Here is a 44614-nt window from a genome sequence, read left to right as displayed (position 1 = left end):
CCATCCGCAGCGCGCGGGGTGTGTCGATCGCGGCCAGCCGACCGTGGTGGATGAACGCGACCCGGTCACACAGCTCGTCGGCGGTGGCCATGTCGTGCGTGGTGAGGAATACCGTGCGGCCGGCGGCAGCCTGGGCGGAGATGATCGACCGGACTCCGGCGGCGTGAATGGGGTCGAGCCCGGAAGTCGGCTCGTCGAGGAAGAGCAGGTCCGGTCGGTGCAGAATCGCCCGGGCCAGGTTGAGCCGCATCTGCATGCCCTTGGACAGCTCACTCGCACGCCGGCCGGCCACCTCGATGAGCCCGACCGCCGTGAGAGCTCCGTCAACCGCTGCGACGGGCAGCCGATGCAGGCCGGCGAACGCGGCGAGGTTCTCCCGAGCAGTGAGCCTCGGATAGTGGGCCGGCAGCTCGAACCCGACCCCGATCCGCTGGTACAGGTCGGTGCGCCAGTCACGGACCGGCCGGCCCAGAACCACCGCCCGGCCGTGGTAGGCCGCCAGCTGGCCGGTCAGCACCCGTTGGGTGGAGGACTTCCCGGCGCCGTTGGGGCCGAGGAAACCGAACACCTCGCCGGTGCGGACCGTGAAGTCGATACCGACGACGGCATCCGTGGCCGCGCCCGGGTAGCGGACCCGCAACCCGGCGACCTCGATGGCAGTTTCCCGCATGCGATGAGTATCTGCATGTCATGCAATCTTTCGTCAAGTGTAAGATTTGAGCGTGGCCGATGGTTTGCGAGAGCGCAAGAAGCGCCGCACCCGCCGGGCGCTGGCGGACGCGGCGTTGCGCCTGTTCGCCGAGCGCGGGTACGAGCAGACGACGGTGGCGGACATCGCCGCTGCCGCGGAGGTTTCCACCCGCACGTTCTTCGCCTACTTCCCGACCCGCGAGGACGTGGTCTTCGCCGACACCGACGAACGGATCGCGGTCATGCGGGAGACCCTCACCGCCCTGCCCGGCGGCACCCCGCCAGTACGTGCCGTGCACCGGATGGTGGAGCAGGTGTTCGCCACCGACGGCGGCATGTTCGGCCCGGCCCGGGCCACCCGCACCGCGCTGGTGCTAACCCGCCCCGAACTGCGCGCCAAGGCCCTGGAACGACTGTTGACAGCCCAACAGATCTTCACCGACTGGCTGCGCACCGCGTACCCAAAGCTCGACGCCGTGGCGGCGGCGACCGTCAGCGGCGCGCTGATGGGCGGCCTGGTCGGCGCCGCCCTGGCCAGCCTGGACCGCGGCGACCCACCGGAACGCATCCGCGCCGAACTGGAACACGCCGTCACACTGATCGCCCGAGGATTGATCGCCATCGACGAGTGACCGCAAGTTCGAGTGCACTCCCCGGCCCGGTAGGTTGTTCCCCTGGGTGTGCCGGGAAGTCTGGTCGGCGTCAGGATGCCCATGCCGATCGACGGGAAGCTCGATGTACCTGTTGCTGATCTTCGCGGTGGTGCTGCTGCTGGCGGTGCTGCTGTCCGCGCTCGCCCACCGTACGGTGCTGTCCACGGCGGTGCTGTTCCTGGTCGCGGGTTTCCTCGTCGGTGACGGCGTGTTCGGCCTCGTCCATGTCACCGCGCAGTCGCCGGTAGTGGCGTCCCTGGCTGAACTGGCCCTGTTCGCGGTGCTGTTCACCGACGGCATGCGGGTCGGCTGGACCGACCTGCGCGCGGCGTGGCGGCTCCCCGGCCGCGCGCTCGGCTGGGGCCTGCCACTCACCCTGCTGGTCACCGCTCTACTCGCGCACTACATCGCCGGCCTGGGCTGGCCCGAATCGCTACTGGTCGGCGCGATCCTCGCGCCGACCGATCCGGTCTTCGCCGCCGCGCTGGTTGGCAACGAGCGGGTGCCCGGGCGGTTGCGACACCTGCTCAACGTCGAATCCGGCGTCAACGACGGGCTCGCGCTGCCGTTTGTGGTGGTCCTGCTCGCCATCGCCGCGAACGAGGACGACCTGCATCTGACGACGCTCGGCACCGAACTGCTGCTGGGCATCGCCATCGGCATCGCGGTGCCGTGGATCGCGATCCGACTGGAACGCACCCGCTGGCTCGCCGTCTCCCCGCAGTACCTGCCCCTGAACGCCGTCGCCATCGGCCTGCTCGTCCTCGCCCTGGGCCAGGCCACCCACGCCAACCTCTTCCTGGCCGCGTTCGCCGCCGGCATCACCGTGGCCACGATCGGCCACCAACAGCGAGAGGCGTTCGAACACTTCGGCGAGTTGGTGGCCGAAATCCTCAAGCTCGCCGCGCTGCTGGTGTTCGGCGCGCTGCTGTCCCCAGCGTTCTTCGCGGACATCGCCGGGACCGGCTGGCTGTTCGCGATCCTGGCCCTGGTCGCGGCCCGCCCGGTCGCGCTGTGGATATCGTTCCTCGGCGCGAAACTCGACCTCCGCGAGCAACTGGCCGCCATGTGGTTCGGCCCGAAGGGCTTCGCCTCGGTCGTCTACGGCCTACTCCTGTTAGCCTCCGGGATCACCGTGGCTGAGGAGGCGTTCGGGCTGGTCGCCCTCACCATCGTGCTGAGCATCCTCCTGCACTCCTCCACCGACGTCATCGTCGCCCGCGGCTTCGGCCCGGATCTGCTGCCGGCCTGGCAGCAACGCCTGGAAACGCATGGCCGCCGGCTACTCAACCGCCGTCGGCCCCAACCGCCCGAACCTGAGCCGGATCCGCCTGCCGGCCGGTCCGGCAACGGAACCGCATGAAGTTCCTGACCATTGGTCCCCTGCTCCGTGCACACCAACCCGCCAACCCCGGCCAGTTCGAACACGACCGAACTGGCCGACCTGCTCGCACCAGCCGGCCGAGAGCCCTCATCAGACCACGCTGTCTCCGTTGCTATCTCGCCCCACCACCGGCAAACACGGTGAACACGACGCCCGCGTCAGCCCCCACGAGGTGGCCAGCCGCAGCCGGTGTACCAGGTGAACATAGCCAGCCGACAACCTGAAGGCCGCCCGATCGAGTTGGTGCCGCCAATTCCGCTGAAGCGCTGACCGTAGCTGACCATGGGTCAAGCCGATGGGTACGGCAGCGGACGGATACGTCTGGCTTGCGGACTCGGTGATGCCGAGGGCCCCGGCTGCGCAGTGACCTGTCTCACGCCTGTCACAACGGTCGCTTGGGCGGTGTCTTGTGGCGGAACCCTCTCGGGATGAAGGAGGCACCAAATGACTGGGAAGACCGGTGTGGTGGTGGTCGGTGGCGGGTACGCGGGCGTGATGGCGGCCAATCGCCTGACGCAGCGTGACGACGTGACTGTGACGCTGATCAATCCGCGTCCGCGTTTCGTCGCGCGGCTTCGCCTGCACCAACTGGTGGGCGGGTCCCACGACGCGGTCGTCGAGTACCGGGAAATCCTGGCCGAGCGGGTCCGGTTGGTGGTCGACACCGTGGCCAGGATCGACGCGGCCGGGCGCAACGTGACGCTGGTGAAGGGCGGCACGGTGGGTTACGACTATCTGATCTATGCGGTGGGCAGCGAAAGCACTGATTGGCGTACGCCGGGAGCAGCCGAGTTCGCCTACCCGATCGCCACCTTGGAAGCGGCGCAGCGGTTGCGGTCCGTCCTCGCCGCCGCGCCCGCAACGGCCGAGGTGACGGTGGTCGGCGCCGGTCCGACCGGCATCGAGACCGCCGCCGAGTTGGCGGAGCAGGGTCGTCGAGTCGCCCTGGTCTGCGGCGGAGTACTCGGTCCGTATCTGCACCCGCAGGCCCGACGCACGGCTTCCAAGCGGATGGCCAAGCTCGGGGTGACCGTGCTCGACGGCCCTGACACCAAGGTCACAGCGGTGACGCCCGACGCCGTACACCTCAGCGGCGGTCGCAGGCTGCCGAGCGAGGTGACCATCTGGACCGCCGGGTTCGGCGTGCCGGACCTGGCGGCCCGCAGCGGGCTGAGCACCGACGCCGTAGGGCGGCTACTCACCGACGAGACGTTGACCAGCGTCGATGATAAGCACGTCGTCGCGGCCGGGGATTCGGCGGCACCGTCGAACCTGCCGTTCCGGATGAGCGCCTATGCCGCGGGGTGTCTGGGCGCGCACGCCGCCGACACGGTACTCCACCGGATCACGGGCGAGCGACCCGCACCGGTGAGTGTGCTCGCCACCGCCATGTGCGTCAGTCTGGGGCGTCGTGTCGGCATCTACCAGCTGGCCAACAAGGACGACATCGCGATCAGGGTCTACCTCGGCGGCCGCCCGGGCGCGAAGCTCAAGGAGTACTCCTGCGAGGCCAGCGTCAAGCATCTGGCGGTCGAGGCACGCAAGCCTGGTTCACACAGCTGGCTCAAGAACAACAAGCGGCAGCAGATGCTGGACGCCAACCGTGGCCAGGCGCGGACCACTACGGAACGGACAGCGTAGCCATACATGAGCAGTTCGGTCGATCGTCAATGAACCTGGGATAGCTCGTCGTGCAGCGGCCTGATCGCGGCGCCGCTGCACGCGTGCGCCCCGCAGCGGCTCCGAAAGCGATGGATCGCCGGCAGCTCGGCGTTGTCACGGCCGTACGCCGACCGGTGTCCCACGGTCCATCACACCAATGCAGGGTCGGTCGGTTCGAACGACTACCACCGCAAGAGGACCGTGCTGGATCCGCCCCTCACAGGACATCCGGCAACGGGCCAGCCGGGAAGGGAGAGAGCCGAGACATGGGCGCCCACGCCATCGACCCGGCGACCGAGACGTTCGTCGCCCATCGCAACCTACTGTTCACCGTCGCCTACGAGATGCTCGGATCGGCGGCCGACGCCGAAGACGTCCTCCAGGAAACCTGGCTGCGCTGGGTCAAGGTCGACCTGGGACCAGTACGGGACCAGCGCGCCTACCTGGTCCGCATCACGACCCGGCAAGCGCTCAACCGGCTACGCACGATGAAGCGCCGCAAAGAAGCCTACGTCGGTCCCTGGCTGCCTGAACCACTGCTCACCGCGCCGGACATCGCCGAGGACGCCGAACTCGCCGAGAGCATGTCGATGGCACTCATGCTCGTCCTGGAGACGCTGTCACCGACCGAGCGCGCCGTCTTCGTGCTACGCGAAGCGTTCGATATCAGCTACAACGAAATCGCCGCCGCCGTCGGCAAGAGCCCCGCCGCCGTCCGCCAGATCGCCCACCGCGCCCGCCAGCACGTTGACGCCCGCCGCCCCCGCCAGGTGGTCTCCCCGAACGAAACCCGAACGGCTCTGGAATCGCTGCAACGCGCGCTCGAAACCGGGGACCCACAGGTCCTCCTTGACGTGCTCGCACCCGACGTGGTCCTGGTCGCCGACGGCGGCGGCATCAAACACGCCGCGCTGCGGCCAGTCACCGGCGCCGAGAAGATAACTCGCTTCTTCGTCAGCGGCCTCGGCAAGCTCGAAGCCACCCTCACCAGCAACCCCACCCTGGTCAACGGCAACCCCGCACTCGTCCTCCGCCTCGACGGCGAAATCGACGCTATCCTAGCGGTCCGCGTCGAAAACGCCCGGGTCACCGGCCTCTACTACGTCCGCAACCCGGCAAAACTGACCCGAGTCACATCCGAAATCCCGCTCACCCTGCGATGAACACCAGACGCGAAAGCAGCGGTGGAGCTCGGTCGTCCGCACCGACTGGGTCGGACGCTCGATGCCCCGGGCCCGCGCTCCATCGCCGACTACGACGAGTTGTTCGAACCATCCGCGACGCCCGCCGCAACAACAGCGGCCGGCAACTCGGCGACCCCCCGCACGGCGGCCGCCGTCCTGTACATCCTCGACGTGCCGCAGCCGCAGTCGCCGCGCCACCTCGTCCTCGGCTCCGCTGCCCTGCGGGTGGTCCGGGTGGGCCGCGACGCCGTCGACCACGACCTCGCCACCTGGGGGAAGCTCCCCCCTCGCCACCGACTTCCCGCATACGCTCGTCAACCGGTGGCAGCCCTCGCACCGGTCGACTGCATCGGCGCCCGGCGCCCCGGGCGCCGATGCAGCGAGCACTACTACTGCTCGACGTCCGAGAACAGGCCCTTGAACGTCACCTGCGTGCCCTGGAGGCCGCCGAAGACAGCGCCGGCTGCGGGGGTGGCGACCGCCGCGGAGGCGTCCTCGTAGCTGTCGAAGTAAAGGTCGAGGGTCCGGTACGCGGGCGTGGGCGTGCCGTCCTCCTTCGGCCACACCTTGGCCGACTCCACCCGCTGAAGCTTCGGGAACGTCATCGCGGCCGCCAGCACCTCGGCGTAGGCCTTCTCGAACTCGTCCGGGTTCGCGGGGTTGTCGACGATCAACGTGATCTTGGTAGGCATGATGGTCTCCTTGCCGGACGTTGCGTAACGAACGTTCTTTCTTATTCGACGCCAGACAGCGGCGATTCCCAGCCTCAAGACCGAACATTCCAACTCTCACTTGAATACGTGGCACTCGGTCCTTACGGGCACCTGAGGTGGGCAAACGGCGAGCCGCCGGAGGCTGACGATGGTCGACGACAGGATCGCCACGAAGATGCCGATGGACAGGCCGGACATCGCCCGGCGGATCTGGGCCGACGTCATCGGCGCGGCCACCGCGCCGGTGCGGTCCTCAACTTCGGCGGTCATGTGTTACCCCATTCGACGGGGTAGCGGCGGTCCACCCGCAGTGGGCGAGCGGACCGCCGCTCCCCCACTGCACAGAACGTGCGGTTCCGGACACGTCCTGAGCGTGAGAGGTCACCGCGCGGCTTGCATGATGATCTTCGTGACGGGTCGTCTACCCGCACCGAGCCTGGCACCGGAAGAGGTACGTGAAGCTGACCGGCCACCGGGATCACTCCTCGTCCCGGCCGTGAACAGCGACGGGACGAGGAGGCCACAGCTCACGTCAGCGACCGTACGCTTCGAGCAGGCGGAGCCAGACTTCGCTGACGGTGGGGTAGGCGGGTACCGCGTGCCAGAGCCGGTCGAGGGGGACTTCGCCGACGACGGCGATGGTGGCGGCGTGCAGCAGTTCGGCGACGTCGGGGCCGGCGAGGGTGAACCCGACGATCACTTTGCGGTCTTCGTCGACGACCATCCGGGCGTGGCCCTGGTAGCCCTCGGCGTGCAACGCCGAGCCGGCCACCGCGGCCAGGTCGTAGTCCAGGACCCGGATCCGCAGTCCGGCGGCCTCGGCAGTGGCCGCGGTCAGCCCGACCGAGGCGATCTCCGGCTCGGTGAACACCACCTGCGGTACCGCCCGCTCATCAGCCGTGGCGGCGTGCCGCCCCCACCGGTCGTCCTCGACGGTCTCACCCTTGGCCCGGGCCACGATGACATCACCGACCGCGCGGGCCTGGTATTTGCCCTGGTGAGTGAGCAGCACCCGCCGGTTCACATCACCCGCGGCATACAGCCAGCCCCCACCGACCAGCGCCCCGCCTTCGTCAACGACCCGCAACGTGTCATCGACCGGCAACCAGCCGCCGGGCTTGAAACCGATCCGGTCCAGGCCGATGTCCTGGGTGTTCGGGGTACGACCGGTCGCCACCAACAGCTCATCGGCCTCCACCTGCCCACCATCAGCCAGGGTCAGGTGCACGGTGCCGTCGCTGTCGCGGCTCACCGCCACCGCCTCAGCACCCACCCGCACCGATACCCCCGCCTCCTGCAGCGACTCGGTGACGAGTTCACCGGCGAACGGCTCAGCCAGCGGCAGCACTCCGTCCCGGGCCAGCACCGTCACCACCGAACCGAGGCTCGCGTACGCGGTGGCCATCTCGGTGGCCACCACGCCCCCACCGATCACCGCAAGCCGACCCGGCACCTCGGTCGCCGCGGCCGCCTCCCGGCTCGTCCAGGGCTTCGCTTCAGGCAGGCCGGTGATGTCCGGGAGCAGCGCACCACTGCCGGTCGCGACGACCACCGCGTGCCGGGCCGTCAGCGTGACGATGGCACCGTCAGCACCGGCCACCTCGACGACTCGTTCCGAGCTGATCCGGCCCTGACCACGGAACAAGGCGATCCCGGCCGAGTCCAGCCAGGACACCTGGCCGTCGTCCTTCCAGTTCGAGGCGAACGCGTCGCGGCGGCGCAGCACCGCTGCCGCATCCAGCTCACCGGTCACGGCCTCACGGGCGCCAGGCAGCCGGCGCGCTGCCCGCAACGCCGATGCACTGCGCAGCAACGCCTTGGTCGGCATGCACGCCCAGTACGAGCACTCTCCACCGACGAGCTCGCGTTCCACGATGGCGGCGGTCAGACCGCCCTGCACCACCCGATCGGCGACGTTCTCCCCCACCGGCCCCGCGCCGAGCACGATCACGTCAAACGTCGTGGCACTCATGTCAGTTTTCCTTCGCCGCGCGGCCCAGCCGCACAGCCGAGACGAGGAAGAAGATCGCACCCGGAATCGCGTAACCGACCGCGTTGGTCAACGCCGGGTCCGCCGTCGAGGCGGCCGCGAAGAACGAGCCACCGGCCAGCACAGACAGGCCACCGCTGAAGATCATCGGCCACTGGCCGCCCATCCTGCGGCGCCGGACCGCCACGATCAGCTGGATCAGACCGGCGACCACCGCCCACGCGCCCCACACCCGCAGCACGGCCGGGATGCCGGAGGCGGCGGCGACGGCCAGACCGATGGCAGCGAGCGAGCTGACCGCGATGTTGAGGTAGAGCAGGGCCGGCGATCCCGTGCTGCGCGACGCCCGGGCATCGACCACAGCAGCCGCCACGTCGAACAGCGGGTACAACACGAACAAGGTGCCCACCACCGGGTTGAGCTCATCCGTGATCGCGAACATCACCCCAGCCCAGACGATCGCGAACACGAAACGCACGAAATACAGCCGCCGCAGAGCAGCCGCCGTCGACGAGATACCGGGCGCGGCAACGGTGATCATGATCATCCCTTCGTCGGTTCCTGAGGCCACCGCAACCAGCGTCAGCCACGGCCGGAACACCACTCCTGAAGAACGAACGTTCTGTCGGCTCCCAACGATGACACCCGCGATCCGCTCTGTCAAGACGGAACGTTCTATCCGCTACGATCGGCGTATAGATCGCAGCGAGACGGAAGAGTGGCCGTCCGAAGCGAAGTTCCGGCTGCCCAAAACACGGAAATGAGGGCCTTTGGCGGCCTCTTGGTCGGAGGGGACCACTTGGTCGGCACCGACCAGATCGTTCCGGAGGCACACGATCGGCTCGAGACCCGCCAGCGGAGGGCGACCTCCCCGTGACCCTAAATACATTAGGTTTCTAGCTTCATGGCGTAGGATGCGGGCATGGGACGAGCGAACTTGACCCCGGCGGTCGTCATCGCTGCGGCGGCAGAGCTGGCGGACCGGGAGGGGTTCGACACGATCACCCTGTCGGCGCTGGCCCGCCGGTTCGGGGTGCAGACCGCAAGCCTCTACTCCCATGTCCGCGACCGGTCCGCCCTGCTCGACGGCGTGCACGAGCTGGCACTCGGCGAGCTCGCCGGCCAGATAGCGATGGCCATCAGCGGCCGCTCGGGACGAGACGCCCTGATCGCTCTCGCCGACGCGCACCGCGACTATGCCCGCCGGTTCCCCGGCCGCTGGACCGCTCTGCAACGCCCGGCGGCGGCATCGACCGTCGACTCCGGCGCGGCCGGCCACCTTGTCCGGCTCACCCTGGCGATGCTCCGGGGCTACCAGCTGCCGGAGACCGAGCTCGTGCATGCCACCCGGCTGCTCGGCGCGACCATCAACGGCTTCCTGGCGATCGAGGCGAACGGCGGCTTCGGGCACCGCGAGCCCCCGCCCGAGGTCTCCTGGCGGCGGGCTCTGGATGCGCTCGACACCGTCTTCCGCGACTGGTCGACCGAAGGGAATTCCTGATGCACGTCCTCGCCAAACTTCTTCGCGGCGTCGCCGAGGTCGAGGTCACCCCGCGCGGCCTCCGGCCGCACCGGCTGCCCGCCTGGGTGCGGGAGCAGTTCCCGGACGGGCAGCTTCTCTCGATGGAGAGCCAGCCGTCCGGCGTACGCATCGTGTTCCGAACGGCGGCGAGCTCGGTCACCCTGGTGACCCACCCCACCTGGATCGCGTACGGGGGCGCCGAGCGGCCACGGGGGCGCATCGACGTCTACGCCGACGGTGAGCTCGCCGTCCGGGACACGCTCGACGGCGGCGACCGGATCGAGGTCGACCTCACCAGTGGCCGGAGCGTCTTGCACCTCGGGGAGGCGCACACGACCGCGGTTTCCGGTCTGCCCGACGGCCGTCACCGGATCGAGGTCTGGCTGCCGCACAACGAGAGCATCGAACTGATCAACCTGTGGGCCGACGCCCCGATCGAGCCGGACGACGCCGGCCTGCCGCTGTGGGTGCATCACGGCAGCTCGATCAGCCACGGCTCGAACGCAGTCGCGCCCAGCGAAATCTGGCCGGCTGTCGCCGCCCGCCGCGCCGGTGTCGAGCTACGCAATCTCGGCTTGGGCGGCAGCGCGCTGGTCGATCCGTTCCTGGCCCGCGTAATCCGCGACGCCCCGGCCGACTACATCAGCATCAAGCTCGGCATCAACGTCGTGAACCTCGACGCGATGCGGCTACGGGCCTTCGTCCCCGCCGTCCACGGCTTCCTCGACACGATCCGCGACGGCCACCCCGACGTACCGCTGCTGCTGATCTCGCCGCTGTTCTGCGGGATCCACGAGCACAGTCCAGGCCCGGGCGCGATCGACCCGGCCTCGATCGGCAGCGACCAGGTGCGTTTCATCGCGACCGGAACACCCGAGGACGTCACGCTGGGGCGCCTGACGCTCCAGGTGATCCGGCGCGAGCTCCGCTCACTGGCCGACCGTCGCACGGCCGACAAGAACCTGCACTACCTGGACGGCACTTCCCTGTACGGCTCAAACGACGCCGCGGAGCTCCCGTTATCCGACGGCTTGCACCCGAGCCCCGCGGCCCACCAGCGGATCGGCGCGCGGTTCGCCGAGTACGCCTTCACCGGCGCCGGCCCGTTCCGCCCGATGAACGAACCCGCGCCGGAACCAACCCGTCCGCAGGGGCAAGGCCATCGCGTCAACGGAAAGGGATCGATGTGACTCTTCCCGCAAGTCCATCGGCATTACCCTCTGTTACGAGACGTCCGGCACCGGCTCAACCACGGCGGCGCCCGGCAAGCCAACGCCGTCCTCTACCGCGTGGTGCTCTGCCGCCTGCGCTGGCACTCCCACACCGCGACCTTGTCGGGGGCGGTCAGGCAGTGTCGCGCGGGGTGTAGAGCATGACCCAGTGGTCTCGTTCGTGGTCGTGCAGGACTTCGGTGTCGAAGGTCAGCCATCCGCGGCTCGGGTGGCGCAGGCGCTTGACGGCCGACCGCCACGCACCGACGGCGCCCTGCTCCCAAAGATCGCGAAAGGCGGCGTTCTCCTCCCAGAGCTCGGCCCGCAGCGACTGAAGGTACTCGTCATCGTGGCCGGCTGAGCGCCGACCGCAACTCCGCGGTCGACACCCGCGCCAGTTCCTCAACACCGTCCTCGCCGAGCACCTCCGTGACCGCCACAGCGGTGAAGCACTGATAGACGATGTTGCGCCGGAACCGCCCGGTGGCCGATAGCTGCCCGAAAAGCTCGGCCGCGGCGGCGTTGTAGGCCACCATGTCGAGACGTCCGTCGTGGATGCTGACCGGCATGGTGTCGTCGAGGGTGCGGAGCAGACGGAGGAAACCCGGCCGGATCTCGGCACCCGGCGACTCCGGCTCGGGAGGCAACTCGCCGGCCAGCCGGAACAAGTGATCTCGCTCAGCGGCGGCGAACTCGAACGCCCGCCAGCGCCGTGAGGACCTCACGTGACGGACGCTGGGCGCGGCCCTGTTCCGGCGACCGTCGCGGGCGTGGCCCTCCTGGTACCAGGCGTGACGTGGTCTCCCCCGATCGGCGGTGGACCGCATGCACTCGATCAGGCGCAAAACAGGACGGTACGAGCAGAGCGGAACATTTCCGCACCACCAGGGAACGGCAATGCCTGAATGAAGCAGACGCCCGAAGCTGGATCCGCACTGCGGATCGCCCAGCATTTCATCACCGCCGTCGAGGCGAAGGACCTGGACGCCGTCGCGGAAGCCTTGGCGCCCGACGCCCAGCAGCTCTTCATGCACACCAAGAGGACCAGGTACGGCGATGGCGCCGCCACCATCGTCACCGGCGAGAACCGGAGAGCGGTCTGCGTCGCCCATCTCAAGGGCCGGCACGAGGTCCTCGCGTACACCGAAGGTTTGATGGGCAAATTCAACCCGCTGCGCTGGAGCGACACCGAATGGTCGGCGTCCCCGGACGGATCTCAGGTGTTCTTTCGCGGAAAGGGGAACATGGTCGTCGCTCGCACCGGCAAGCCGTACCGCAACCATTACGTCACCATCTTCGACATCAACGACGGCAGGATCGTGCGGATGGCCGAATACGCGGACGCGTTCGCGTACGCCGGACTCCGGATTCGACCGAACGACGCGGAGCTCCGGTCGTTCCTCCGCGCCGCCGGCCGTCTCCTTTCGTTCACCCGACCGCCTCGACCGAGGGTCAGGCCGCGATGATGTCTGCGGGCACGTCGCCGACTGCGGCGCGCTCGGCGACGGTCAGCCGTACCAGTGAACCTTTCTCAACCTCCCCTTGCGGTCCGTCGGAGCGCGAGTTCGGACCCGGTGTGTGAGCGCCGCGCGGTTCAGGTTGAAAAGGGTTCAGTCATCGGGCCGACCTGAAGCGCAGCGTCACGATCTGGAACGGCCGCAGCTCGAGTTCGACGTTCTCCGGGGACTGCCACGCGCGCTGGTCGAGATCACGTTCGGGCAGGTCCGTCGTCCAGGCGACGGTGACGTCGAAGTCTCGGCCGGACGGTCGACCGGGTACCCGTGTCTGCCGCTTCTACAGGCGGACGACGAGGGCGCCCGAGCGGCCCTCGGCGAGTTTGACCGCTGCCACGAGCACGGACTGGTAGACCGAACGTTCTATTCGCTAAAGTAGTCGCATGACGCGCACCGAAACCGGACCCCGGCCCTCCGAGGCGCGGCTCCGGCTACTCAACACCGCAATCCGGATCTTCTACGCGGAGGGCATCCACGCGGTCGGTGTCGACCGGATCATCGCCGAGGCGAAGGTCACCCGGGCCACCTTCTACCGGCACTTCCCGGGCAAGGAGGACCTTGTGCTCACCTACCTGCGCGAGGTCCACCAGATGGACCGCAGCGCGGTCGACGCGGTGATCGCCGCCAACCCGTCGCCGGTCGACGCCCTCGTGGCCGTGGCGAACTCCATCGCTCAAAGCATCCAGTCTCCCGGATTCCGCGGATGCGCCTTCCTGAACGCCGCCGCGGAGTACCCGGACTCCGGTCATCCGGTGCACCAGCAGATCATCGCCCACCGGCAATGGTTCCTGGACCGACTCACGATGTTGATGGCGCAGGTCGCGGAGGACTCGTCGGATGCCGCCGCGCGCCACTTCGTCATGCTGCGCGACGGCGCCATGGCAGCCGGTTGCCTGTTCGACCCGGCACTGGTGTCCGAGACCTTCCTCCGCGGAATCGAAGGACTGGTCCGGATCCACGGCCAGCGCCAGCCGACCGATTCCGCGGGCCAGTTGCGATGCGCACCCGAACTCAACACACGAGCCTGACCTCGACAACTCACTGGCTGGCGCGGCAAGGGCCGCCGACCGCCCAGATCGTGCAGGCTGCCCTCGTCCTTCACACCGCCGAAGACGCCCGCCACCCACGATGAAGATGGCTCGGTAGTGGCGCTGTTGGACCGCCGGTGGGGTTGAGGCCAAGGCCTCGTTGGGATGGATGAATCGGAACTCCCTCTCGCCGCAGAGCGGACCTGCCAGCTCGCGACGGTGCTGGCCACAGTGCCGGCCGCACGGGCCGTGCACTGTGACGCCCGGCGACACCACGGCGCCGCGCCCCGTCCGTCGGCTAGCTATCCTCGCGAAGTCATGTCTACTCCCCCGCCCCCGCCTGACGGGCAGCCGACCGGCTCGAAGCTGGAGCGGCGTGTGGTTGCCGCCGCGCAGGCCGCGTTGGCCCGTCATCGGTATGTTTCGCCGCTCACCCTGCTCAGCGCGCTCGGTTGGCTTCCGGGCAACGTGGTGGACCGGTGGCGCCAGGGCCGTGTTCCGGAGTTGGAGCGGGGTGCGGCGGTGCCGCCGTCGCGGCTGCTGGAGGCGCTGGAGATTTTCGGTCGTTGGGCGCGGGACGAGGGACTGCAGCCGGACGAGGTCGACTACCTCGCCGCGACCCGCGACCGCCGCCCGCTGCGCTTCACCACCGACGGCGATCCCGACATCGAGCGAGCTTATCGGACACACTGGGCCTCCGGCACGCTCTCCGAAACCGCGCGGGCGCGGCTGGTACAGCGGCAGAGCACGCCGCCCGACCTGGTGGTGCACTCGGCGGTCACCGCGTGGACCTGCGCCGAGTGCGGACAGACAGGAGAACTACTCGTCTCCGAAGACGCGCAGATCCTCTGCCTGACCTGTACGGACCTGGATCATCTGGTCTTCCTGCCCGCCGGGGACGCGGCGATGACCCGACGAGCGAAGAAGGCCAGCACCCTGTCCGCCATGGTGGTGCGCTTCAACCGGGCCCGGAAACGGTACGACCGGCTGGGGCTGCTGGTGGAACCGGCCGGGCTGGACAGCGCCGAACGGCAGTGCCTGGGTGACGAGGCCGCGCGGCTACGCCGCCGCGAGCGAGACCGCGAACGCCGGGCCGACCAGGACGTGGCGTTGACGGCCCGGATGACCGAGGAGATCCTTCGGCTCTTCCCAGGTTGTCCAGCTTCCAGAGCCGAGGCGATCGCCGGACACACCGGGCTGCGGGGCAGCGGCCGGGTCGGACGCTCCGCAGCCGGCCGCGCCGTAGACCACGAAGCGATGACCCGCGCGGTGATCGCCTCGATCCGGCACGAGGACACCGAGTACGACCAACTGCTGATGGCCGGCATCCCGCGCGCCGAGGCACGGGAGCGGATCCGCACCGACATCGACCGCGTCCTTACCACCTGGCGCACCAACGCCTGACGACCGCCGGGCTGTCCCGATGCCGCAGCCACCGCTCGCCCCGCGCGCCGGGCCGACCTGGTCGCCCGCTGGCGAACCGGAGGAAACGTCTGATCGGGAGCGTGCCGTCGCCCGTCGCTGGCTACCCGGTACGGTCGGGGTACGGCTCGGCACCGGTCGACTGAGGCGCTGCGGGCGCCAGCTCCCGCTGATGCCGCCCGCATCAACGGAGGAACGACGGGAGTTGCAGCGCCCCCTCCTCCAAGTTCAACCCGTCGAGGATGGCCTGCCACTCCGCCCGGTACGCCGCGGCGGCGCCGTCGTCGCCGGCCACCGCGCTGACCCGGTCCAGCCGAGCCAGCACCCGGGCGGCCTGGGGGCGGGCCCCGATCCGCCGGCACAGTCCCAGGGCGCGCCGAAGCGACGCCTCCGCGTCCGCCCACCGGTTCTCGGCGGCGGCCAGGTCCCCCATGGAACGCAGCGTTTCGGCGAGCCCGTCGCGGTGCCCTATCGTCTCGTGTCCGGTCAGCGCCCGGTCCAGTCGCCGCGCCGCCTCCGGCAACCTGCCCTCGCGAATGTCGACATCGGCGAGCGCCTGCTCCAGGTACGCCGTGCCGAGGTCGTCGCGTAGCCGCACGCTGACCTCCATCGCTTCGGCGAGTGCCTGTCGCGCGCCACCCAGCTCTCCCATGTCGGTCAACGCCAGCCCGTAGTGGTAGCGGTGCAGCGCGTCCCGCAGCGGATGGACGGGGGCACCGCTGATGGTCAGCGCCTCCGCCAGCAGCGGCACGGCCCGGCCGGGGTCGCCCATCTCCCAGTACGCGAAGCCGAGGGTGGCCAGGCTGTCGCGTTGCAGCTGACCGGGCAGCTGCGGGTCCCGGGCCGTACTCACCGCCCGGGCCAGCCAGTCGAACGCCTCCCCGGACGGCCCGGCGCGCAGCGCCGCCAGGCCGGTGTTGGTGAGCGCGCGTACCAGCAGTTGTGGGTCGTCGATCCGGCGGGCCACCGCGAGCTGCTCTGCCGCGATGGCGGGCAGTTCGGCGTACCGGTCCCGGCCGAGGCAGGCGGCGAAGAGTTCGCCGAGCAGTCGGGCCCGGAGCGGATCCGCGCCGGAGGCGGGTACGTAGGACAGAGCGAGGCGCAGCACGTGCTCCAGGTCGTCGTCGTAGGAGCGGAGCCGGAGGAACCCGGACAGCCGCAGGGCGAGCCCGCCGGCCAGATCCGGCAGGTCGGCCCGACCCGCCTGGCCGACCGCCGCCACGAGGCCGGCGCGTTCGGTCTCGAACCAGGCGAGCGGGTCGGCACGGAGGGCGCGCTGACCGCTGTTGCCCATCGGCCCGGGCTCCCGGTTCCGTTCCGCCTCTGGAGTGGCGAGCAGCTCGTCGGCCTCGCCGGCCAGGCCGAGCCAGCCGCGCAGCAGCCGCGCCAGTGCCTGCTCCCGGTCGACCGGCTCGTCATCGACCGTGAGCCGCTCCCGGGCGTACTCGGCGACCAGGTCATGCAGCCGGTACCGCTGCTGCCCGACGGCGTCCCGGCCGAGCGGTTCGACCAGGTGTACGTCGGCGACCTGGTGCAGCAGCGTAAGCGCCCGCCCGTCGGTGGTGTCCAGCAGCGCCTGGGCGGCCCAGCGCGCCGAGTCGGTGGTGCTGAGCAGCCCCAGCCGCCGCATCAACCGCCGCGCCTCGGCGGGCAGCGCCCGGTAGCTCAACGCGATGCTGGCCCGGACGTCGAGGTCGCCGACGGCCAGTTCGTCCAGCCGGCCCCGTTCCACCGCCAACCGCTGCCGTAGCTCGTCGACGGTCTCCTGGGGCCCTACCGCCAGCCGGGCGGCGGCGATGCAGAGCGCCAGCGGCAGCCCGCCGCAGAGCCGCGAGATCTCCCGCGCCGCTTCCGGTTCGGCGGCGATCCTCGCCTCGCCGACAGCGTCCGTCAGCAGCCGTACCGCGTCCTCCGTGGACAGTGCGGGTACCGCGACCCGGGCGGCGCCCAGCATCGCGGCCAGTTGTCGCCGGGAGGTCACTACCGCGCCGCTACCGGCCGATCCCGGCAGCAACGGCCGTAGCTGCGCCTCGTCGGCCGCGTCGTCCAGGACCGCCAGCATCCGGCCCCGGGCCAGGTGGCTGCGGTACAGCGTCACCCGCTCCTCGGGATCGTCCGGAACATCACCGCCCGCGACGCCCAGCGCCCGCAGGAAACGCTCCATGATCCGGTACGGATCTGCCGGCGTGTCGTGGCTGCCCCGCAGGTCGGCGTAGAGCTGCCCGTCCGGGAAGGCCGCGCCCAGCCGGTGACCTGCCGCCAGCGCCAGCGCGCTCTTGCCGACCCCGCCGGGACCGGTCAGGAGCACGACCGGGGCGGAGGTCGGGTCCGGGGTGGTCATCCGCCCGAGGATCCGGTCGAGCAGCGACTCCCGGCCGGTCAGCGCCGGCGCCGGCGGAAGCTGCCTCGGCACCGGACGCATCCGCTCCGGGCCCGCCCCGGCCAGCGGTTCACCGAGCAGGATCCGCTGTTGTGTCGCGCGCAGCGACGGCCCCGGCTCCAGTCCCAGGCCGTCGGCGAACCGCCGGTAGGCGCGGCGGTAGACCGCGAGCGCCTCGGCGCGCCGGCCCAGGCCGGCCAGCGCCGACATCTGCTGGCGGTAGAGCCGCTCCGCGTACGGATTGTCGGCGAGCAGCGGCTCGACCTCGCGCAGCACCGTCTCGTAGTCCGCGAGCCCCAGCACGGCGTCGAGCTTGGCCTGGGCCGCACCGAGCCGCTCGCCGTGCAGGGCGTCGCGGAGTCGCCCGCTGTCCGCTCCGGCGACGTCGGCCAGCGCCGGGCCGCGCCACAGCGCCAGCGCCTGGTCCAGCAACGCCACCGCGGCGGTGTGATCCCCACCCGAAGCGGCCGCACGTCCCCGGTCGGCAAGGTCGCGGAACTCCGTCAGGTCCAGACGATGTCCGCGCAGGCGCAGCAGGTACCCGGTGGGTCGGGTCTCGATCAGGTCCGGGTCCGCGGCCCGGAACCGGCGGCGCAGGCCGCTTATCAGGTTGTGCAGCTGGGCCCGGGCGGAGCCGGGCGGCTGCTGCCACAGCCGGGTGATCAGCACGTCCGCGGGGAGCAGCTTCCCGGCGCCGAGCAACAGGCTGGCCAGCACCAGCCGTTCCCGCCCGCTGCCGCTGGGCAGGAGCCGCCCGTCGTGTCGGACCTCGACGGGCCCCAGGATTCCGAACTGCACGGGCCATTGTTACCGCACCTCGCCCAGATACTCACAACTCGCTAACAAGTGGCGGATCCACACCGGAAAGATCCGTTAGCTTGACGGCGGACGCGGCCAGGGCGGAAGAGATCGGGTGGATCAGGGTGTCGATGGACGGGGGGCCCGGGTACGTCGGTCCGGCGGACGCACCGGACCGGTACGAACTGGTGCAACGGCGTGCGGCGGGCGGCGAGGGCGAGGTGTGGCTGGCCCGGGAGCGCCACGGCGCCGACTCGTTCTCGTACGCCGTGAAGCTGATCCGGCTCGACGACGACTCGGCTGCCGACCGGCAGTTGGAGGAGTTGCGGCTACAGGCAGCCCTGCTGACCCACCTGGAGCATCCGGCGCTGGTGAAGGTGAAGGAGGTCTTCGTCGGCGCGCCGCCGCATCCGGCCGGGCAGCAGCCGGATGCGGCGGGCCGGCGGCTCTACTTCGTGATGAAGTGGATCGAGGGTCCCAGCCTCCAGACGGCGCTGGAACGCGGTGACGTGCGCGGGCTCGACGTACTGGCCCCGCTACAGCAGGTCGCCGAGGCGATCGACTACCTGCACAGCGGTCGGGACACCAGCGCTGCCCCGGTACTGCACCGCGACATCAAGCCGGCGAACATCCTGCTCGCCCCCGACGGCCGGGTCTACCTGGTGGACTTCGGGCTGGTACGCCTGCGCAGCACCGATCGCACGTCGCGGATCTTCGGCACCGCTCCGTTCATGGCACCGGAGTCGCTGGCCCGTGGCGAGTACACCCCCGCGACCGACCGGTTCACCCTCGGCGCCACCGTCTACTACGCGATCACCGGAAACCCACCGCTGCCCGGTGACCCGGCGGGAATGGTGCAGCGGCTGACCGCGGCGCTCGGACCGGGCCAGGATCGGCAGGTGCGGGGCATCGTCGCAATGCTCGCGGTGCAGCCGGAGGCCCGGCCGGCGAGTGCGGCGGCCTGGGTCCGGGCGCTGCGTACCGCACCGCCGGAGACGTCGGTCGGCGCCGGGGTTCCGGAGGGCGGCGCCGTCGGGCCGGGATCATCGGCCGGTTCCGTGCTGCCCGAGACGTCGTTCGGGCCCGCGCCGCCGGTCTCGCCGGACGCCGCCCCGGCGTCGCCCGGCTATCCGATGCCGCCGGGCTCGACGGGTGGCGTCCGGCCGACGTCGCCACCACCGCCGTCGGGCTATCCGATGCCGTCCGGTCCGAGCGGTGCCACCGGGCCGGTGTCGCCACCACCGCCGTCGGGCTATCCGATGCCGTCCGGTCCGAGCGGTGCCACCGGGCCGGTGTCGCCACCACCGCCGTCGGGCTATCCGATGCCGCCGAGCAGCCCCGGGGGTCCACGGCTCTCCCCTGCCGCCGGTGGTTTCCTCAGCACCCCGCCGCCGAGGAAGAAGCGCAGCAAGGCACCGCTGATCGTCGTCGGCGTGCTGCTGTTCTCCCTCGTCGCCTGCTGTGTCGGGATATACCGGGCCTCGCCGGACGGGGACCTGTTCGGGGCGGGGCCCGGCGCCACCCCCACCCGGTCGTACGACAGGAGCAAGCCGCCGCCACCGATCACCGCGCTGCAGCCGGCGCTGGTCACAGCCGCCGACATCACGGCCGTGCTGAAGGCACGCCGCGAGGTCATCCGTCCCCGGGACGCGGATGACTCCCTGCAGGGCGGGCTCGCCGCGTTGAACCTGTGCAGCGACGGGAGGGTCACCGCGCACGCGATCGGCGCCAGCGAGAGCAACGGCTTCGACGTCAACACCGGAAGCTACCCGAACGTGGACTCGGCGGTCGCGGGCTTCTACGCCGACGAGGCGGACGCCTTCTTCGACGCGGTCCGGACGAAGGCCACGGGATGCGGGAGGTGGTCCGAGATGCAGGTCCCGAAGCTCGGTGACGAGGCCCTCGGCATCTTCACCGACACCGGGCAGTACTACGACATCGCCATCGTTTTCGTCCGACGCGGGCAGGTGGTCATCGAGGTAGCGGTGAAGGGTAGGGGTAGATACCAGTCCGACGCGATCCAGCTCGCCACCGCGATGGCCAAGCGACTGCCCAAGGGTGGGGCATGACCGACGCGGTCCTGCTGATCGGCGCCCCGGACGGGGAACGGCGGGTCACCCCGGAGGAGGGGGCGCTCCGGGTCGGCCGGGACCCGCTGTGCCGGATCGTCGTCGACGACCCGCGCGTGTCCCGGGAGCACCTGGAGCTGCGTTACCAGGCCGGACGCTGGCGGATGCGCGACCTGGGCGGCCAGAACGGCACCTACACGCCGGCCGGCCGGGTCTCCGAGCTGGACCTGACCGGGCCGGTGGAGGTCCGGCTCGGCGGGTTCGACGGTCCCCGGCTCACCCTGCGGCCGGCGTCGACACCGACATCGCCGCAGGTCACCCGGCCACCGCTCGCGCCGCCACCGTCGACCACGGCCGCCGTGGTCGCGCTGCCGGGCCCGCCCGGCACGGGCACGCCGCCGGGTACGCCGGGCACACCGTCGGGGATGCCGGCCGGAGGTACGTCCGGCGCGGGCACGCCACGGTTCGAGGCCGGACGGGTACCGTCCGCGACGTACCAGGCTGCTCGGCGGACCCGGATCGGCCGCGCCCCTGACAACGACATCGTCCTGGACGACCTGCTGGTGTCGCGGTACCACGCGGAGCTGCTCCGCACCCCCGCCGGTCTGAACCTGGTCGATCTCGGCACCCGCAACGGCACCTTCGTCAACGGCCGCCGGGTCAGCACCGCCGAGTTGCGCCCGGGTGACCTGCTGTCGTTCGGCCGGCACCAACTCGTCGTCGACGCCGCCGAGCTGCGCGAGTACGTCGACGCCGGGCGCGTCTCGCTGCACGCCGACGGACTGGGCGTCACCGTGGCGGGCGGCAGGCGGCTGCTCGACAAGGTCAGCTTCGCGTTGGACGAGTGCAGCCTGCTCGCCGTGATGGGTCCGAGCGGGGCGGGCAAGTCGACCCTGCTCGCCGCGTTGACCGGCTACCGTCCGGCCGACGAGGGCACGGTCAGCTACCAGGGCCGCGACCTGTACGCCGAGTACGACGAACTGCGGCACCGGATCGGCCTGGTGCCGCAGGACGACATCCTGCACTCGGCGCTGACCGTGCGCCGGGCCCTGCGGTATGCCGCCGCGCTGCGGTTCGGGCCCGACGTGACGGGCACGGAGCGGGAGCGGCGGGTCGGCGAGGTGATCGACCAGCTCGGTCTGACCAGTCAGGCGGACCAGCGGATCGACACTCTCTCCGGCGGCCAGCGCAAGCGCACCTCGGTCGCGCTGGAGCTGCTCACCGAGCCGTCGCTGCTCTTCCTCGACGAACCCACCTCCGGGCTCGACCCGGCGCTGGACCGGGACGTGATGACCAGTCTGCGGGACCTCGCCGACCGGGGCCGCACCGTCGTGGTGATCACCCACAGCCCGCTGCACCTCAACGTCTGCGACCGGGTGCTCGTGCTCGGGCGGGGTGGCAAGGTGGCCTACGTCGGACCGCCTGACGGGCTGCTGCGGTTCTTCGGCGCCCGGGAGTACGCCGACGTGTTCAAGCAGGTGGCCGACGACCCGGATGGCTGGGCCGCGCGCTATGCGGCCACGCTGCCGCCCCGGCCCGCCGCCGTCGGACCGGGCGGGCCCGGCAACCGTTCGGGACAGGCCCACCCGGCACAGGACAAACCGGCGCAGGACAAACCGGCGCAGGCCCGACCGGCGCACGCCCAGCCTGCCCCGGCGCAGCCTGCGCGGCAGAGCTGGCGGCGGCAGTTGACGATCCTGACCCGGCGGATGGCGGCCGTCACCCTGGCGGACCGGACGTACGCCGCCCTGCTGCTCGGCCTGCCGCTCGGGCTCGCCGCGCTGCTGCACGTGATCCCCGGTGGCGCCGGCTTCACCCGGTCGGCCTCCGGGCCGAGCCTCGAACCGGCACAGCTGCTCGTCGTGCTGATCGTCGGTGGGATCTTCGTCGGGCTCGGCGGCGGCATCCGGGAACTGGTCCGCGAACGTGCCATCTACCGCCGAGAACGTGCGGTGGGGCTGGCGCCGAGCGCGTACCTGGGGTCGAAGCTGTCGGTGTTCGCGGTGGTGACCGCGGTCCAGGCGGCGCTGTTCGTGGTGGTCGGCCTCGCCGGCCGGTCCGGGGCACCGCGGGCGCTGGCGCTGCCGTGGCCACTGCTGGAGCTGATCGTGGTGGTCTGGCTGACCGCCCTGACGGCGGCCGTGCTGGGACTGCTGGTCAGCGCGTACGTCTCCACCGGGGAGCAGACCATGCCGGTCCTGGTGGGACTGGTGATGGCACAGCTCGTGCTCTGCGGCGGACTGTTCGAGGTGGTCGACCGCACCGGGGTGGAGCAGCTGTCGTGGTTCGCACCCGCCCGGTGGGGGTACGCCGCCGCGGCGGCAACGGTCGACCTCCGTTCGCTGACGGTCAATCCGTCTGCGGACGCGCTGTGGCGGCACAGGACCGGTGCGTGGTGGTGGGCGATGGGTGTCCTGGCGCTACAGGCCGGCGTGCTGACCGCCGCCACCCGGTGGGCGCTGCGGCGCCACGAACCGGGGCGCTGACCACGGGGGCAGCGGAGTTCGGAACTGAGAAACGGGGGAAACCGGTGGGCCGCCGCAAGGACAACTTGATCGACGTCGCTCAGCGCGAGGGGTGGGCCAACGCCTGCCAGTTGTACGAACACCTGCACGCCGGTGGCGCCCTCGCCGCGCTCCCTCCGGGGTCGGTGCGACTGAACCGGGACGAGGTGGCGCACGCCGAAGCCGTGCTGGGCTACGCCCGCTTCTACGGCACATCGGTCTCGTACCGCAGCAGCAGCACGCTGCTGCTCGGGTCGGCGACGTTCGTGGCGGCCGGGTTGGCGGCGAACGCGATGGCCAACTCCTCGGCGCGACGCCGCGCCGAGGCATCGGCGGCGGCCCAGTGGCGGGACCACGCGCACGTCCGGACCATACTCACCAATCAGCGCCTGCTCTGCGACTACCGGGGCCAGTGGCTGAGCTTCTGGCATCAGGGCGTGGTGGAGTTCCAGGGCGACATGGGGCAGTGGTTGTTCGTGCTGCGCTACGAGGTCGGTGACCCGATCATGCTGCACGGTCCGGCGGCGCCGTGGTTCGCGGTGAGCGCCGCGCACCTGGTGTACGGCCAGCAGGGCCTGCGACTGCCGGCCCTGGCCGCGATCGCCTGGTCGGTGTCGGAGGCGGCGGCGCACCGGCGGCGGGCCATCAGCGGTGAGATCGCCCCCGACAGCGGTTCCGACGGGCCTCGGGCACTGCCTGCGCCCTGAGCGGGCGACTGGTGTCCTGGGACGAGCGGAGAGGTCAACGCCGCGTATCGGCAACAGCCGAGTCTTGTTCAAGAGGGGATGTCGGGTGGGTCGCGTTCAACTGACAACCGTCGACAGCACCCCGTTTCCCGGCCAGCCTTGGCAGTACTGGCAATGCCACCGTGGACCGGCTGTCGACAAGCCGACGGTGGCGCAGTGATGTCCGAGGACCACGACACATGGCCGAACGGGACGAGGTTGAGCACAATGCGTCGCCCAAGGCGCGAACCACCAAGATCCGCTACACTTCGCTCGCCCGTCCGTCCGGAGCAGGCGCTGTGCACCGAGTAATCGGGCGACCACAGTGGACGGGCGATTGAGCCCTCCGCTCTCCAACGCCTCAACGCCTTCGCAAAGGAAGCCGAATGGCCGCGATATCAGCCGAGTCGGAGTTGTTGCTGCTGCTCAGCAGACAGCAGATAACAGACCCGCAGATAGCCCGTGTACGCGAAATACTCGGTCAGGACGAGCCGGGTCTGGATTGGGGACGGATCGCCGGTCAGGCCGCTCAACACCGCGTCGCCGCCCTCGTGGGATGGCATGGATGGCGCCTCTTGACCAGTGCGGCGGTGGCTGGCTTGGACGCCGCCGTCGTGTCGCTTCTCTACTCCGCTTACCGGGACACCCGGCGGAGCAACGAACTCATGCTGGACGAGATCCAGGCGATCAGCGACGCCGCAGCGGCACAGGGCATCACCGTGCTCATGCGCAAGGGCGGCCATCTGGCCTTCGCGGTCTACCAGGAGCCGGGCCTGCGGCCGATGGGCGACCTGGACGTCCTCGTCACCAGAGCGCAGGCGCCCGCCCTGGTGGAGGTGCTTGAGCGACTGGGCTATGTGGAGGGGAACCCGACAGAAACCGACATCGTCCCGCTGAGCAAGCGGGACCGGGCGTTCTGGCGCCTGTACGGCAGCGACCTGCCCAAGTTGAACAAGCTGACCGGGCAGTTCGACCGCCCGATCATCAGCGTGGACGTCAACGTGTCGCTGGCGCTGCCCGGTAAGGGGTACGACGTTCCGGTCAGTGCCGTCCTGGCGCACGCTCATCGGCACCGGTACGGTGACGTCTCGTTCCTCGTGCCATCCCCCGAGGACACGGTCATCGACCTGTCCGCCCACATCTACAAGACCTCGACGACACTCCGGTTCATGAACCGCGGCAGCAAGCACCGGCGTCTGATCAAGTACGTGGACATCGCCGAACTCGTGCGCGCGGCCGGACATGACTTCTCGTGGGACCTGTTCCTCAAGCGCGTCGACGAATACGCGGTCGCCGGGCCCGTGTTCTACGGGCTTGCCCACCTGCAGATGCTCTTTCCGGACGTCATCCCCCCGGAGGTCCTCGCCGCACTCCGGCAACAGTGCCCGGAGCCGGAGCGCCTGCTCACCGAGTACGGCCAGTGGGATCTGCCACAGCCGCGTGCGTGGCAGCAAGACTTTCTCACCCGGTTCTTCGACCCGGCCACCGATCGCGACCTGCCTGCCTCAAAGTCACTCGTATGACGACAGGAGGCGCCTGAGCGACTCCGCTCAAGCGCCTCCTGCTGGCTACCGGCTATTGGCAGGCCTTCGGACCGCCGACGATGTCGTCCAGTTCCTCGTCGGCCATCTCGCGGATGTCGACGCCGTCGAACTCTACCTCGGTCATGTGGGTTCACCCCCTTCCCGCATCATCGTGTGGCTCGGGTTGTCTCCACCGCGGCGGGATTCGAACCCGCAGTCGAGTCGCGCGTTCGACCTGCCGGCTCCACTAGGGATCCGGAATACCGAATTGGAGGGTGGATGCCACAGGATACCTCCGATATGCCCACGAAGAATGCCGCGTCGGCGGCGTTCAACCGACAACCCTCGGCGGCCGTCAGCCCGACTCCAGGTCAGCCTTGACCGCGTGCAGGAACGCCACCGCCGACCGGCCGTTGACGAACCGATGGTCGTACGCCAGACCGAGATGGAAATACTCACTGCTCGTGACCGAACCGTCGTCAAGAAGTATCAACTCACGCTGCATCGAGGCGAGAGACAACGCACACATGTGTTCCGGAAAGATGAGCGGCTGCGCGTGCACGATATCGGCGTCCGTGTGTATCGCGAACGCGATGTTCGACCCGGTCAGATCTGCCTCAGTGAAATCGCCACGCATCGCGGCAAGCCGGAACCGTAACAGATCGGCCGAGATGTCCCGCAGCGGCCGGGTGTCGGCGTCGGCGACGACCGGCAGGTAGAGACCCTTTCCCACGTCGATCGTGACTCCGACGTGCGCCCCCGGCCGCACGGTCACCGTCTGATCGTCCACCGCGTGCGCGAAGAACAGCCGGAACTGCTTCCGTCGCGCCGCGATCGCCTTGACGACCAGTTCCGGGACGCCGAGGAAGCCGACGGTCGCCGCCTCGTCACGCAGGCGCTGTTTCAGCCGGTCGGCGACCACCTTCACGACCGAGTAGGCGGCGGGGATCTCGCGATGCGAGGCGGACACCGTACGGGCGACCCGTCGCTGGGCAGCCGACACGGGCACCCGCTCAACTGCGGCCGACCCCGCCTGCCCGGCGACGAGTTGCTCGATGTCCGACCGCGAGATGACCACCTTGCCGATCGACCGTACCGTCTCCTCCGCGACGCCGTATTCGACCATGAGCTGCCGGGCCGGCCGGGTGATGGTGATCGGATCCGGGTCGGCGTTCCGCTGCGCCTGCACTGGACGGTCGTCCCTGGCGACGGTTGCCACCACCTCCCCGGGGCGGCAGGTTGAGGGCGCGTGGATCCGTTGCCACAGGGTGCCGGCCTCCTCCGCGACGAGTTCGTGTGCCGCCTTCGAGGTCTCCACCAGAGCCACTGCGGTGCCCGCACCGACCGACGCCCCGTCACCGACCAACCACTCGAGAAGCGTGTACTCCTCGTCGGTCGCGTTGAGCCGGGGAAGGCGAATGTCACCCACCGGCGACCGCCGTCACCATGGCGCGGATGTCGTCTTCCTGGACCAGCACCGCACGCTCGAGATGAGGGGCGGCCGGGATGGCGCGGGATGGCGCGTGGAGCAGATGGACGGGCTGGGACAGCAGTTCCCACATCTGCTGGTGGATGGTGTGGGCGACCTCGGCCCCCCACACCCCGCCGGCCGTCGCGTCCTCGACGACCACCACCCGCCGAGCCTGGGCGACGAGTGGGGCCAGTGGCGTGGGGTCGAACGGGTAGAGCCGGGACGGCACCACGGCCCGCACCGCGATCTCGGCACTGAGGTAGGCACCGCGCATCGCGCCGAGGACCCTGCCGGTGAGGCCACCCGGTGCGATGACGACGACGTCCACCGCGTCCACCCCGTGGATGCCCAGCACGGCGAAGTCGCAGTCGCCGCCGATCCGTGCACAGTGGAACAGCTCGTCTCCGGTGGCCGCACCGAACCGCCGCCGTCCGTAGAGCACCTTGTCCTCGAAGTACATCGCGGGGGCCGCGGAGTCGAGGATCCGGGCCAGCGTGGCGTGCCCGTCGTGTACCGGGCTCATCTCGTAAACGGCAAGGTTGGGGATCCCCACGAAGTGCTTCTGGAGGCTCTGGCTGTGGGTGGGGCCGTATCCACGGTTGCCTCCCGTCGGGCACCGGATCACCACCGGCATCCGCACCGACTGGCCGTACATGCTGACCACCTTGCTGGCGAGGTTGACGATCTGGTCGAAGCACAGGGTGGCGAAGTCGGAGAACATGATCTCGACCACCGCCTCCCGGCCGCGCAGGGCCAGGCCGACCGCGAAGCCCAGGATCGCCTGCTCGCTGATCGGCGTGCTGAGTACCCGTCCGGGATGGGCCGTGGAGAGCCGGCGGGTGACGCCGAAGGCGCCGCCGTACGGGTCGAGGATGTCCTCACCGATCAGGAAGAGATCCGGTCTCTCGGCGAGCAGGGTGGCCAGGCCGCGGTTGAGGTTCTCCCCGACCCGCTCCACTGCCCGGTCATCCACGGCCGGCACCGATCAGCGGCCTGGCGAGTACGTCCTCGACCACGGCCCGGATTCCCGCGGTCGCCGCGGCATCGAGCCGGTCAACCTGCTCGGGAAACGCCGCGCGGTAGTGCGGGTACCAGTCGCGCCCGGCGATGGCGTCGAGTTCCGCCGAGGTGCGGGTGTCGTCCCCCTTGCTGTGCGGTCCGAGCCGTACCGTCTCGAACTCCACCACCAGCGGCGAACCGTCCTGGCGTACCTCGGCGACGAGCGGCGCGAGAGTGCTCCGGATGCCACCGACGTCGATACCGGTCACCTTGACCTGCCGGATGCCGAAGGCCGCACACCGGTCGGCGATGGTACCGGCCATCTGTGCCGGCGTCGGGGTGGACTGGGCGATCCCGTTGTGCTCGACGACGACGACCATCGGTACCCGCCAGAGAGCGGCGAGGTTGAGCGCCTCGTACACCACTCCCTCACCCCAGGTGCCGTCGCCGACGTAGACCACCGAGAGCGACGCCGTGCCGGTGCGCCGCATGTCGAAGGCGGCGCCCACCGCGACCGGTACCAGTTGCCCTTGGATTCCGGTGGACATGAACCCGGCGCGGCGGATGTGCTGTGAACCGCCCGTCCCGGCACACACCGCACCTTCACGGCCCGCGAGCTCGGCGAGCAGGCCGGCCGGATCGTCGTACCTCGCCAGGTAATGCCCGTGTCCCCGGTGGTTGCTGAACACCTCGTCGTCGCGACGGAGCAGGGACTCGACCGCGACGGGGATGTGCTCCTGGCCCAGGCAGGTGTGTGTGGTGCCCCTGATCAGTCCCCGGCCGAGCAGGTCGAGTACGGCGTACTCGAAGCGGCGGATGGACAGCATCGCCCCGAGCTCGGAGTCGGCCAGCGGGCACGGCGGTGGGCTCTCAGGCACGGGCGACCTGCTCGCCGACCAGAAGGTCCCGGGCGCGCGCGGCGAGCGCCGCACGGTCTATCTTGCCGTTCGCGGTGTGCGGGAGCGCGTCAACGTCGTGACACAGCCGCGGCACCATGTATCCCGGCAGGATGGCGGCGATCGGTCGACGGATGTCGAGGCCCGGGGTACCGACATAGAACACCGCCAGTTCGGTCCGCCCGGCTGCCTCGAACGCCACCGCGACGGCACGTTCCACCCCTGGCAGCCGCCCGACGTGCCACTCGACCTCATCCAGCTCGACCCGGTAGCCGCGGACCTTCACCTGCCGGTCCATCCGGCCGAGGTAGCCGAGTTCGGCGCCGGCGAGCTGTCGGACGCGGTCGCCGGTGCGGTACCACCGCACGCCGTCACCGTCGTAGAAGCGCCCCTGGTCGTCGGCGGGGTCCAGGTATCCGGGAAACATCTGCGGTCCGGTGACACACAGCTCGCCTTCGGTGCCGTCGGCGCCGTCCTCGGTGATCCGGTACCGGAGATGCGGGTACGGCGTCCCGATGGGAACGACACCGTGCACGGCGAGTTCGGCGGACTGGTCGGACAGCCGATGCGCGGAACAGGCGATCGTCAGCTCGGTCGGGCCGTACAGGTTTTCCACCATGGATCCTGGTGCGGCCCGCTGCCAGTCCTGGGCGTCGGTCAAGCGCAGCGCCTCGCCGCAGAACAGGCTCCACCGCAGCGTCGGCATCGCGCCGGGAGTCAGCCCGCCCCGGCGCCGTACCACCTCGATCGCACTGGGCACGGAGAACCAGAAGGTCACCCGCTCGGAGGCCAGGAATTCCGGCAGCGCGGTGAACACCTGTGGCGGCGTGGACACCACGGCGGCACCCGCACCCCAGGCCACGAACAGGTCGAACATCGCCAGGTCGAAGGTCTGGTCGAAGGTCTGTGAGCAGACGTCGTCCGGGCCGAGGTCGTAGCGGTCCAGGTTGTACCGCAGAAAGCTGTCCATGTTGGCGTGCGTGACCGGAGCACCCTTGGGTCGGCCGGTGGATCCGGAGGTGAACAGCACGTATGCCGCCCCGTCGTACCCGGCCCGGGGCAGGGTACCCAGCGGCGTCGCGGCCGGCGCCGCCACCCGAAGCCCGGGCAGGGCAGCCGCAAGGTGCGGGAGCGTCGCCGCCGCCGACCGGTCGGCGATCAGTGTGTCGATCCCGGCCATCGCCGCCATCCGGCAGGTACGCGCGGCGGGGAAGCCCGGACTGAGCGGCACCGCCGTCGCGCCGGCGTAGAGCGTGGCGAGGAGCCCCGCGTACGACTCGATGCTGCGTATCGCGAGGATGCCGACGGTCCGCGCCCCGCATGCGGTCAGTCCGCCGGCCCAGCGCCGAGCCACGTCGTCCAGCTCAGCGTAGGTCCATTCCTGGCGGCCGATCCGCAGTGCGACGCGGTCCGGCGCGGTCGCCAGGCCGGCGGTGAACCACTCGTGCAGCATCCGTCGCGGTGGCTGGCCGGTCACCAGGCAACCATGCTCTCGGTGAAGAGCCCCATCCGGCTGAAAAACCGGGTGGTCTTGCGCATCACGGTCCGGTGGAACTCCTGACGGTACGGGTCATCGACCACCTCGGAGCGGATTCGCTTGGCTCCGGTGAGCGCCGCGTCCGCGTACACCGCAGGGTTGTAGAACGCCCGCAGGCACGAGCTGACATATCGCGACAGATACGCCGCGGCCCCCGCGACCTCCTCGGGTGTCGCGCGGTGCGTGGCTTCCTCGTACAGCGCCCGCATCATCTGCCGGCCGAACGCGATGTGTCTCGACTCGTCCTGGTGATGGACGGCGTTGATCCGCTGCGCGATCGCCGGCAGTCGGTCGTCGGTCGCCATCTTCGCGTTGTAGTAGTCGCACAGCTCCTCCGCGATGAGGATGCGACCGAAGATCATGACGTCGCGTACCGCGTCGTTGCCCTCGGCAGCGTGCCCGATGACACGTTTGGTGCGGTAGACCTTCCCCCCGTACCGGTTGCAGAACTGGGCGAAGAACCACATGTGTTCGTTCTCTTCGTGGATGAAGTCGTGGAAGAACTCCGAGAGGCCCGGGTACCGCGTGTCGTAGATCCGCCCGGCTACCTCGCCGATCAGGTCGCGGATGAGATGGACATTGAGGCTGAAGAAGTTCACTGCCTCGGCCTGGGTCAGGCGCAGCCGGTCGGCCTCCGACAGGCGGTCCCACACCGGGGTCCCGTAGCAGGTGGTCAGCTCCGGACTCATCCAGAACTGGTCGGTTGGCAGCTCGTCCGGCCAGTCGAAGATGTCGAAGACGTGGTAACGCTGGTCCCGCGACTGGCTGCTCAGCTTGGCGGCGACCGTGGTGAGCCGTGCCCATGTCTGCCGCACCGATGCCTGTCCCTCCTCGGCAGTGCCGGTCACAGCAGGCCCCTGACCGCGTGCCAGATGGTGCCCGGAGTCGCGAACACCTCCGGCTGCAGGAGCTCGGGTGGGAGCTCGATGTCGAACTCGGTCTCGAGATTGACGATCAGCTCGACCACTTCCAGCGAGTCGACCCCCAGCTCGGCCAGGCCGCGGTCGGGGTCCAGCGGCGCGGCGGCGCCGAGCAACCGGCTGCGCTGCCGGATAAGCGATTCAAAGGCTGGTGGCCAGTCCACCATGTCATTCTCCTGTGTCGCGGTAGGTAGGAAATCTCGCGGAGACCGGCTGACCGGCGTGGGCCACAAGGTCACGTCGGTGGGCTCCGATGCGGCCGAGAACGCCGCCGAGCGAGCGGGTCCGGTGCCACCGCGGCCCGGCGACACCCCACTGCCGCAGGGCATCCACCAGCACCGGGTCGACGGGAACCCAGACCCCGTCGACGTGGAACTCCGCCCACGAGTGCGACGCGGAGATCGGCGGGGTCAGCGACCTGCCGTGGGAGAACCGGGCGACCAGTCCCCGGCTGGCGGCCTCCTCGACCAGCATGCGGGCCACGCCGACGCAGTCGGCAATGCCGGCGGTACGAACGAAGCCGGTGTCGGCGCGCAACGTCTCCGGGAGCCAGAGGAAGCGGATGTGCCGGGTCTCCTCCAGCAGGTCGAGCAGCGCGGCCGGCAGGTCGGGCCAGGTACGCGGCCGGTCGAACGTCACCGAGTGCAGGACACCGCCACGGGCCGGCGCCGAGGCCGTCTCGTGCCAGCCGTCCTCCGGCACCGCCAGGCGGTACCGGCACGGCCCGTCATGCCCGGGATCGGGGCACCGCGCCAGGTAGTCCATCCGGTAGCGGGTGTGCGTGGTAGGGCGCTCCAGCTCGCGGATCCACCAGGACAACACCTTTCGCTCGCGGGACCGCGCATCCAGGTGTACCGCGACGTTGCGCAGGTCGGTGGCGTCGAACCGGGCGCCATCCGCGCCGGACGCCGAGGGCAGGCCGGCGGCGACGAGGGCGGCGACCGTCGGCCCGTCGATCTGGTACTCGGCGGCGGCAGCGGCGGCGTCGACCTCGAACCGCCGATGGGCGTCCGGCACCCGCAGGATCAGCGCGACGACGGCGTCGAGCTCCCGGCGCTCAAGGCTCAGCGACGACGTCACGGCGCGAGCCCCGCAAGCCGCCGGTACGGGCCGTCCTGTGTGATCAGGTCCTCGTGCCGTCCCCGCTGGACGAGCCGGCCGTCGCTCATCACCAGGATCTGATCGGCGTCCTCGGGGTGGGAGAGCCGGTGCGCGACGACCACCAGGGCTTGACCCGTGCCGCGCAGGTTGGTCACGATCCGGTCCTCGGTGCGCCGATCGAGGGCGCTGGTCGCCTCGTCGAGGATCAGCAGCTCGCAGTCCCGAATCAGGGCCCTGGCCAGCGAGACGCGTTGGATCTGTCCACCCGACAGGCCCGCCCCGGCCGCGCCGAGCAGCGTCTCGTACCGCATCGGCATGGCGTCGATGTCGTCGTGGATCTCGGCCAGCCGCGCCGCCGCGATGACGTCGTCGAGGGAGCACTCCGGCCGGCCCAACGCGATGTTCTCCCGGATGGTTCCGGCGGACAACCGGGCGTCCTGGCGCACGAACGCCATCGACCGCCGCACCGCCGGCCGGTCGAGCTGATCGGTGGGCACGCCGTCGATGAACACCGTGCCGGCGCTGGGCAGGTAGAGCCCGGCCAGCAGCATGGCCAGCGTCGACTTGCCGGAGCCGGACTCGCCGACGATGAGGGTGAACTGTCCAGGCGCTATCTCGAAGTCGATGTCGGCCACTGCCGGCGCCACGGCGCCGGGATAGGCGAACCGCACGGCGTCGAGCCGGACCGCGCCGGTGACCCGGGACGGGGCCACCGCATCCGGCCCGGCCTCGGGCCGCGCGTCAAGGATGTCGGCGAGCCGGGTCAAGGTCGGACCCAGACCGGCGATCTGCAGCCCGGTCTGGGCAAGGCTCGCCAGCGGTACGAACATGCCCATGGCCAGGGCGGAGAAACCCACCACGCGGGACAGTGAGATCTCGCCGCGACCCAGCAGGATCAGGCCAGCTCCGAGCACGGTGAGGGGGGCCAGAAACTGAACCGCGGTGCTGGCGGCCTCGCACACGGCGAGGAACCGCCGGCTGCGGGTCCTGGCGTTCACCTCGTCGGCGAAGGTGTGGCTCCAGTTCTCCGCCGCGGCGCCCTCAAGCCCGGACGCCTTCAGCGTCGGCACGCCGTCCAGCAACTGGAACAGCTCGGTGTGTGCCCTCGCCTGCGCCTCCAGCAGCGCGGCGGTGAGGTACTCCTGCTTTCGCCAGCTAGCGGCGAGCAGGCCGACCTGGGTGACGGCGAGGGCAAGCACCAGCGCGCCGAGGCGCGGATCGGCGATGACGACGAGCCAGCCGTACACCAGCACCAGAACCCCGTCGAGCACGGCCGACAACGCGGATCCCGTCAGGACCTGCCGTACCGCGTTGCTGGTCCGGACCCGCATCGCGAGGTCCCCGGTGTGCCGCCGGGCAAAGTAGTCGAGCGGCAGGGAGACAAGGTGGTGAACCGTCCCCAGGGTCACCGACTTGTCGGCGAGGGTCTGGATGGACAGCATGGCCATCCTGCGGGCGGTCTGCATCCAGAAGTACATCGCGAACAGCACGATCGGCGCCGCGACGAACAGCCACGTGCTGACCGGCTCGCCGGGCTGGTTCGCCCGGTCCACGACGTAGGAGGAGGCGATCGGCACGGCCAGGCTACACAGGGTCAGGGCGACCGAGGTCACCGCGAGTGGTACCCACGCGCTGGTGCGAGGGAAGAACTTGGTCACATAGGGCATGCGGCTCGCACCGAGGCGCTGCCGGCCGGACCTTCGCCGCGGCGTCACGGCGCCGACCGGCGGGTGGAACTCCAGCGCCACCCCGGTGAACGCCTTGCCAGCCTCGGCCAGGCTGACCTTGCGGCGTCCGAAGGCCGGATCGACGATGTACAGGTGGTTGCCGGTCACCCGTTCCAACACGACGAAGTGGACGAAGTTCCAGAACAGGATGGTGGCCGGAGCGAGGTGGCGCAGCCCGTCGATGGAGACCCGGACACCGCGGGCGGCCAGACCGCGACGCCGGGCCGCGGCCAGCATCGAGCGGGCCGGAACCCCGTCCCGGCCCGTGTTGGTCTCGATTCGCAGCGCCTCGAGCGGCTCCGGCCGACCGAAGTAGGCGAGGACCATCGCCAGGGCGGCAGCTCCGCAGTCGCTCATCTGCGCCTGGAGCACGAGCGGAACCCGGTTGCGCCGGACCGTCAGCGCGGCCCACATGTCCCGCCACCGCAGGTCGCGCAGCAGGGCCAGGCTCGGTAGCGCCCGCCAGCCGACGTCCACCGCTTCCCCGGCCTCCCGCGTGAGGCCGTAGTTGCGCACCGCCTCGCGCCGGAAGCGCTGACGTCGGTCCGTGAACTCCGTCGGTGGACTGGTTGCCCCCGGTGGCGGGGTGGGCCGTTCCGCGTGTCCACGCTCGTCCAGAGTGCTCATCCGCCGCTGCCCGAGTCAACCCGGATCACCTGCGCGGTGATGGCCTCCGCGGCAGGCGAGAGCAGGAACTCCACCGACCGCGCCACATCGGCGGGTGTGGCACCCCGGTCCAGCATGTTGCGCCGGTTGATCGCGGCGCGGAGGTCGTCATCGATCGTCGCTGTCATGGCTGTGTCGATGAAGCCCGGTGCGACACAGTTCACCGTGATACCCCGGCCGCCGACCTCGGCGGCGAGCACCCTGGAGAACCCTTCGAGAGCGCACTTCGTCGCGGTGTAGGCGCCGAGTCCGCGAAAGGTCCGGTGGGCCGCGATCGACGAGATGTTGACGATGCGTCCACCGCCGCGATACATCGCCTTGACCGCCGCCTGGCACAGGGACATCGGGACCTCGACATTGAGCTGCCACATCCGGCTCACGTCCGACCAGGCGGTGGCTACGTGCAGAGCCCCACTCGCGACCCCGGCGTTGTTGACGAGGCCGTAGAGGTCGGCGCACTTCCGGAGCCGGTCGGCCACCGCGATCCGGTCATCGCCGGAGGTGAGGTCGGCGGCTAGGAACGTCAACGGGTCGCCGACGGCCTCCCGCAGCGCCGCGAACTCGCTGGAGGCGGTCCGCGACACGGCGACCACCCGATACCCGGCGGTGAGCAGCCGACGGGTGACAGCCAGCCCGATGCCCCGCGAACCGCCGGTGACGAACACCGTCCCGAGCGCCTCACCCACCACGGACCGCCTTTCCGGACACGGCCATCGGGAACTGGTCGACCACGGTGACTCGGCGCGGCTGTTCCGCCGGGGCCAGTACGCGGCGGGCATGGGCCTTCACCCGCTGGACGACCGCGTCGTGGTCGCATTCCGGCAGTGTGACGATGTCGGCGCCGACAACGGCACCGAGCACGCTGCTACGGACCGGATAGACCCGGGCCGCGACGACCTCGGGGTGTTCCTGCAGCAGCCGAGCCACGTGGCCGGGCACGACCTTCGTGCCACCCACGTTGATGACCTCGCCGCGCCGCCCGAGAACGTGCACCCGGCCACCGTCGATGGCGGCGGCGTCCCCCGTCGGCAGGTACGGTGCGCCCGGACCAGGCGACACCAGGAGTTCGCCGTCGCGTATCGCCAGTGCCTTCCCGGCCGGCCCGTAGCCGTCGAGGACGGAAAGAGGCAGGCCCGGAAGTCCGTCGGTGACGGTGGCGATCCGGCCGAGTTCGGTGCTGGCGTAGATCTGCAGGACGCGCCGCGGCGCGAACGCCGCCCCAACCAGCCGAAGCAGGCTCGCGTCCACCGGCTCGCCGCCCATCGAGACGGTGTCTACCCGCGGCCGGGCGGCGTCGGTCCCGCGGTGCAACGCCGCCATCCGCCAGAACGACGGTGTGCCGGCGACGACCTCGTAGCGCGCGCCTGTCCCAGCGGCGAGGTCGGTGGGTGTGAGGAAGTCGATGCGGGCGGCCCGTCCGAGCGCCTGACTCACGGCTTCCACGCCGGCGTAGGTGAAGGGGGCGTATCCGACTCCCCACCGTTCGTCGCCGTCCACGGTGTCCCAGTCGACGCCGCGGGCCAGGTCATGCCACCTCCAGTGGGTCGGCGTGGGGGTACCGGTGGTCCCGGACGAAAAGATCCACAGCCCTGCCGGCCGCTCGCCGCGACCAGGGTCGGCCGCACCGGTGTGCCGGATCCGGCCGCCCGCGACGTCCAGTACGGCCTGCGGCCGCAGGACTTCCAGCGCCGACGCGGCGATGGTCGGGCCCATCACTACGACGGACGCGTCGAGCGGACGGAGCGCGCACAGCGCGACGACAAGGTCCGTTCCGGCGGTCACCTCGACCGCGAGGTGACGCAGGCCGGTCGCCGCGGCGGCGGCTCGCAGTCGGGCGACCCGCCGCCGCAGCAGATCTTCACGCGTGACCACGGACACGGCTCAACTCGCCGCCGGCCGCAAGGCCCGGCAGAGGTCGCCGAGCGTCTCCATGCGGTCGACGGCGACGACGTCCAGCAGTACGCCCAACTCCTGCTCGAACTCGACGATGAGTTCCGCCATGACGAGGCTGTCGATCTCCAGATCGGCCAGCCGCATGGCGCCGGTATAGCGTGCCGCGGCGCCGGGCGGCGGCCCGGTGAGCACCCGCTTGACCACCGCGTCAAGGGCCTTCTCGTCGATCAACGTGTCCGCGTGGATGCTTTCCACCGGTCAACCAACTCCATCCCTGGATAGCGCCTCGGACCGTTCGCCGCAGGCTGTGCTGGGCACCACCGCAATCCGCCCGGGAACCGCCAGGAACGGCCGACTCGCGACCGTGGAACGAACATGGTTGGCGAGATCGTCCGCCGTGACCTCGACACCGGCGACCGTGACCTCGGCGGCGAGCAACGATCCACCATCCTCCGCGATCTCTACGAAGGCCCTGGACGAGGCAACCGCGGGATGTGTGTCGAGGGTCGAGGTCACCTCGGCCAGGTCGACGACCAGCAGTACCGTACCGTCGGGTGCCCGCAGTGGCGTGAGCTGCGGGCCACTGCCCGTCGTCGGCGTGATACGGCCGGAGTCGTCCCCGTACAGTCGTGCCCGGAAGGCGGCGACGAAGGTGGCGAAGCTGGCTTCCGACATGGTCCCGCTATCGACGGTCAGCCGGATGCGCAGCCCGTTGGGCCGCTCGTTGGCGGCGATACGCAGGCCGTCGGCGGTCCGGTGGAACTCGGGGGTGTACGCGCCACGCTCGACAGTGATCGTGCTGCCGTCCGGAGAGTCGTGGTCGGCGTTGTCCTCCAGATACGTCATGAGCAGGGTGTGGTGGACCGGATGGCCCAGGCGCTGCGCCACTGTCGCCCACATGTCGTCCAACGCCTGCGGCGCGACGTTGCGGCGCGAGGTCGCCGACAACAACTCCCGCCGAGCCTGCACCAGCAGGTCGATCGGCCTGGCCGGCCTGTCCAGTACGACCGGCACGGTGACGTCGAACATGCCGACGATTTCCCGCTCCACGTGACGCCTGCCGTTCAGGCTCATCGAGACGGCGATCCGATCCTGCGGCGTCGCCAGGAACACGGTGGCGGCGAACACCGCGAGCAGCCATTGGACCGTGGTGAAGCCGGACTCCCGCCAGCGGCCGCGCACATCCTTCCACTCGTCACCGACGACGAGTAGCAGCTCGGTCTGGGCGACCGGTGCGGCCGGTTCACCGGGGCTGGGAAGGAACTGGCACCGGGGCGGCAGCCATGGGCCGCGCCGCCGCCAGTACGTGGACACCGCGTGCGACCGGTCGGTGGCGGCGGTCGCCTGGCCGGTCACCGCAGCGAGATAGCCGGCGTCCTCCGGGTCGGTGTCGGTCGCGCGGCTGAAGTAGGTGTCCCACAGTCCGCGTACGACGATCATCCGGGCAGTGGCGTCGACGGCGAAGCCGGAGAACACCCCGATCACCGCGTGTAGCGTCGGTGAGAACCGCAGCAGGCGGAAAATGAACGGGTACTCGACCGCCAGGTCGAAGGTGTGCTTGAGGTCCGCCGCCAGGACAGCGCGCACGTACCGCGCGAACTGCGCGGTGTCCTTAGCCGTCACCTGCGTCAGTGCGACGAGTTGGCGATCGTCCGGCATCGGCCGGATCCACTGGACGGGTACGCGGTCAAGAGTGGTGACGCCTATCCGCAGCCCCGCGTGCCTGGCGACCGTCGACCGCACCGCGGCGAGGAGTGCCGGAACGTCCAGTGGTCCACTGACCCGGTAGGACATGAAGAGTGACGTACTGGCCTCCGGCCTTTCCAGGAGCGCGTGGTGGTGCGCGAGCTGGCCCGGGAGCAACGGATGGACCGCGTCGGTGTCGAGATTGACTGGCTCAAGGCGGGCTTGCCGCGATGGCATACGGGTCCTCATTCCACCAGTGAACCTTTTCCACCTCGACCGCGCGGCGCTTACGCACCGCGTCCGGCCTTGCGGTTCGTCGGACCGCAAGGGGAGGCTGAAAAGGTTCAGTGGTCACCTACCGGAGGGCAACGTTCAACATGACCGTCCAGGTCCGCGCCGGTCATGCTCAAGATCGGCACAGTACCAACTCAGCCGGTACCGTCAAGATCTCCGCATTTGAACGGAGGTCGACGATCGGTGCCGTTGCGCGATCGCGCGAATCCGTTTTCGGTCCACTTTGCCGTGTGGGGTGAGCGGCAGGGCATCGACCGCGACACAGCGGGCCGGCACCTTCGCCGGTTCGAGGCGGCGGGCCAGTTCCGTCAGCACGTCGTCTTCCGGCAAGGCAGTGGCCACCACGACGGTGAGCGGGCCTTCCTCGTCCGGCGGAACAACGGCGGCTCCCTCGACGCCGGCGATGTCCAGGGCCGCCGCCTCGAGTTCGGCGACGCTCGACCGCACGCCACGGTGCTTGAAGACATCGTCGCGCCGACCGTGCAGATACAGGTACCCGTCCCCGTCCAAGTGGCCACGGTCGCCCGTATGCAACCGCCGACCGCTCGCGCTCACCCGGAAGGTCGCGGCGCCGAGCTGCCGGTCGCGCCAGTATCCGGCCATGACGTTTCCACCCTCGACGACGACCTCACCGACTTGGCCGGCGGGCAACGGTCGACCCCGGCGGTCGACGACGTGCACGACCGTGCCGGGAATCGCGCGCCCGACCGACCCCGGGCGCACCAGGTCGCCGTCCGGCTCCAGGATGGTGGCTCGCTTGCACTCCGTCAGTCCATACATGTGCACCACCGCGGCGCCGGGGAACGCACTACGCAACCCGTCGGCGAGCCGCGGCGGCATCCCGGCGCCGGTGCTCGTGAACATCCGGACCGACTGCGCTACCGCCGGTGATGTCCTGGCCGCCAGCCGGAGCAGTGCGGTGGCGATCTCCGGCACCACGGGCACGATGGTGGCCCGGGAGCTGTTTATCCGTTCGAGAAGGGCCATTCCCTCTCCTGGCCCAAGCGTTTCCAGCCGCGCGCCGGCGGCCGTAGTGAGCAGGATCTGGTACAGCCCGTAGTCGAACGAGGGCGGCACGCAGGAGAGTACGACGTCGTCCGGCCGGTAACCCAGGACCTGCCCGATCGCCCTGGTCGCGAAGAGGACCCGGTCGTGCGGGCACACCACGCCCTTCGGCCGCGCGCTGCTGCCCGAGGTGTACATCAGCAGAGCGGGCGGCCCCGGGTCGCGGTCGATGCGGCCGGCATCGGTCGGGCGCGAGCCCGCGACGGGCCCGTCGAGGCTACTCAGGATTTCCCCGAACCGCGCCTGTGACCAGGCGGGGGCGGCGACGTCGACACTTCCGGGGTCGATGCCTATCACGAGGGCTGGAGCGATGTCGGCAAGTACCGTCCGGAGCTGGAACGGGCGCATTCCGGCCGACAGCGGCGCCAGCGTCAGGTCCGCATAGGCCGCCGCGAACAGGATTGTGGCGAACCCGGCAGTGCCGGACCGCACCGCGATCCGGTCCCCCGGCCGCAGGCCCTGTGCGCGGAACAAGCCGGCGAGGTTGACGCTACGCCGCCGGAGTTGTTCGTAGGTCCACCGATGGACACCGTCAACGACGGCGATGCGATGGGGATGCCGTTGTCCGGCAGTGTCCAGCAGGGTATGGATCCGCATGTCAAACAGGTATTGAAGCATGGCGGGGCGACGACGGGGCCACTGAGGTTCAACCGACGACGCCGTTCAACTCCCGGGCAGGGGCCGCAGGCGGTCTTCGGACCGCGACCAGGCCGGATCGGCCGCGTGACGCGGAGCCGACCGGCTACTCCGCCGGGCCCGGATCGGTGGCCGTCACGTTTCTCAGGCGGTGGCCCGCCGAGGCGACCTATTCCGACAACATCTCGCTGAACTGGTGCCATCCGCCGGCACAAGCTTGGGCGACAGCGCGAAGCGGCTCATGGCAGTGCGCGGGAACGGTCTCCGCGGCGTTCGCAGACTGCGAAATGAAGGCAAGCGTCGCCGAAAGCAGCCGGAGTAACGCCTTGCCGTGATCTGTATACCGCAGTGAGGGATCCTCGATGAGCCGTGCCAGCTGTGGCCGGATGACGGCTTTGAGGTCCTGTGCCGTCGCCGGCAGCCTGTCGGTGGACGCCGAGTCCCGCATCTCAGCTGACGGTCCCGCCGCGGCCGCCTCGGCCGCCGGGGCACGAGCCTCGCCGAGCGTCTTGCGACGAACGTCGAACGCCGTTCCGACCGAAATGCCGGACCGGCGCGCCATCTCACGCAGACTGACACCAGGCTCGCGGCGCACGATCTCCTCGGCCAACCGCCTGCCTTCCTCGACCGAGACCGGATGCCGGCGCCCGTCCCGGCCGATCCGGATGTTCAGGTGATGACTCTCGTCGGTTGAACGCCGCCGAAGCGTGGCGACCGTCTTTGCCGCGACCCCGCACACCGACGCTATCCGGCGGTCTGACCACTGAGGATGCGAGGCGAGGATCCGTTCGGCCGCGGCCAGCCGGTCCCGCGTGGTCAGCGGCAAGCCGTGCTCGACGTTCAACTGCACCGCCGCGACGAACGCGTCGACATCGGAGCCATCGAAATAGACGACGGGTATCTGCCTGTCCCCTCGCGCGCGCGCGGCACGCAGCCGATGCATGCCGTCCACCACCCGCAGCGAGGACCGCTGGACAACGATCGGTGGTACCTCGTCGGCCAGCTCGACGAGTAGCCGCGCGTGCCTTGCGCTGACCCCGTCCAACCTCGGCGAGAACCCGGCCCGCAACGAACCTACATCAACCGTATCGACATGCCGAACTGCATGAGCGGCCTCGCTGCCTGCCTTACCAAGCTGCGCGGTGTCGCCGCCATCCGGTCGCCTCTTCATCTGCACCTCGTGCCGGTCCATCACCATGAGAATGATTGCTCTGACGCCCGTCGCCCACGCGCCGACGAGAGCGTGGAGCCAGGGCGGTGCACAGCCGGATTCGGAACCTCCCGCCATTGCCCGTCAGCAACGACGCATCCGTGTCGAAGATGCTACGACCGCCTGCGTATATTTGGCGTATATACAAAGCACATTCGATACACCCTGTGTCGGTCGCGTAACACATAGAGGATGGCGGCACGCCTGCTCAGAACAGGCGTTGATCAGGGCTTGTGGATCATCGTCGCAGTGGGTATCGTCCAGGACCCAAAGCCTCCGGCGAGTTATTCAGGGTCAAGGGTCAGGGCGGCGAGAAGAGAAGCCGTCCACCTCTATCCTGAGGCACTCAGACGCCTCAAGAACCTACTCAGGACGCACGGGCGGGATAGCTGATGTCACGGAAGTCAGAACTGTCGACCACGGATAAGGGCGACCTCCTAGTTACGCCACGGTGGTAGCAGCGATGGCGTCACAGCAGTCGACACTACGTACACCCGGGCCGAACGAGCCGTTGTCGGTGATCTTGAAACTCGTCGGGGACGCCTGCAACATCAACTGCTACTACTGCTACGAGAAGCGCAAGCCCTACGCCGGCTACGACAAGCTCTCTCTCGAGACCGTCGCACGCCTGCTGGACCTGGCGGACGGCCGGCCACTGAGCCTGGAGATGCACGGCGGCGAGCCGCTCCTGTACGGCATGGAGGCGACCTCCGGCCTGCTGAGGTTACTGCGGGGCTACCCGGGAAACGTGTCCTTGAGCGTACAGACGAATGGCACCATGTTGACGCCGGCATGGTTCGACCTGTTTGCCGAAGAATGGCCGGATATCGACATCGGAATATCTCTTGACGGGGATCCGGAGGCCAACCGCAGCCGTGTCGACTACCGTGACCGGAGCACATCCGAGCACGTACACCAGGCACTGGAACTGGCCGCCGAGCGCCGCCTCGCGGTGGGCTTGATCTCGACCGTGACCAAGGACGTGTCGCTCCGCCCGGAGGAGACGCTCGACTTCGTCGCACGGTTCGAGGCGGTGAAGGCGGTGAAGTTCTCGCCCTGCTTCGACTTCAACGTCATGCCGAAACGAATTCCGGTCGGCAATCGCGAGACCATGCTGCCCCTGTTGCCCAAGGGCAAGGAGCACGCCGGCTGGGCGATCACGCCACTCGAGTTCTCCGCGTTTCTTGTCAGGGCGTACGACCACTGGCGCGGTACCGGCCTGTTCCAACGGTTCCTGCTCGAGCCGTTCACCAGCGTGATCCGGGTGCTCGCCGGCCGCGACACCCGATTTTGCCACTTCACAGAGCAGAAGTGCGCCTTCGTGCTGACCCTCTACCCCGACGGTCGGCTTGGCAGCTGCGACGAGCTGGGCGTACCCGACGGGCTGCTCGGTACCGTCCACGACCTACCCTCGCTGGCCGCGGCGACATCCCTCGTCACCAACCCTTCGCTGCGTACCGGCCTTGACGAGCTGCTCGACAAATGCACCGACTGCGACTACCGGCAGACATGCGGCGGAGGCTGCCTCGCCACCCGCCTGCGTTACCGGAACAGCGCCTTCTACGAGGACTACTGCACCCATCGAATCGAGATCATTGATCACATCGCGGCGGATATCGCCGGAGAGCGGGCAGCCCGTGAGCACTGACGTCGCCCTCACACACGTGTGGCCGAGCCTCGCACATGAACTGAAGGACCTGCGCGAACGTCGCGCGGCACAGGTGCGGGCCGCCGCGGCACGCCTCGACGAGCGCTTCGTCGTTCCACCGACGCTTGATGCGCGGCAGTACGCCCTACTGCACCATTTCACCTATGCCATCACGGCCGAGGTGCGCGCGCGGCGCCTTGACGACGCAGGTGACCTGATCCAACGTTGGGCGACGGCATCCACCGCGAGCGGCACCTCGCTGCTGCCAGGGCATGACGTAGGCATCGTCGCTGCCGACGAGTGTGAGCGGTCCGACGACGACCGGTACGAGTCCCCGCTATTCCTCCACCTGGACCCGGCTTCACGAGCGGTGCCGTCGGCGCCGTGGTCAGGTGCCGGGGAAGCGATCCAACGCGCCGGACTGGACCACTTCATCACCTCCGTGACAGGTGTCGTTGTCACCATGCAGGCGCGCGGTCGACGCGACACCACACAGAGTTATGCGTTGAAGGCTCTGCCCGGCACGATCTTCATCGACGTCGTGCAGGATCCCGTCCGCCTGGGCGAGTTGATCCTTCACGAATCGGCCCACACCCTGCTGAATGAGATCTTCACGGCATGCGGGGTGGACTTGGATCCCGAAGCGCGCTGGTACTCGCCGTGGAAGCAGGCCTACCGGCCCGCGTACGGATTGTTGCACGCCGGCTTCGCCTTCGGGGTCCTGCAGAAGTACTTCGAGTTCCACGCGGCAGCCAGCGATCGGCCGTCCGCGTACGCCCGAATCCGGGCAGAGATCGGCGCGGAACAGTGGGACCTCGCGCGCGGCTCCGTGCGGGACGCCCTGGCCGAGGTCCGCGATGAGCGGGTGGCGTCACTGCTGTGGAACTTCGTCGCCTGATGGCGCCCGTTCCCAGAGGCAGGCGCCAACCGGTCCATGTCCCCAACCAGGCGCAGAAAGGAGCAGCATGAAGTCAGACCAGGAGTTCGAAGAGTTCGTGGACGCGATTCAGTCCGCCAACTTCGATCCTCGCGACACCCGCGCGACCGCCCACACGGCGGCCGTCTTCGCGAGCGACTGGGATCGCGTCGAAAAGGCGATCGAAGCTGACCAGACCGACAACTGAACCTCTTTCAACCTCCCCTTGCGGTCCGACGGACCGCAAGGGTGGACGCGACGCGTAAGCGCCGCACGGTCCAGGTTGGAAAAGGTTCACTGATCAGCCACGGCCGGTGGCTTCCGGGCTACCGGTGGCCACCGGCCGTTCCCCCGTCGACAACCTCGGAAGAGCCCAGTGATCATGCCGTCCAGCCCCACCGAAGAGGCCGTGTTGGCGGCGGCCCGTGCCTGGTCCGCCAGTGTGGGGGTGACCCGTAGCAGCAGCATCACGCGTCTCGACCGCATCGGCGTACCCGTTGCGATGGCCGTGCGGCCCGGCGCGCTGGCCGGATCACTAGTCGTCACGGGCGGTAAGGGAACGACCGAGGCCGCGGCTGAGATCGGGGCCCGGCTGGAGGCGGTGGAGTTGGCGGCCGCCGAGCACACCCGATCCCAGGTGCCGCTCGTCCGGACCACATACCGGGCAATCGCCGCCCAGCTCGGCGGTCCCGCCGCGCTCCTGCGGCTGTGTCCCCGCATGGACGTACGGATTCCACTGGACGAGGAGGTGACCGCGGCCGAGGGAACGGACCTGTGCGCTGCCGCGCCCCGTCGTCTCCCCAGCGAGCTGGTTCTCCTTCCACCGCCGCCCGACGCGGCCGTCCGGCCGTACTTCGGGGCGAGCTCCTTCGGACTCGGATGTGGCCTGACGCTGGAGCAGGCCACCATGCACGCCATGCTGGAGGTGCTGGAACGCGATGCCCTCTCGTTTCCATCGCACGCCGGTCAGGAATGGG

The 44614-nt window shown here is 69.8% G+C and carries 40 protein-coding genes (1 of these 40 only partly in view); 17 read left to right on the top strand and 23 right to left on the bottom strand.

The window, feature by feature from the left end; translation table 11 throughout:
• Positions 1-670, bottom strand: a 670-nt coding sequence (locus R6Y94_RS25150; RefSeq protein WP_318398312.1) for an ABC transporter ATP-binding protein, incomplete at its 3' end; no start/stop codon positions are given.
• Positions 671-722: 52 nt separating this feature from the next.
• Here R6Y94_RS25150 and R6Y94_RS25145 point away from each other — a divergent pair.
• The 4 genes from R6Y94_RS25145 (at position 723) to R6Y94_RS25130 (ending at position 5552) form a co-directional block, all read left to right on the top strand.
• On the top strand, positions 723-1322 hold the full coding sequence (locus R6Y94_RS25145; RefSeq protein WP_318398311.1) for a TetR family transcriptional regulator: 600 nt from the start codon (positions 723-725) through the stop codon (positions 1320-1322).
• A gap of 103 nt (positions 1323-1425) precedes the next feature.
• Complete coding sequence (locus R6Y94_RS25140) at positions 1426-2706, top strand: cation:proton antiporter (RefSeq protein ID WP_318398310.1); 1281 nt, start codon at positions 1426-1428, stop codon at positions 2704-2706.
• A 465-nt stretch (positions 2707-3171) separates the two neighbouring features.
• On the top strand, positions 3172-4368 hold the full coding sequence (locus R6Y94_RS25135) for an NAD(P)/FAD-dependent oxidoreductase (protein ID WP_318398309.1): 1197 nt from the start codon (positions 3172-3174) through the stop codon (positions 4366-4368).
• A 287-nt stretch (positions 4369-4655) separates the two neighbouring features.
• Positions 4656-5552 (top strand): RNA polymerase sigma-70 factor, encoded by an 897-nt coding sequence (locus R6Y94_RS25130; protein ID WP_318398308.1) that lies wholly within the window; start codon positions 4656-4658, stop codon positions 5550-5552.
• Between the two features lie 410 nt (positions 5553-5962).
• Here R6Y94_RS25130 and R6Y94_RS25125 read toward each other — a convergent pair whose 3' ends face one another.
• The 4 genes from R6Y94_RS25125 to R6Y94_RS25110 all read right to left on the bottom strand — a co-directional run bounded on the left by R6Y94_RS25125 (position 5963) and on the right by R6Y94_RS25110 (position 8940).
• On the bottom strand, positions 5963-6265 hold the full coding sequence (locus tag R6Y94_RS25125) for a hypothetical protein (RefSeq protein WP_318398307.1): 303 nt from the start codon (positions 6263-6265) through the stop codon (positions 5963-5965).
• A 96-nt stretch (positions 6266-6361) separates the two neighbouring features.
• A complete protein-coding gene (locus R6Y94_RS25120) occupies positions 6362-6556 on the bottom strand; it encodes a hypothetical protein (RefSeq protein WP_318398306.1) in 195 nt (64 codons plus the stop codon).
• Between the two features lie 262 nt (positions 6557-6818).
• The gene (locus tag R6Y94_RS25115; RefSeq protein ID WP_318398305.1) at positions 6819-8258 is read right to left on the bottom strand and encodes an NAD(P)/FAD-dependent oxidoreductase; all 1440 of its coding nucleotides are present in this window, start codon (positions 8256-8258) and stop codon (positions 6819-6821) included.
• 1 nt (position 8259) lies between these two features.
• A complete protein-coding gene (locus R6Y94_RS25110) occupies positions 8260-8940 on the bottom strand; it encodes a hypothetical protein (RefSeq protein WP_318398304.1) in 681 nt (226 codons plus the stop codon).
• A gap of 258 nt (positions 8941-9198) precedes the next feature.
• Between R6Y94_RS25110 and R6Y94_RS25105 the strand changes: the two genes are divergently transcribed.
• The gene (locus tag R6Y94_RS25105) at positions 9199-9777 is read left to right on the top strand and encodes a TetR/AcrR family transcriptional regulator (protein WP_318398303.1); all 579 of its coding nucleotides are present in this window, start codon (positions 9199-9201) and stop codon (positions 9775-9777) included.
• Positions 9777-10988: a GDSL-type esterase/lipase family protein gene (locus R6Y94_RS25100; protein ID WP_412102870.1), complete on the top strand. Its 1212-nt coding sequence runs from the start codon at positions 9777-9779 to the stop codon at positions 10986-10988. Before R6Y94_RS25105 ends, R6Y94_RS25100 begins: the two co-directional genes overlap by 1 nt.
• Positions 10989-11142: 154 nt before the next feature.
• Here R6Y94_RS25100 and R6Y94_RS45300 read toward each other — a convergent pair whose 3' ends face one another.
• Entirely contained in the window at positions 11143-11418 is a 276-nt protein-coding gene (locus R6Y94_RS45300) for a hypothetical protein (protein ID WP_412102869.1), read from the bottom strand.
• Positions 11354-11734, bottom strand: a complete 381-nt coding sequence (locus tag R6Y94_RS25090) for a hypothetical protein (protein WP_318398300.1) — start codon at positions 11732-11734, stop codon at positions 11354-11356. Before R6Y94_RS25090 ends, R6Y94_RS45300 begins: the two co-directional genes overlap by 65 nt.
• A gap of 180 nt (positions 11735-11914) precedes the next feature.
• Here R6Y94_RS25090 and R6Y94_RS25085 point away from each other — a divergent pair, with 180 nt between their 5' ends.
• From R6Y94_RS25085 to R6Y94_RS25075, 3 genes are all read left to right on the top strand, one after another.
• A complete protein-coding gene (locus tag R6Y94_RS25085) occupies positions 11915-12475 on the top strand; it encodes a nuclear transport factor 2 family protein (RefSeq protein ID WP_318398299.1) in 561 nt (186 codons plus the stop codon).
• Positions 12476-12906: 431 nt separating this feature from the next.
• Positions 12907-13551, top strand: a complete 645-nt coding sequence (locus tag R6Y94_RS25080) for a TetR/AcrR family transcriptional regulator (protein WP_318398298.1) — start codon at positions 12907-12909, stop codon at positions 13549-13551.
• A gap of 318 nt (positions 13552-13869) precedes the next feature.
• Positions 13870-14955 carry a DUF2293 domain-containing protein gene (locus R6Y94_RS25075; protein WP_318398297.1) on the top strand — a complete coding sequence of 362 codons (1086 nt, stop codon included), beginning with the start codon at positions 13870-13872 and terminating at the stop codon, positions 14953-14955.
• 202 nt (positions 14956-15157) lie between these two features.
• Here R6Y94_RS25075 and R6Y94_RS25070 read toward each other — a convergent pair whose 3' ends face one another.
• Complete coding sequence (locus R6Y94_RS25070; RefSeq protein WP_318398296.1) at positions 15158-18151, bottom strand: AfsR/SARP family transcriptional regulator; 2994 nt, start codon at positions 18149-18151, stop codon at positions 15158-15160.
• 131 nt (positions 18152-18282) lie between these two features.
• Between R6Y94_RS25070 and R6Y94_RS25065 the strand changes: the two genes are divergently transcribed.
• From R6Y94_RS25065 to R6Y94_RS25055, 3 genes are all read left to right on the top strand, one after another.
• Positions 18283-20220: a serine/threonine-protein kinase gene (locus R6Y94_RS25065; RefSeq protein WP_318398295.1), complete on the top strand. Its 1938-nt coding sequence runs from the start codon at positions 18283-18285 to the stop codon at positions 20218-20220.
• Positions 20217-22706 carry an FHA domain-containing protein gene (locus R6Y94_RS25060; RefSeq protein WP_318398294.1) on the top strand — a complete coding sequence of 830 codons (2490 nt, stop codon included), beginning with the start codon at positions 20217-20219 and terminating at the stop codon, positions 22704-22706. The genes R6Y94_RS25065 and R6Y94_RS25060 overlap by 4 nt, the downstream gene beginning before the upstream one ends.
• Before the next feature lie 65 nt (positions 22707-22771).
• Positions 22772-23431 carry a hypothetical protein gene (locus R6Y94_RS25055; RefSeq protein WP_318398293.1) on the top strand — a complete coding sequence of 220 codons (660 nt, stop codon included), beginning with the start codon at positions 22772-22774 and terminating at the stop codon, positions 23429-23431.
• 416 nt (positions 23432-23847) lie between these two features.
• Here the strand turns inward: R6Y94_RS25055 and R6Y94_RS25050 are convergent, their stop codons facing one another.
• Positions 23848-24012: a hypothetical protein gene (locus R6Y94_RS25050; RefSeq protein ID WP_318398321.1), complete on the bottom strand. Its 165-nt coding sequence runs from the start codon at positions 24010-24012 to the stop codon at positions 23848-23850.
• Here R6Y94_RS25050 and R6Y94_RS25045 point away from each other — a divergent pair.
• Complete coding sequence (locus R6Y94_RS25045) at positions 24001-24972, top strand: nucleotidyltransferase family protein (protein WP_318398320.1); 972 nt, start codon at positions 24001-24003, stop codon at positions 24970-24972. The two genes, R6Y94_RS25050 and R6Y94_RS25045, sit on opposite strands and share 12 nt — an antisense overlap.
• Before the next feature lie 355 nt (positions 24973-25327).
• Here R6Y94_RS25045 and R6Y94_RS25040 read toward each other — a convergent pair whose 3' ends face one another.
• The 14 genes from R6Y94_RS25040 to R6Y94_RS24975 form a co-directional block, all read right to left on the bottom strand.
• A complete protein-coding gene (locus R6Y94_RS25040; protein WP_318398292.1) occupies positions 25328-26401 on the bottom strand; it encodes a 2-oxo acid dehydrogenase subunit E2 in 1074 nt (357 codons plus the stop codon).
• Positions 26394-27416: a transketolase C-terminal domain-containing protein gene (locus tag R6Y94_RS25035; protein ID WP_318398291.1), complete on the bottom strand. Its 1023-nt coding sequence runs from the start codon at positions 27414-27416 to the stop codon at positions 26394-26396. The genes R6Y94_RS25040 and R6Y94_RS25035 overlap by 8 nt, the downstream gene beginning before the upstream one ends.
• Complete coding sequence (locus R6Y94_RS25030) at positions 27409-28320, bottom strand: thiamine pyrophosphate-dependent dehydrogenase E1 component subunit alpha (RefSeq protein ID WP_318398290.1); 912 nt, start codon at positions 28318-28320, stop codon at positions 27409-27411. The genes R6Y94_RS25035 and R6Y94_RS25030 overlap by 8 nt, the downstream gene beginning before the upstream one ends.
• Positions 28313-29815 carry an AMP-binding protein gene (locus R6Y94_RS25025; protein ID WP_318398289.1) on the bottom strand — a complete coding sequence of 501 codons (1503 nt, stop codon included), beginning with the start codon at positions 29813-29815 and terminating at the stop codon, positions 28313-28315. The genes R6Y94_RS25030 and R6Y94_RS25025 overlap by 8 nt, the downstream gene beginning before the upstream one ends.
• Positions 29812-30690, bottom strand: coding sequence for a diiron oxygenase (locus R6Y94_RS25020; RefSeq protein ID WP_318398288.1), 879 nt, complete (start codon positions 30688-30690; stop codon positions 29812-29814). Before R6Y94_RS25020 ends, R6Y94_RS25025 begins: the two co-directional genes overlap by 4 nt.
• A 29-nt stretch (positions 30691-30719) precedes the next feature.
• Entirely contained in the window at positions 30720-30962 is a 243-nt protein-coding gene (locus R6Y94_RS25015) for an acyl carrier protein (protein WP_318398287.1), read from the bottom strand.
• Between the two features lies 1 nt (position 30963).
• A complete protein-coding gene (locus tag R6Y94_RS25010) occupies positions 30964-31875 on the bottom strand; it encodes a transglutaminase domain-containing protein (RefSeq protein WP_318398286.1) in 912 nt (303 codons plus the stop codon).
• Positions 31872-34250, bottom strand: a complete 2379-nt coding sequence (locus R6Y94_RS25005) for a peptidase domain-containing ABC transporter (protein WP_318398285.1) — start codon at positions 34248-34250, stop codon at positions 31872-31874. Before R6Y94_RS25005 ends, R6Y94_RS25010 begins: the two co-directional genes overlap by 4 nt.
• Entirely contained in the window at positions 34247-34975 is a 729-nt protein-coding gene (locus R6Y94_RS25000) for an SDR family oxidoreductase (protein WP_318398284.1), read from the bottom strand. The genes R6Y94_RS25005 and R6Y94_RS25000 overlap by 4 nt, the downstream gene beginning before the upstream one ends.
• Positions 34968-36167, bottom strand: a complete 1200-nt coding sequence (locus tag R6Y94_RS24995; protein ID WP_318398283.1) for a class I adenylate-forming enzyme family protein — start codon at positions 36165-36167, stop codon at positions 34968-34970. Before R6Y94_RS24995 ends, R6Y94_RS25000 begins: the two co-directional genes overlap by 8 nt.
• Before the next feature lie 3 nt (positions 36168-36170).
• Positions 36171-36437 carry an acyl carrier protein gene (locus R6Y94_RS24990; protein WP_318398282.1) on the bottom strand — a complete coding sequence of 89 codons (267 nt, stop codon included), beginning with the start codon at positions 36435-36437 and terminating at the stop codon, positions 36171-36173.
• Positions 36438-36440: 3 nt separating this feature from the next.
• Positions 36441-38105: a condensation domain-containing protein gene (locus R6Y94_RS24985; RefSeq protein ID WP_318398281.1), complete on the bottom strand. Its 1665-nt coding sequence runs from the start codon at positions 38103-38105 to the stop codon at positions 36441-36443.
• A 204-nt stretch (positions 38106-38309) separates the two neighbouring features.
• The gene (locus R6Y94_RS24980) at positions 38310-39845 is read right to left on the bottom strand and encodes a class I adenylate-forming enzyme family protein (RefSeq protein WP_318398280.1); all 1536 of its coding nucleotides are present in this window, start codon (positions 39843-39845) and stop codon (positions 38310-38312) included.
• A 187-nt stretch (positions 39846-40032) separates the two neighbouring features.
• Positions 40033-41055, bottom strand: coding sequence for a ParB/RepB/Spo0J family partition protein (locus tag R6Y94_RS24975; protein ID WP_318398279.1), 1023 nt, complete (start codon positions 41053-41055; stop codon positions 40033-40035).
• 535 nt (positions 41056-41590) lie between these two features.
• On the opposite strand from R6Y94_RS24975, the gene R6Y94_RS24970 reads away from it, so the two are divergent.
• From R6Y94_RS24970 to R6Y94_RS24955, 4 genes are all read left to right on the top strand, one after another.
• Positions 41591-42721, top strand: coding sequence for a radical SAM/SPASM domain-containing protein (locus R6Y94_RS24970; protein WP_318398278.1), 1131 nt, complete (start codon positions 41591-41593; stop codon positions 42719-42721).
• Positions 42711-43619, top strand: coding sequence for an aKG-HExxH-type peptide beta-hydroxylase (locus R6Y94_RS24965; protein ID WP_318398277.1), 909 nt, complete (start codon positions 42711-42713; stop codon positions 43617-43619). The genes R6Y94_RS24970 and R6Y94_RS24965 overlap by 11 nt, the downstream gene beginning before the upstream one ends.
• 67 nt (positions 43620-43686) lie before the next feature.
• On the top strand, positions 43687-43845 hold the full coding sequence (locus R6Y94_RS24960; protein ID WP_318398276.1) for a hypothetical protein: 159 nt from the start codon (positions 43687-43689) through the stop codon (positions 43843-43845).
• 174 nt (positions 43846-44019) lie between these two features.
• Positions 44020-44614 carry the 5' portion of a YcaO-like family protein gene (locus R6Y94_RS24955; protein WP_318398275.1) on the top strand. 551 nt of this gene lie beyond the right edge of the window, so the window shows 595 of its 1146 coding nt (coding positions 1-595); it begins with the start codon at positions 44020-44022; its stop codon lies off the right edge, out of view.

This window comes from Plantactinospora sp. KLBMP9567, from assembly GCF_033446045.1.
Taxonomy (GTDB): domain Bacteria; phylum Actinomycetota; class Actinomycetes; order Mycobacteriales; family Micromonosporaceae; genus Plantactinospora.
The sequence above is the reverse complement of the archived record's forward strand: the minus strand, read 5'-3'. Positions and strand labels throughout refer to the sequence as shown.

What these genes read in the sequence shown, in the direction of transcription:
- R6Y94_RS25125 (WP_318398307.1), bottom strand. Translation starts at nt 6,265, where the DNA reads ATGCCTACCAAGATCACGTTGATCGTCGACAACCCCGCGAACCCGGAC.
- R6Y94_RS25075 (WP_318398297.1), top strand. Translation starts at nt 13,870, where the DNA reads ATGTCTACTCCCCCGCCCCCGCCTGACGGGCAGCCGACCGGCTCGAAG.
- R6Y94_RS25015 (WP_318398287.1), bottom strand. Translation starts at nt 30,962, where the DNA reads ATGGTGGACTGGCCACCAGCCTTTGAATCGCTTATCCGGCAGCGCAGC.
- R6Y94_RS25135 (WP_318398309.1), top strand. Translation starts at nt 3,172, where the DNA reads ATGACTGGGAAGACCGGTGTGGTGGTGGTCGGTGGCGGGTACGCGGGC.
- R6Y94_RS25120 (WP_318398306.1), bottom strand. Translation starts at nt 6,556, where the DNA reads ATGACCGCCGAAGTTGAGGACCGCACCGGCGCGGTGGCCGCGCCGATG.
- R6Y94_RS25085 (WP_318398299.1), top strand. Translation starts at nt 11,915, where the DNA reads ATGAAGCAGACGCCCGAAGCTGGATCCGCACTGCGGATCGCCCAGCAT.
- R6Y94_RS25105 (WP_318398303.1), top strand. Translation starts at nt 9,199, where the DNA reads ATGGGACGAGCGAACTTGACCCCGGCGGTCGTCATCGCTGCGGCGGCA.
- R6Y94_RS25065 (WP_318398295.1), top strand. Translation starts at nt 18,283, where the DNA reads ATGGACGGGGGGCCCGGGTACGTCGGTCCGGCGGACGCACCGGACCGG.
- R6Y94_RS25100 (WP_412102870.1), top strand. Translation starts at nt 9,777, where the DNA reads ATGCACGTCCTCGCCAAACTTCTTCGCGGCGTCGCCGAGGTCGAGGTC.
- R6Y94_RS25140 (WP_318398310.1), top strand. Translation starts at nt 1,426, where the DNA reads ATGTACCTGTTGCTGATCTTCGCGGTGGTGCTGCTGCTGGCGGTGCTG.
- R6Y94_RS24975 (WP_318398279.1), bottom strand. Translation starts at nt 41,055, where the DNA reads ATGGACCGGCACGAGGTGCAGATGAAGAGGCGACCGGATGGCGGCGAC.
- R6Y94_RS25060 (WP_318398294.1), top strand. Translation starts at nt 20,217, where the DNA reads ATGACCGACGCGGTCCTGCTGATCGGCGCCCCGGACGGGGAACGGCGG.
- R6Y94_RS24960 (WP_318398276.1), top strand. Translation starts at nt 43,687, where the DNA reads ATGAAGTCAGACCAGGAGTTCGAAGAGTTCGTGGACGCGATTCAGTCC.
- R6Y94_RS24980 (WP_318398280.1), bottom strand. Translation starts at nt 39,845, where the DNA reads ATGCTTCAATACCTGTTTGACATGCGGATCCATACCCTGCTGGACACT.
- R6Y94_RS25005 (WP_318398285.1), bottom strand. Translation starts at nt 34,250, where the DNA reads ATGAGCACTCTGGACGAGCGTGGACACGCGGAACGGCCCACCCCGCCA.
- R6Y94_RS25080 (WP_318398298.1), top strand. Translation starts at nt 12,907, where the DNA reads ATGACGCGCACCGAAACCGGACCCCGGCCCTCCGAGGCGCGGCTCCGG.
- R6Y94_RS24985 (WP_318398281.1), bottom strand. Translation starts at nt 38,105, where the DNA reads ATGCCATCGCGGCAAGCCCGCCTTGAGCCAGTCAATCTCGACACCGAC.
- R6Y94_RS25130 (WP_318398308.1), top strand. Translation starts at nt 4,656, where the DNA reads ATGGGCGCCCACGCCATCGACCCGGCGACCGAGACGTTCGTCGCCCAT.
- R6Y94_RS25115 (WP_318398305.1), bottom strand. Translation starts at nt 8,258, where the DNA reads ATGAGTGCCACGACGTTTGACGTGATCGTGCTCGGCGCGGGGCCGGTG.
- R6Y94_RS25050 (WP_318398321.1), bottom strand. Translation starts at nt 24,012, where the DNA reads ATGCCATCCCACGAGGGCGGCGACGCGGTGTTGAGCGGCCTGACCGGC.